We start from the raw sequence: 41,479 nt of genomic DNA on the forward strand, positions 1-41,479 counted from the left end.
AGGGTGGTCGCCACACCCCGTTCTTCAAGGGATACCGTCCCCAGTTCTACTTCCGCACGACGGACGTGACGGGAACGGTGAAGCTGCCTGAGAACGTGGAAATGGTGATGCCGGGCGACAACATCGCAATCGAGGTGGAGCTCATCACCCCGGTGGCGATGGACAAGGAGCTGCGCTTCGCTGTTCGCGAGGGTGGCCGCACGGTGGGCGCCGGCGTCGTGGCGGAAGTGATCGAGTAGCAGGCCTCCTCCCGGCTCCCATGGACATCCCCTCGGGGAATTTCCAGGGAGCCGGAGGAAATCCAGTTGCATACACCGGGGCGGGATGGTAATCACCGCGCCCCTTCGTTCTGAAGAAACGGCTCTGTGACAACCAGGGGACGTCGGTCGTAGCGCCTCCCGGGGCGTTGGCACAAAGTTCGTTCTAAGAGGTTCTTGCGAATGGCGACACAGAAGATCCGCATCCGGCTGAAGGCATACGACTCGAAGCTCCTGGACCAGAGCGCGGGTGAGATCGTCGAGACGGCCAAGCGCACGGGCGCGAAGGTGGCCGGTCCGATCCCCCTTCCTACGCGCATCAACAAGTTCACGGTGCTGCGTTCGCCGCACGTGGACAAGAAGAGCCGCGAGCAGTTCGAGATCCGCACGCACAAGCGCCTGCTCGATATTCTCGAGCCCACGCAGCAGACGCTGGATGCGCTCATGAAGCTGGATCTGTCGGCCGGCGTTGACGTCGAGATCAAGTCCTAGGAAGCGGGTGGGCGTCCGAGTGGTTTCACTCCGACCCCCGCGAGGAAAGTGCCATGGCGAAGTTTGACGTTGTCGACCTCGATTTGAAGAAGGTGTCGGAGATTGAGCTCTCCGACGACATCTTCGGCGCTGAGCCGAACGCGCACCTCTTTTACGAGGTCGCGAAGATGCAGCAGATCAACCGGCGTCGCGGCACGGTGGGTGTGAAGAACACCTCGCTGGTCAGCGGCGGCGGCAAGAAGCCCTGGAAGCAGAAGGGCACCGGCCGCGCCCGCCAGGGTTCCATCCGCGCTTCCCACTGGGTGGGCGGCGGCAAGGCGATGGCTCCCAAGGCTCGCGACTACTTCTACCGCCCGCCCCGCAAGGTGCGTCGCGGCGCGCTGAAGTCGGCGCTGTCCCTGCGCGCCAAGGAGAAGACGCTCATCATCCTGAGCGGGTTCTCCCTGGATGCCCCCAAGAGCAAGCAGGCCTTCGAGGCGCTCACCAAGCGCCTGAAGCTGCAGAACGCTCTCGTGGTGGACGAGAAGAGCAACACCAACCTGCACCGCAGCGTGCGGAACCTGGCGAAGTTCGACGTGCTTCCTCCCGAGGGTCTCAACCTCGAGGCCGTTCTGAAGCACTCGCACCTCGTGCTCACCTCCGCGGCCGCGAAGACCCTCGAGGGGGCGCTCTCATGAATCTCAGCGACGTCATCAAGGGCCCGCTCATCACCGAGAAGCTGGACAAGGCCCGCGAGAAGTTCCGCCAGTACTCGTTCATCGTGGACCGCAAGGCCACCAAGCACGACGTGGCTCGCGCGGTGGAGACGCTGTTCAAGGTCACCGTCGAGGGCGTCAACACGAACGTCGTTCGCGGCAAGATCAAGCGCGTGGGTCGGAGCATCGGCAAGCGGCCCAACTTCAAGAAGGCGGTCGTCACCCTCAAGGAAGGCGACTCGATCGAACTCTTCGAGGGAGGGGCGGCCTGACGCTACGGCGTTGAGGTCAGCCTGAGGAACACACCATGGGCATCAAGAAGTACAAGCCGACAAGCGCCGCCCGCCGTCACATGACGGTGTCCGATTTCGCGGACATCACCAAGGACGCGCCCGAGAAGAAGCTGACCGAGCCGCTGAAGCGCTCGGGTGGCCGCAACGTGCACGGACACATCACCCGGCGTCACCAGGGTGGTGGTCACAAGCGCCGCTACCGCGTCATCGACTTCAAGCGTCGTGACAAGGACGGCGTGCCGGCCAAGGTCACCGCGGTGGAGTACGACCCGAACCGCACCGCCAACATCGCCCTGCTGACGTACGCGGACGGTGAGAAGCGCTACATCCTGGCCCCGGTGGGCCTGAATGTGGGCGACACGGTGTTCGCCGGCGAGACCGCCGACATCCGTCCGGGCAACTCCCTGCCGCTGCAGAACATCCCGGTGGGTACCATCATCCACAACGTGGAGCTGAAGCCGGGCCGTGGCGCCCAGGTCATCCGCTCCGCGGGAACCTCCGGACAGCTGATGGCGAAGGAGGGCCGCTACGCGCAGGTGCGTATGCCTTCTGGAACCGTTCGCATGGTCCTCATCGAGTGCCGCGCCACCGTGGGCCAGGTGGGTAACATCGAGCACGAGATCATCCGCATCGGTAAGGCGGGTAAGAGCCGCTGGCTGGGCATCCGCCCGACGGTTCGTGGTCTCGCGATGAACCCCGTGGACCACCCGCACGGTGGTGGTGAGGGTAAGTCCGGTCAGGGCAACCCGCACCCGGTGTCGCCGTGGGGCAAGAAGACCAAGGGTCTGACCACGCGCACCAACAAGCGTACTGACAAGTTCATCGTGAGCGGCCGCCGCCAGGGCGCGCGCAGCCAGTAAGAGGATTCGCAAGCCATGGCTCGTTCGATCAAGAAGGGTCCGTTCGTCGACGACTTCCTCGTCAAGAAGATCGAGGACATGATCAAGACGAACAAGAAGACTGTCGTGAAGACGTGGTCCCGCCGCTCCACCATCCTTCCGGAGTTCGTGGGTCACACCTTCGCGGTGCACAACGGGAAGAAGTTCATCCCGGTGTTCGTCACGGAGAACATGGTGGGCCACAAGCTCGGCGAGTTCGCCCCGACGCGTACGTTCGGTGGACACTCGGCGGAGAAGAAGGTCGCCAAGGCCCCGGGCAAGTAGCCTGGCGCATTGCCTGAGAGCCTGAGGAGATGACCATGGAGTCGACTGCACATCTGCGTTTCCTGCGCATGAGCCCCCGCAAGCTGTCCGTCGTTGCGGCGCTCATCCGGGGCAAGCCCGTCGAGGCTGCCCTCAACATCCTGAAGTTCACCAAGCGCGCTGCGGCCCTGCCGGTGGAGAAGCTCATCAAGAGCGCCGTGGCCAACGCGACGGACCTGTCCAAGGGTCAGGTCGACGTGGACACGCTCTACGTCAAGACCATCTCGGTGGACCAGGGTCCTACCCAGCGCCGGTTCATGCCGCGCGCCATGGGTCGGGCCACCCCGATCAAGAAGAAGACCGCCCACGTCCATGTGGTGCTGGCCGAGGCCAAGAAGTAGGACCCGTCGGGCCCAGCCCGGACGTTCAAGGAGATTCACGTTGGGACAGAAAGTTCATCCGATCGGGTTCCGGCTTGGCGTCATCAAGACCTGGGACTCCAAGTGGTTCGAGCACAAGAACTACGCGCAGTGGCTCCATGAAGACATCCGCATCCGCGAGTTCGTGAAGAAGTCGCTGAACCACGCGGGCGTGTCCAAGGTGGAGATCGAGCGCGCAGCCAACAAGGTGAAGGTCAACGTCCACACCGCGCGTCCGGGTATCGTCATCGGCAAGCGCGGCGCGGGCATCGAGACGGTGAAGAAGGACCTCCAGCAGTTCACGAAGAACGAGGTCTTCCTCAACATCGTCGAGGTCCGCAAGGCGGAGACCGACGCGCAGCTGGTGGCGGAGAACATCGCCACGCAGCTTGAGCGTCGCATCGCGTTCCGTCGCGCCATGAAGAAGGCGCTTCAGACTGCGATGAAGTTCGGAGCCAAGGGCATCCGCGTGGCCTGCTCGGGCCGCCTGGGTGGCGCCGAGATGGCCCGCTACGAGTGGTACCGCGAGGGCCGCGTGCCCCTGCACACCCTCCGCGCGGACATCGACTATGGCTTCGCCGAGGCCAAGACGACCTACGGCAAGATCGGCTGCAAGGTCTGGGTCTGCAAGGGCGAGGTTCTCCCGGGCAAGGGCGGCCAGGCCCCCATGCCTTCCAACCGCTAAGAGCCCTCCCGCTTTGGGCGCTCTCGAGAGAGGGCGCCCGGGGCAGGGCAGTGAAGGACAGCGACGATGCTTCAGCCTGCACGTACGAAGTACCGCAAGATGCACAAGGGCCGCACGCCCGGCGCCGCGCACCGTGGCAGCGACTTGACCTACGGTGAGTTCGGCCTGATGAGCCTGCAGCCGGGGTGGATTACGTCCCGGCAGATCGAGGCGGCTCGTATCGCGATGACCCGCCACGTGAAGCGCGGCGGCAAGATCTGGATCCGAATCTTCCCGGACAAGCCCATCACCAAGAAGCCCGCCGAGACCCGAATGGGTACCGGTAAGGGTGGCGTGGAGTACTACGTCGCGGTGGTGAAGCCCGGCCGCATCCTCTACGAGATGGAGGGGATGACGACCGAGGTGGCCACGGGGGCGCTGAAGCTGGCGCAGGCGAAGCTGCCGGTGCTCACGCGTATCGTGACGCGCACGGACCTGAGCCTCTAGGCACCGCGGCGGGAGCCGCCTTCGGGTGGGCTCCCGCACGCATGTGGAGATAGCAATGGCGACTGCGAAGGAACTGAGGGAGCTGTCGGCGGACGACCTGCAGCGGCGGGCGACGGAACTGCGTGAGACGCTGTTCCAGGACCAGCTCAAGCGGCGGACCGGCTCGCTGGACAGCCCGGCGGAGCGAACCCTGCACCGGCGTGACCTGGCCCGGGTGCTGGCGGTTCTCGGCGAGAAGAAGAAGGCGGCGAAGGCCTAAGGCCGACGTCGCGATTCCTCCAAGCGCGCTCGCCCGGAAGCGGGTGCGTGCGGCCATCCGGGACGCGAGAGCGCCCGGGTGCATGAGAGACAGTGAGAACAAAGATGGCTGAAACGACTGAAGCGCCCAAGGCAGAGACCTCCTCCCGCGGCCGTCCGAAGACGCGCGTGGGAATCGTCACCTCCAACAAGATGCAGAAGACGGTCGTGGTCACCGTCCAGCGCCGGGCTCCCCACCCGAAGTACGGGAAGATCATGAGCCTGCGCGAGAAGTACAAGGCGCACGTGGAGGACCACGACTATCCGAAGAAGATCACCATCAACGAGGGTGATCGGGTCCGGATCGCCGAGACCAAGCCTGCCTCGAAGGACAAGCGGTGGCGTGTGGTCGAGGTGCTGGAGAAGAGCAAGAACGTCTAGCACGCACCTCCACCTGCGCGGCCGTGAGGCGGTGTGGTGGAGTCACCGGCGATAGGAGATTCTCAGATGATTCAGATGACGAGCGTGCTCGACGTGGCGGACAACTCGGGCGCGAAGAAGGTGTTCTGCATCAAGGTGCTCGGCGGTTCGAAGCGCAAGTACGCGTCCATCGGCGACGTCATCGTCGTGTCGATCCGCGAGGCGCTGCCCAACTCGAAGGTGAAGAAGGGTGACGTGGCCAAGGCCGTCATCGTCCGCACCAAGCGCGAGGTGGGTCGTCCCGACGGCAGCTTCATCAAGTTCGATGGCAACTCCGCGGTCCTCATCAACAAGGACATGGAGCCCATTGGTACGCGCATCTTCGGGCCGGTGGCCCGTGAGCTCCGCGCCCGCAAGTTCATGAAGATCATCTCGCTGGCGCCCGAAGTCCTCTGAGAGGACCGCAGGCCGGACGGCGAGCAGCCAGAGAGACGAGGAAGCCATGCAGAAGATGAAAGTGGGAGACACGGTCCAGGTCATGGCCGGGGCCGAAGCCTCCGAGAAGAGTCCCGCGACGAAGCGCGGCAAGGTGCTGAAGATCGACCGCGAGGCGGGTCGCGTGACCGTTGAGGGTCTGCGCCTGGTCAAGCGTCACCAGAAGAAGACGCCCCAGAATCCCGAGGGTGGCATTGTCGAGAAGCCCGGCACCATCGCCCTGGCGAATGTCCAGGTCGTGTGCGCCAAGTGCGACAAGCCGACCCGCGTGGGGGTCAAGACCGAGGGCGAGAAGCTCCAGCGGTTCTGCAAGAACTGCGACGCGCTGATTGACTAGGAGTCCCTGTTGGGGCATGTATGCGCGCCCTTCTGCCCGCCCTGGTGGGCGGGTAGGGGGGCGTGCAGGCAACGAGGGCCTGGGTGGTTCCGGGGCCCTCGCGGTGTTTTCAGTTTCCAGATGAAGGACTGATCGGACGCGCTGGGTCCACAACGGCGCCCCGAAGCAGAGGATACGACGATGGCTGACGAGAAGAAGCCGGACCAGAAGGAAAAGAAGGCGAAGCGGGGCAAGAAGGAAGAGGCCAAGAAGGTTGGCTTCGCGGCGAACATCGAGGAAGGCCTCGAGAGCAAGCCGGCCCGCATGAAGGAGCGCTTCCGCAAGGAAGGAGTGCCCGCCCTGATGAAGGAGCTGGGCCTCAAGAACCCGATGGAGGTTCCGCGTCTCCAGAAGATCGTCGTCAACATGGGTCTCGGCGAGGCGCTCGCCAACAACAAGATCCTGGAGTCGGCGGTGGACCAGCTCGCGGCGATCACGGGTCAGAAGCCCATCGTCACGCGCGCTCGCAAGTCCATCGCGAACTTCAAGCTGCGTCAGGGCCAGGCCATCGGTGCCGCCGTGACGCTGCGTGGTACTCGCATGTACGAGTTCATGGACCGCCTCATCACCGTGGCGCTGCCGCGCGTGCGTGACTTCAAGGGCGTGTCCCCGAAGGCTTTCGACGGGAAGGGCAATTACACGCTCGGCGTGCGCGAGCAGATCATCTTCCCTGAGATCAACTACGACCAGATCGAGAAGGTGAAGGGGCTCAACATCAGCTTCGTCACCACCGCCGCGAACGACGAGCAGGGGTTGGCGCTGATGCGTCACTTCGGCCTGCCGTTCCGTCAGTAAGCCCTCGAGCCAAGGACCTCAAGACAATGGCCAAGCTCTCCAAGATCGCCCAGGCGAAGCGCAAGCCGAAGTTCGCCGTGCGCCAGTACAACCGCTGCCCGCTGTGCGGTCGGCCGCGCGCCTTCCTTCGCAAGTTCAAGATGTGCCGTATCTGCCTGCGCAACCGTGCGCTGCGCGGCGAGATCACCGGCGTCACCAAGTCGTCCTGGTAGCCGGAAGGGCAGGGTGCTGAGGGGCTCGGAAGGGCTCATCGGCACCCTGGGCGCGCTCCGGGAGGAGCTCGCTCAATCGAAGTTTCAACCTCAGCAGTGGCGGTCGGCGCGAACCCCCGGGATGGGCCCGGCAGGCGCGGCGGCCGCGAACGCGAGATGCTCGATGAGGGCTCTTGCTTGGAAGGTAGCTCATGCCGGTCAATGATCCTGTTGGCGACATGCTGACCCGCCTGCGCAATGCTTCGCGCGCGCGTCACGACAAGGTCGTCATTCCCCACTCGAAGCTCAAGCTCGAGATCATCAAGGTCCTCAAGGATGAGGGCTACATCGGGGAGTTCGCCGTCGCCACCCCCGAGGGCTCGCCGCAGAGCGAGATCACCGTGCAGCTCAAGTACGGTCCGGACCGCAGCCCCGCCATCACCGGCATCCGCCGCGTGTCCAAGCCGGGCCTGCGCCGCTACTGCGGCGTGAGCGACATCCCGCAGGTGCTGGGTGGAATGGGTATCTCCATCCTGTCCACGTCCCGCGGCATCCTGGTGGACTCCGAGGCCCGCAAGCAGAAGGCGGGCGGCGAGCTGCTCTGCACCGTCTACTAGCCAGCTGCCTGGCGGCCGCGCCTCGCGAGAGTGCGCGCCCCGGGCATACAGGACCGAGGCAACCATGAGTCGGATTGGAAAACTGGCGATCAAGCTCGGCGACAAGACGAAGGCCATCGTCGCCGGCCAGCAGGTGAATTTCGAGGGCCCCAAGGGCAAGCTGTCCGTGAAGCTGCCCGCCCGGGTCAAGGTGGAGATCAAGGACGGCCAGGTCAGCGTGCTGCGCGAGGATGATTCTCGCGAGGCGCGCAGCCTGCACGGCCTGACCCGCACCATCCTCGCGAACGCGGCGAAGGGAGTGTCCACCGGGTTCGAGCGGAAGCTGGACATCCGCGGCGTTGGTTTCCGCGCCGAGGTGAAGGGCAAGGCCATCCACTTCGCGCTAGGCTACTCGCACCCGGTGGTGTTCAACCTGCCGGAGGGTGTGACGGCTGAAGTCGACAAGGCGGCCCGCACCGAGGACAGCCTCCCCACCGTGGGGCTGACGCTCCGCTCGGCGGACAAGGAAGCGCTTGGCGCAACGGCGGTGAACATCCGCTCGTTGCGTCCGCCCGAGCCTTACAAGGGCAAGGGCATCAAGTATTCCGAGGAGCGCATCCGTCGTAAGGAGGGCAAGACCGGAACGACCTAGTCGTTTCGTCTGTCCTGAGGGTTCCCAATCCCGTCGGGCCCGTGGGGTCCGACGGCATCATCCGGCGGCGGAAGTCCGCATCGCCGCCGGAAGGACAAGGAAGCAGCCATGCCGACGAAGATCGATTCGCGTCTCAAGAGGAAGAACCGCATCCGCAAGAAGCTCTCGGGCACCACCGAGCGGCCGCGGCTTTCCGTATACAAGAGCCTCAAGCACATCTACGCGCAGGTGGTGGACGACACCACTGGCAAGACCCTCGCGTTTGCCTCGTCGCTGTCCAAGGACCTGAAGGGCCAGGACGAAGGCGACAAGAAGGCGGACGCGAAGCGGGTGGGTGCCCTGATCGCGCAGAAGTGCAAGGCTGCCAACGTCGAGGCGGTGGTGTTCGACCGCAACGGCTTCCCCTATCACGGGCGCATCGCCGCCGTGGCTGACGCCGCGCGCGAGGCCGGGCTGAAGTTCTAGCTTTCGAAAGGATTTCCAAGTGGCAACTCCGATCAATCCGAACGATCTGGACCTCACCGACCGCGTGGTGAACATCAACCGCGTGGCCAAGGTCGTGAAGGGCGGCCGCCGGTTCTCGTTCGCCGCCCTGGTGGTGGTGGGCGACGGCGCTGGACACGTGGGCGTCGGCCTGGGCAAGGCCAACGAGGTCCCCGAGGCCATCCGCAAGGGTGGCGAGAACGCGAAGAAGAATCTCTTCCGCGTCCCGCTCATGGGTCACACGATTCCGCACGAGGTGCTTGGGCACTTCGGCGCCGGCTGGGTGCTGTTGAAGCCGGCCAGCGAAGGTACGGGCGTCATCGCCGGTGGCGCGGTGCGCGCGGTTCTTGAGGCGGCGGGCATCCGCAACATCCTGACGAAGAGCCAGGGTTCGCGGAATCCGCACAACGTGCTGAAGGCCACGGTTGCTGGCCTGAAGCTGCTGCGGAGCGCGGCGCAGGTGTCGCGGCTGCGTGGCAAGGACGTCGAGTCGGCGAAGCTCGCCGGGGAGCAGAGGGGCTAGTCATGGCGCTCAAGGTGAAGCTGACGAAGAGCTACGCGGGCGCTTCCGAGGACATGCTGGCCACCATCCGTGGCCTGGGTCTGAAGAAGTTTGGTCAAGAGCGTCTGCTCAAGGACACCCCTGCCATCCGTGGGATGGCGTTCAAGGTGAAGCACCTGGTCTCCCTGGAGACGGTGAGCACCGAGGCGCCGGCGCCGAAGCGCCGCAAGCCGCGCAAGATCGCCCTGCGGGATCGCGCGCGCGCCTACCAGGCCAAGCAGACCAAGGCCTGAGCACGAGAGGACTGAGACAATGAGCACTCTGCACGATTTGAAGCGTCCCTCGCGCTCGTGGCACCGCAAGAAGCGGGTGGGTCGCGGCCAGGGTTCTGGCCTGGGCAAGACGGCCGGCCGCGGTGGCAAGGGTCAGAAGGCCCGTTCCGGCAACATGCGGTTCGAGGGCTTCGAGGGCGGTCAGAGCCCTCTGCAGCGCCGCCTTCCGAAGTTTGGTTTCAACTCCCCCAACCGCACGGTGTACGCGGTGGTGAACCTGTCGGATGTGGACACCCACTTCGACGCGGGCTCCACGGTGGATGAGGCCTCTCTGAAGAAGGTCGGTCTGGTCAAGGGTCGTTACCACGGCGTGAAGCTGCTGGGACACGGCGCGCTGACCAAGAAGGTCACCATCCGTGTCCACAAGGCCTCCGAGGCCGCGAAGTCCGCGGTCGAGAAGGCGGGCGGCGCGGTGGATGTCCTTCCGCTGATGGCCCACAAGCCCGAAGCGGCCGCGAAGGCCCATGCTGGCAAGGGCGTCAAGGCCCCTCGGCAGCCCAAGGCTTGAGCATGTTCGGCGCGCATCACTTGACGGTGGTGCGCGCCATTTCGCTTGTGTAGGCTTCTGCGCCCCTTTCCCGTCCGTGGAACAGGGGCGTTTTGTCGTCCTGGCAGAACCCTCACGAAGAGGATGGCTACCCCGTGGCTCTCAATGCCTTCGCCAACGTCTTCCGCATCGCGGAGCTGCGCAGCCGGCTTGCGTATACGCTAGCCCTGCTGGCCGTCTACCGCATCGGCATCTTCATCAATACGCCCGGCGTGGATCGGGCGGCGATGAACGCCTTCATGGACGCCCAGAAGCAGTCGGGCGGACTGGTGTCGCTGTTCAACCTCTTCTCCGGCGGCGCGCTGGAGCAGATGTCCATCTTCGGATTGGGCATCATGCCTTACGTCAGCGCCTCCATCATCATGCAGCTGCTGGCGGTGGTCATCCCCAGCCTGGAGCGGCTGCAGAAGGAGGGCGCCGCGGGGCGGCAGAAGATCAATCAGTACACCCGCTACGGCACCATCGTCCTCTCCGTCATCCAGGGTATCGGAATCTCCCGGTGGCTGGCGTCCCTCGGGCGCTCCGACGGGGGCCAGAGTGGCTTCAACCAGGTGGTGGTTCCGGACGACAGCGTCTGGTTCACCTTCATGACGGTCATCAGCCTGACGGCTGGTACGGCGTTCATCATGTGGCTGGGTGAGCGCATCACCGAGCGTGGCATCGGCAACGGCATCTCGCTCATCATCTTCGCGGGCATCGTCGCTGGCGTGCTCCCGGGCGCCAAGTCGCTGCTGGACCTGACGCGGCAGGAAGTCATCGCGGTGGCCGAGGTCCTGGCGCTGCTGGTCTTCATGCTCCTCATCATCGCGGTGGTGGTCTATGTGGAGCGCGGCATGCGCCGCATCCCCATCCAGTACGCCAAGCGCATGGCGGGGCGCCGGATGTTCGCGGGCCAGGCCACGTACTTCCCGATGAAGGTCAACACCGCTGGCGTCATCCCTCCCATCTTCGCGGGCGCGGTGCTGTCGTTCCCGGCCACGCTGGGCACGTGGTTCCCGTTCCTGCAGGACCTGCAGCGCGCCATCGAAGGCAACCTGTGGATCTACAACGGCCTCTTCGTGCTGATGGTCATCTTCTTCGCCTACTTCTACACGGCGCTGACCTTCCGGCCGGATGACGTGGCGGACAACATCAAGAAGCAGGGCGGCTACATCCCGGGCATTCGTCCGGGTCGTCAGACGGCGGAGTTCATCGAGCGAGTGCTGAACCGGCTCACGTTCGGTGGTGCGTTGTACCTGGCGGTCATCTGTGTGATTCCATCCGTCATCAGCGGCATGCTCAACGTTCGCTTCACCTTCGGCGGCACCGCGCTGCTGATCGTGGTGGGCGTGGCGCTGGACACGGTGCAGCAGATCGAGGGTCACCTCATCAGCCGCAACTACGAAGGCTTCGCCGGGCCGCGTGGCCCCCGCATCCGCGGCCGGGTGCGCGTGGCGGCCTGAGTCACGACGTTCCACGTCCCGGGCGCCTCTCCCCGTCGTGGGGAGGGGCGCCTCGTCGTTCCGGGATGGAGTCGTTCAAGGTATTCGGTGGTGCACATGGGGGGCGCTTGGAAGCTTCGTGGCCGACGACTTCCGTGCCTTCCTTGGGAGCTGAGAGGAGCACATGAACCTGATCCTGTTGGGACCGCCGAACGCGGGGAAGGGTACCCAGGCGAAGAAGCTCTTCGCCGACTTCCACATCCCGCAGATCTCCACCGGTGACATTCTCCGCAAGGCAGTGGCGGAGGGGACGGAGCTGGGGAAGGTCGCGGGTCCGTTGATGGCGGCGGGCCAGTACGTGCCGGACGAAGTCGTCATCGGTATCGTCGAGGAGCGCTTGAAGCAGTCAGACGTGGCCCAGGGCTTCGTGCTGGATGGCTTCCCGCGCACGCCGGGCCAGGCTGACGCGCTGGAAAGGATGCTGGGGCGGCTGGGCAAGCAGCTCGACGCCGTCGTCTCGCTTGAGGTGCCGCACAAGACGCTGGTGGAGCGTGGCTCCGGCCGGCGCGTCTGCCCCGTGGACGGAAGCGTCTACCACGTGGATCAGAGCCCGCCGAAGCGCGCGGGGTACTGTGACAAGTGCGGCACGGGGCTGGTGCAGCGTCCGGATGACATGCCAGACGTCATCGAGAAGCGCCTCCAGAAGTACGACGCGGAGACGGCCCCGCTGAAGGCCTTCTACGCGAAGAAGGGCGTGCTCAAGAGCGTGGACGGTGTGGGCTCGCCAGACGGCATCTACGAGGAGATCAAGAGCGCCGCGGGTCGGGGCAAGGTCTGATGGCCGGACGGGCCGGCGAGCGGACGTTGGGCGCTTGCGGTGCCCATTGTCGCTTGCCACCCGTTCTCCGTGCGCGGATGGCGCGTACGGAGCGCTGATGAGCCAGGTGGCGATCAAATCCCGGGACGAGATAGCCCTCATGCGCCAGGCGGGTCGGATTGTCTCCGATGTCCTGGACGCGCTGGAAAAGGCGGTCGCTCCGGGAATCACCACCTGGGACTTGGATGCCCTGGCGGAGAGGCTGACGGCGGAGCGGGGCGCCAGGCCGGCGTTCAAGGGCTACCTCGGCTTTCCGTGTGTGCTATGTGCCTCCATCAACGATGAGGTGGTCCACGGCATCCCCAGCAAGCGGCGGAAGCTGGCCGAGGGCGACCTGATGAAGCTCGACTTCGGGGTGTCGTACCGGGGGTGGTTCGGGGACGCGGCCAGGACGGTGGCGGTGGGAAAGGTGTCGGCCGAGGCCAGGTCACTGTTGGACACGACGCGTGAGTCCCTCCACAAGGCCATCCAGGCCATGAAGCCGGGCAACCGGTTGGGGGATATCGGGCACGCCGTCCAGCGGCACGTGGAGGCTCGGGGGTACTCTGTCGTCCGGGATTTTACCGGCCATGGGATTGGCCGGAAGCTCCATGAGTTCCCCCACGTGCCCAACCATGGGCAGGCGGGGGCGGGGATGAAGCTCCGGTCGGGGATGGTCCTCGCGGTGGAGCCGATGGTGAACCAGGGAACCCACGAGGTGGAACTCCTGGACGATGACTGGACGGCGGTGACGGCGGACCGGAAGTTGTCCGCCCACTTCGAGCACACCATCCTCATCACGGATGGCGGAGCCGAGGTGCTCACCCGAGGGGCGTGAAGGGGCCGGGACTGCGGGTGAAATATGAGGGTGTTATGGTGGGTTGGTAGGAATCCGAGTTTTCCCGCGCGGGACGCTTGCCACTTGCGGACCAAAGTGATAATCCGCCGCGCTTCCAGAAGGTTCGTGGTCCGGGAAGAGGGTTTGACGCTTGCCGAAGGATGATTCCATCGAAGTTGAGGGGACGGTGATGGAGCCCCTCCCCAACGCGATGTTCCGCGTGGTGCTGGATAATGGCCACAAGGTGCTCGCGCACATCTCGGGCAAGATGAGGATGCACTTCATCCGCATCCTCCCGGGAGACAAGGTGAAGGTCGAACTGTCTCCGTACGACCTGACGCGCGGACGGATCACGTACCGGGCGAAGTAGAAAAGGGCGCCGCTCTGGGACTAGGGTGGCGACCCTCATGGCTTTTCATCTGTTCGAAGGAAGGAAGTTCGCTCCATGAAGGTTCGGGCGTCCGTCAAGAAGATCTGCGACAAGTGCAAGGTTGTTCGCCGCAAGGGCATCGTGCGCGTGATTTGCGCTTCCAACCCCCGGCACAAGCAGCGCCAGGGCTAACCGCCGACAGGCTGTTGGCTCCAGACCAACTCCACTCCAGAAGGAAGACCGAAGATGGCTCGTATCGCCGGCATCGACCTGCCGCCCAACAAGCGCGCCGTGATCTCGCTTCAGTACATCTACGGGATCGGCAACAAGTCCGCGCAAGACATCATCGAGGCGGCGGGCATCGATCCCACCACCCGGACCAAGGACCTCACCGAGGACCAGGCTCGCAAGATCCGTGAGATCATCGAGGCCAGCTACAAGGTCGAGGGTGACCTCCGGCGTGAAGTGACGATGAACATCAAGCGCCTGATGGATCTGGGCTGCTACCGGGGTCTCCGTCACCGCAAGGGCCTGCCTGTCCGTGGCCAGCGCACCCACACCAACGCGCGTACCCGCAAGGGTCCCAAGCGCGGCATCGTTCGGGCGAAGCCGGCCGCTCCGGCTCGGTAAACCGCAGCGCCGGCCCGTGAGGTGCCGGCGTCGATCACCTCCTCTCAGGAGCAGCAACTCACATGGCTGACGAGACCAATACTTCGGCTGCGGCGCCCACGGGCACCGAGGGCGAGGCCCCTGCCGCGAAGAAGGCCAAGCGCAAGGGCAAGAAGAGCATTCTCAATGGCGTGGTCCACATCCAGTCCACGTTCAACAACACCATCATCACGATCACGGACGTGTCCGGGAACGTGATCTCCTGGTCCTCGGCCGGGGCGCGTGGCTTCAAGGGAAGCCGCAAGTCCACCCCGTTCGCCGCTCAGGTGGCCGCCGGTGATGCCGCGGCGAAGGCGATGGAGCACGGGCTGAAGAACGTGTCCGTGTTCGTGAAGGGTCCGGGCGCGGGCCGTGAGTCGGCGCTGCGCGCGCTGGCCGCCGCCGGTCTGAAGATCAACCTCATCCGCGACGTGACGCCCATCCCGCACAACGGGTGCCGTCAGGCCAAGCGCCGCCGCGTCTAACCCCTTCGTCCGGGCCGCCCTTCGCGCCACCGGCGTGGGGGCGGCTCCAGATCACCTTTAAGGAGAAGTCTGTGGCCCGTTACACCGCGAGCGCTTGCCGTATCTGCCGGCGCGAAAACCTCAAGATGTACCTGAAGGGCGACCGCTGCTACACGGACAAGTGTGCCATCGAGCGCCGCCCGTATCCCCCCGGCCAGCACGGCCAGGGCCGCGTGAAGTTCTCTGGTTACGGCGTGCAGCTGCGCGAGAAGCAGAAGGTCAAGCGCATGTACGGCCTGCTGGAGAACCAGTTCCGCGGCTACTACCACCGCGCGTCCGCCGCCAAGGGCAAGACGGGTGAGAACCTCCTGCAGCAGCTGGAGCTCCGCCTGGACAACGTGGTGTTCCGCATGGGCTTCGCGGATACCCGCAACGAGGCGCGCCAGCTGGTCCGCCACGGCCACTTCCAGGTGAACGGCCGCAAGGTCAACATCCCCTCGTTCTCCATCAAGCCCGGCACGTCCGTCGAGGTCGTGGAGAAGAGCCGCAAGGTGCTCCGTATCTCCGAGGCGCTGGAGACGGTGGACCGCCGTGGCGTTCCGCAGTGGATCGACCTGGACAAGAAGTCGTTCAAGGGCACGGTGCGCACGGTCCCCAACCGCGAGGACCTGACCATGCCCATCCAGGAGCAGCTCATCGTGGAACTCTACTCCAAGTAATCGCCGCGCCAGGCCAATTCGGGCCTGGACGACGTACTCAACGCCCTGGCCGACGAGGCCGGGGCGTCGTGCTTTATCGCAGTCCCCTACGTGGCCATCCTCCCGCCCTTCCGGTGGGTAAGTCGGTGGTGGCGCACGTCTCGAGGAGTCGTACACCATGGCTGATACGTACATTGCGAAGAACTGGCGTGACCTCATCAAGCCGCGCCGCATGGAGGTGGACCAGGACAGCCTGACGCCCACCTACGGGAAGTTCATCGCGGAGCCGCTGGAGCGTGGTTTCGGTACCACCCTGGGCAACTCGCTGCGCCGGGTGCTCCTGTCGTCGCTGCAGGGCGCGGCCATCACCTCGGTGAAGATCGAGGGCGTGGACCACGAGTTCACCACCATCCCCGAGGTGTCCGAGGACGTCACGGACGTCGTGCTGAACCTGAAGGAAGTCCTCCTTCGGATGCACACGAACGAGCCGAAGACGCTGCGCATCGAGGCGGAAGGGCCCAAGGAAGTGAAGGCGGGTGACCTCATCACCGACGCCGACGTGGAGATCCTCAACCCGGGTCACCACATCTGCACCATCTCCGAGGGTGGCAAGCTCCGCATGGAGCTGACGTGCCGCCGCGGCCGTGGCTACGTGCCGGCCAACTCGAACAAGGTGATCGGCGCGCCCATCGGCACCATCCCCATCGACTCGCTGTTTTCGCCCACCCGCAAGGTGAACTACCAGGTCACCAACGCGCGCGTCGGTCAGGTCACCGACTTCGACAAGCTGTCGCTCGAGGTCTGGACGGACGGCTCGGTGTCCCCTCAGGACGCGGTGGCGTACGCGGCGAAGATCATCAAGGAGCAGCTCACCGTCTTCGTGAACTTCGACGAGACGGAGGAGCCGGTCATCGCCGAGGCGCCGAAGGAAGAGGCGAAGCTGAACGAGAACCTGTTCCGCTCGGTGGATGAGCTGGAGCTGTCGGTGCGTTCCGCCAACTGCCTGCAGCAGGCGAACATCAAGACCATCGGCGACCTGGTGCAGCGCACCGAGGCCGAGATGCTCAAGACGAAGAACTTCGGCCGCAAGTCGCTGAAGGAGATCAAGGAGATCCTCGCGGAGATGGGCCTGTCGCTCGGCATGAAGCTCGAGAACTGGCCCCCGAAGCAGGCTCCGGCCCCGGCGGCGCCGAAGGCGTAGAGTCTTCGTGGTACTTTCCTCCGTGCCCGCGACACGGTTGCACGCGGCGCGGAGGGAAGGGGTCTGGTGCGGTTGACCCGGCCCAACCAGCAGTGGCGAGCCTCGTGTCGGGTTCGCCCTTCCCACCCGGTACCTGATACGGCCGGAGTGGTGGCCCCCACGCGGGGACCCGGAGCACGACGATGCGTCACAAGGTCGGACAACGAAAGCTGCACCGCACCACGAGCCACCGGCTCGCGATGCTCAACAACATGGTCACCTCGCTGCTCGAGCACCAGGCCATCCGCACCACGGTTCCCAAGGCCAAGGAGGCCCGGAAGCTGGCGGAGCGCATCATCACGCTGGGTAAGCGCGGTGGGCTCTCCAACGTGCGTCTGGCGGCTCGGACGGTGAAGGACCGCGACGTGCTGCAGAAGGTCTTCAGCGAGTACAAGGACCGCTACGCCACGCGTCCCGGCGGCTACACCCGCATCATCCGCCTCGGCTTCCGCCGGGGTGATGCCGCGGAGATGGCGCTGCTGGAGCTGGTGGACCGGCCCGAGAAGAAGGCCACGCCCGCCGCCGACGCTCCCGCCGAAGAGACCAAGGCCGAGTAAGGCCCGTCTCCATGCCCCTTCGTGAGGAGGGGCTGGTGGAAACGCAGAGGGCGCTCTTCCCGTGGGGAAGGGCGCCCTTCGTGTTTGCGGGGCTCCTGGAAGCTACTTCGGCCCGAGCAGGCGCTTCCACTCGTTGAGCAGGTCCTCGGTGAGGTTCGCGCTGTCGTCGCTGCTGCGCATCTCCAGCGTGTTGAAGCGCAGGTCCGCGGGGGCGGCGCCGCTGGTGCCCATGAGTTGCTTGGGGGTGATGGTGATGAACTCACCAGCGCCCACCGAAGGCACGGCCGCGCGGTACTGGCCGTTGACGATGAGGGTGACGTCCTTCCACGCCTCCTTGCTCTCGTTCCAGATGGTGATGGAGGGCCGGTCCAGCTTGTCGCTGAGCACCAGCCGCGCGTCCATGTCCCCTGTCTGAACGGAGCTGCCGGGGCAGGCGATGGCGAAGCTCGCCACAGTCAACGCCAGCCACCCGGCGACGATGGACGCCTTGTACTTGAAGAAGCGATCCCGCTGACGGAAGTCGCCCGCGAACTCCTTCAGGATGGAGAGCGCATTGAGGGCCTGATTGGACGCCTCGCCCGCGAGCCGCTGTCCGAGGGCGCCGTCCTGCTTGCCCTTCTGGAGCGGCGCGGTGCGCGCGGCGGACATCACCCGCAGGGTGCCCGGATCCGTCGGCGTGCGAGGCATGCCTGGACTGCTCGGCGTCCGGGGCTGCGTGCCGGGATTGGTTGCCGTGCGCGGAGACTTGCGGCCATCACTCATCAAGCGCGAAGTGTAGAGGGCACGACCCGTTGGTGGCTACTGGCCCTTGAGGGATTGCAGCGCACGCGAGGCGATGGCGTTCTCCGGCTGCGCCTCCAGCACCTTGGAGAGCCAGCGCTCGGCCTCCTCGGCCGCCGTCTTCCTCACCTGCGGACGCGTGGACTTCATCGACTGTTCGGTGAAGAGCAGCCCCAGTCGCAGCGAGAACTCCACATTCTCCGGGTCCTTTTCGACCACGTAGCGCAGCTCGCGTTCCGCGGCGGGGTAGTCGCCGTCGAGCTGGTACACGAGCGCGAGCTTTCCCCGTGCGGGGATGGAGTCGGGCGACAGGGACACCGCCACGATGAAGGCCTCGCGGGCCGCCGCCAGGTCCCTGCGATCGAGATGCAGGTCACCCAACCGGAACCAGGCCGCGTCCAGCAACGGATGCAGCGCGACGGCCTTCTCGAACGACGCACGGGCCGCGTCCGGACGCTGACGGGAGGCGTAAAGCTCCCCCAGGTAGAGGTGGTTCTTCCCGTCGCGAGGAGCGCTTTCGATGGCCTGCTTGAACTCGTCCACCGCGCGGCCCGCGTCGTCCAGGCGCTGATAGGCGAGGCCCAGCAGCGAGTGCAGCACCGCCAGGTCCGGGTAGTCGTGCAGCACCTCCTCGAAGGCGAGGATGGCGTGCTGGGGGGCATCCAGGTCGTTCAGGTAGCGCAGGCCCTCTTCGAGCTTGGCCTCGGCTGCCTTGGGGATGCCACCGAAGGGGTCGCTGATCTGCTCCATCAGCGCGCGCGCCGTGGCCACGTCGGACGGGGCGGGCCGGCCTCGGACCACCACGCCCAGGGCCTCCACCGCACCCGCCGGGTCTCCCGTGCGGTGCAGCGCCTTGGCCAGGGGCAGGCGCCAGGCGGTGCGCTCGGGGGCCAACGCCGCCGCGCGACGCAGGGGCTCCACGGCGGCGGCGTACTGTTCGGACTCCAGGCGGGCGACACCCAGGCGGTGGTGGTACTCGGCGGTGTCCGGAGAGAGGGTGATGGCTCGCTCGAAGGCGGTGACGGCCGGCGCGCCGGCGTCCTTCGCCCGGGAGAACAGGGCCAGCCCGAGCATGTACTGGTCCACCGCCCGCTCGCTCGCGGCGATGCGCGCCTGGAGCTCCTCGATCCACGCGTCGGTGCGGCCCGCCTTCACCTGGGCCTCCGTGAGGGTGCGGGCCACGTCCAGGTCCTCGGGGGCCTTCGCGTGCAGGTCCTTCAGGAGCCCGAGCGCCTTCTGCGGCTGGTTCTCCTCCAGGTACGCCCGCGCCCGGGAGCGCTCGTCGGTGGGCAGGGGGGCGCCCGTCGTGGCCGAGGTGGTGTGGCCGCAGCCGGCGGCGAGCAGACCCAGGCCCAGTACGGCGGCGCGGGCCCAGGGGCGAAAGCGGAAGGCGGGAGTCGTCGTCACGGGAGAACGTCTCAGGGAGTGGAGGTGGCGCGGGCGGCGCTGATGCCTTCGAGGCCCGCGGCGGCGACGGAGTCCTCGGGGTCGCCACCCTTGCCGCCCAGCGCGAGGCTGTCGGCGATGATGACCTCTCGCACGGCGCGGGCGAGGCCCTCCCGGTCATTCTCCGCGAAGCCCGTGGTGTCGATGGGCTTGCCAATCTTCACGCGGATGGGGCCGGGAGTGATGTTCCAGCTGTCCTTGGGCATCAGGCTGCCGGAGCCCTCGATGGTGACGGGGCAGATGGGGACGCGGGCCTTGAGCGCGAGCGCGAAGGGGCCCTTCTTGAAGGGCAGGATGTGGCCGTCCGGGGAGCGAGTGCCCTCGGGGTACAGGAAGATGCTCGTCCCGCCGCGAATCTTGGCCGCCGCCGCGTCCAGCGAGGCGATGGCCTTGGAGCGGTTGCTCCGGTTGACGAAGACGTGACCGGCGAGCGCGAGATACCAGCCGATGAACGGCACCCACTTGAGCTGGTCCTTCGCCACGTAACGGAACGGCACGGGCACGGCCATGAAGTGCGCCGGGATGTCGATGGTGGACTGGTGGTTGGCCACGTAGATGGTGGCCCGCCGCGGGTCCACGTTCTCCTGGCCCAGGACCTCCAGCTTCGCGCCACCGGCCCAGAGCAACACCGGAGACCAGATCCTGCGAGCCACCCAGACGGAGTTGGCCGGCCTCAGCGTCAACACCATCGCCAGGATGGCCAGGACGAAGCTGATGGGGGTCCACACGCCCGCCGTCACGACACAGAAGAGCTTACGCATCCCTCAGCCCCCTCCTCGGGGCCGGTTCGTCGGGCCGACGGAAGTCGCGGCCCGAGGGCAGCCCCGCGGCCAGATGTCCTGTCCCGGACGGCCGGACAGGCGGCCGCACCCCGGGAGGTGGCGGCGCCCAGGGGCGCGGCGAGAGGGACGGCTCGGGGGCATGCACTTCTTCTACCACGAGCCTTCCTTACCTTGTTGCTGGTGCGCGCAGCTTGGCGGGGTTACAAGCAGGGGTGGCGTGGCCAGGAAAAAGTTTATCGCCATCGCGGGCAACATCGGCGCCGGGAAGACGGAGCTCACGTCGTTCCTCTGCCGGAAGTACGGGTTGACCCCGTCCTTCGAGCCCAATGACCAAAACCCCTACCTCGCGGACTTCTACAAGGACATGAAGACGTGGGCCTTCCGCTCACAGCTCTTCTTCCTGACGCATAAGTTCCGCCTCCACCGGGAGTTGGAGCGCACGCCCGGTACCGTGCTGCAGGACCGCACCCTCTACGAGGACGCGGAGATCTTCGCCAAGAACCTCCACCGCCAGCGGCTCATCGACAAGCGGGACTGGAAGACGTACTGCGAGCTCTACGAGACCATCTCCGAGTCGCTGCGTCCGCCCGACCTGATGATCTACTTGCGCTGCCCCGTGCAGACGCTGAAGGAGCGTATCGCCCTGCGCGGCCGCTCCATGGAGAAGGACATCCCCACCCGCTACCTCCAGCGCCTCAATGCCCTGTATGAGGAATGGTTCGGTGCCTACCGGTTGTCTCCAGTCCTGGTGCTGGCCACCGACAAGCTCGACTACCTGACCGACCTGGTGGACCGCGTGGACCTCTTTCAGCAAATCGAGAAGCACCTGTGATGGAGGTCTACCTCCTGGCGACCGAGCAAGAAGGGCCCGCACCGCTGGATGCCCTGCGAGCCTCGTTCGCGACGGACGAGGTGGAGTTCACGCCAGACGAGGACGGCCAGGGCTTCGTGCTCCGGGCGGACAGCTCGGAGGTGCATGTCCGGCTGACGGTGGGCCCCGAGGGCCTGCCCAAGTTCAACAAGGCCGCGTACAGCGGCAGTCCAGAGGCCTTCACGCGCCTGAGCAAGGCGAAGGCCTACTACCACCTGTCGCTGGAGCCGGGTGGGGCGCAGCCCACGCTGCCCGTGTTCGAGGCGTTGTGGGCCGTGCGCACCCTGCTGGAGCATGTGCCCGGCGTGCTCGTGGACCTGGCGGCCTTCAAGCTGCACGAGCCCGAGGACGTGGTGGAGATCACCGAGCTGGACTTCGACATCCGGGACCACGTCCACCTGCACGCGGTGGAGGTGACGGAGGGCGATACGCCGCTGTGGGTGCACTCGCACGGCATGGAGAAGTTCGGCGCCCGGGATTTGGAGATCTTCCACCTCGCGGAGCAGGACCTGTTGCCCGCGGAGAGCTTCCTGCACGAGCTGTGCACGGACCTGGCCTTCGGTCAGGGGCCCGCGCTGCGCTCCCAGGTGGGCACCAGCGAGGGGCAGGCGTTCATGGTGGTGCCCTCCGAGGAGGCGCGCGCCAACCTGCTGGGCGTGCCGCTGGAGACCTTCGAGGGACATGAGGGCCTCTTCCTCACGGTGGTGTCCCCCCTGGGGCGCCACAACACGTCCCAGCTCCTGGCGCCGTACCGGGAGCGCTTCACCCAGGAGCCCGAGGAGCAGACGGAGTCCATGCGCCGTGAGGCCCAGGCGCTCTTGCCCTCCTTCCTCGCGCGCTTCCAGCGCCGGGGGCTGATGGAGCCGCTCACCTTCCTCGTCCGGGCCCCCTTCGACACCCACCCGGATGGGAACACGGTGGTGGAGAACCTCTGGCTGGAACTCATGGCCCGGGACGACGGCACCCTCGTCGGCAAGCTCGTGGATGGCGCGGTGCACACCACCGAGTGGCGCAAGGGCGCTCACGTCGAGGTCGAAGAGACCCAGGTCAACGCCCTGGCGCTCAGCCGCGAGGGCCGTGCCCTGGATGAAGGGGAGATCCGGACCCTGTTGAACGCCGAAAGGCCGATGTAGGGCGCCACGGCGGCGCTTGCCCGCGTCCTCCGGGACGCTAGGCTCCGCGCCCCATGCCCGCACTCCTGCTGCTCACTGGCCCGTCCGCGGGGCGCCGCTTCGAGGTGCTCTCGGACATGGCCATTGGCCGCAGCCCGTCCTGCGAAATCCCCCTGCGCGATGACCAGGTCTCCCGCAAGCACGCCCAGCTGACCGTCCACGAGGGAGAAGTCCGGCTGACGGACCTGGGCTCTCGCAACGGGACGCTGCTGAACGGCGCGCGCATCAGCGGCGAGGTGGTGCTGCATCCCGGAGACCGCGTCCGGGTGGGTTTGACGGTGGCCGTCTTCGAGCCGCCCCCGGTGACGCTCGTGGAAGGCGGGCCGACGTCACCTGGCCACGTCCCGATTGAGGAGGTGCTGCCTCACGTGGGCGCCGCCGCGGCGCTGTACTCGGCGGGCACGGCGCTGCTGGGGGCCACCAGCGAGGCCATGGTGTTGCGGCGGCTGGCGGATGAAGTCGCTCGAGCCCTCAGCGCCGACCGGGCCGCGGCGCTGCTGGGAAGCAACACAGGGCTGCTCACCGCGGCGGTGTCGGGCGCGGAGTCCATGTCCGTGCCTCGCTCGCTGGCGCAGGTGGCGCTGGAGCGCAAGGAGTTGGTCCAGTCGGAGACGGAGATGTGCGCGCCGCTCGTGGCCTCCGGAGGGATGCCCTTCGGCGTGCTCTATGCGACGCGCTCGGACTCCTCGTTCACCGGGGGCGAGGGGCAACTGCTCGCGGCGCTCGGGCGGCTGGGGGGCGAGGCCTATACGGCGGTGCGCTCACGGATGGAGGCGGAGTCGCCCGCGCCCGTGCTCATCGGGACGTCCAGGCCGCTGCGCGCGCTGATGGACGGTGCTCGGCGGGCGGCGAACAGCGCCGCGCCCGTGGTGCTCCATGGCGAGTCCGGGACGGGCAAGACGATGTTGGGGCGGGTCGTCCACGCTCGCTCGCCCCGGGCGCTGGAGCCGCTGGTGGTGGTGGACTGCCGTCAGCCCATGGAAGTCGTCGAGGAGGCCCTCTTCGGCCGCGCCAGCGCGCCTGGACAGCCTCCCGTGGCGTCCGCGTTGCTTCGCGCGGACCGGGGCTCGCTGCTGCTCCAGCACGTCCAGGCGCTGCCCCGGAGCGCCGCTGAGCGGCTGGCTCGACTGCTGGCTCGAAGGGTGGCGCCAGCGCGGCAGGGCGGCGAGGAGCCCGTGGACGTGCGGTTGCTCGTCACCGCGTCGGTTCCCGTGACACTGCTGGGGACCCACGGGGAGGTGGACGCGTCGCTCGCTCGGAGTTTGATGGGCTTCGAGCTGGAGGTGCCTCCCTTGCGCGAGCGCCGGGCGGACGTGCTGGTGTTGTTCGAGGGCTTCCTCGCGCGCGCCGCGCGCCGGGTGCGGCGGGAGCCTCCAGTGCTGGGCGCGGATGCCCGGCGCCTGCTGGCGGACTACCCGTGGCCCCACAACGTGCGGGAGCTGGAGTTGGTGGGGGAGCGGTTGGGGTTGCTCTACGCCGGGGGAAGGGTGGGGGCGCTACAGCTTCCTCCAGAGGTCCAGCAGGGAGGCCCGGCCAGTGACTCCCAGACGCTCCAGTCTCGCGTGGGACGTCTGGAGCGAGACGCCATCGCCGAGGCTCTGCGAGAAGCCGGTGGCAAGAAGGTCCGGGCCGCCGCGTTGCTGGGCATCAGCCGCCCCACGCTGGACAAGAAGATCGAGGAGTACGGCCTCGCGGTGGAGCGGGGACGACGGGGGGAAGACGGGCGCTAGCCGCTCACCCGTGTCACTTCCCGCGACTGAGCACCACGCCGCCGATGATGAGCGCCGCGCCCAATCCCTGGAGCAGCGTGGGTCTCTCTCCACGAACGCCCCACGCGGTGAGCGCGGCCACGATGGGCACTCCCGTGTTGTAGAGCGACGCGCGTGCGCTGCCCACCTGCTGCACCGTGCGCCCCCAGATGAAGTAGCTGAGCACCAGCGGAATCAGCGCCGAATACACCACGCCCGCCCACGCACTGAAGCCGATGCTCCCCACGTCCAGCGCGAGCACCGCAGGCGCTCCCGCCAGCACCACTCCCGGAGCCCCCGCCAGCATGGTGAGGGCGGTGATGCGCAGCGCCGACACCTCGTTGCCCAGCGAGCGGATGCCCACGGTGTAGATGGCCCAGCAGACGCAGGCCACCAGGATGAGCCCGTCTCCCAGCCGGGTGTCCGTGCCCAGCGACGGGCCACGTGCCGCCACCACCAGCAGCATTCCCATCACCGCCAGCGACATGCCCATCACCAGCGGACGGTTGAGCCGCTCGACTCCCAGCGCCGCGCCCAGGGCCGCCACCAGCACGGGCGTCACCGCCACCAGCATCCCGCTATTGGCCGCCGTCGTGTTCGCCAGTCCCAGGATGAAGCTCAGCTGGTACGCCGTGTTGCCCACCAGTCCGAGCATCCCGAGCTTGAAGAGCACCCGCCACGGCAGCGGCTTCCAACCCTCCACCGCGAGCAGCAACACCGCCATGGCCCCCGCGGCCACCGCGAAACGCACCGACATGAAGGCCAGGGGAGGAATCACCCCCAGGGCCTCCTTCACCACCGTGTAGTTGGTGCCCCAGACAACGACGACACCAAGGATGGCCAGGTCGGAGGCCGAGAAGGCGCGGGGCGGCGCAGCAGGGACACTGGCGGCGGATGTGGACACGTCGCGCGAGGAAATAAGACCCAGCGTCCTTTCGTGCAAGCCGACGTTTCCCCGCCGCTCGGCTTGTCCCCATGCCGCGCCGTGGCTTAAACGCGCGCCATGGACCTACGCTTTTCGGACGAGGTGCGTCGCGCCCTCGACTCGCGGCAGCCCGTCGTCGCCCTGGAGACGAGTGTGGTGGCCCAGGGACTTCCCTATCCGGACAACCTCGCCGCCGCCCGAGCCTGCGAGGAAGCCATTCGTCGCGCCGGTGCCGTGCCCGCCGCCACCGCCGTGGTGGACGGCGTGGTGTGCATCGGCCTGGAGGACGCGGCCCTGCGCCGACTCGCGGAGGGCAAGGAGCCCCTGCTGAAGCTCGGCTCGCGCGACCTGGCCATCGCCGTGGCCACCCGTGCCTCCGGTGGCACCACCGTCAGCGCCACGTGTGAGCTGGCCGCCGCGGCCGGCATCCGTGTCTTCTCCACGGGGGGCATCGGCGGCGTCCACCGGGGCGCCTCGGAGCACTGGGACATCTCCCAGGACATCGCCGCGCTGGCTCGCTTCCCCGTGGCAGTGGTGTGCGCGGGCGCGAAGTCCGTGCTCGACCTTCCCAAGACGATGGAGCTCCTGGAGACCGCGGGCGTGCCCGTCATCGGCGTGGGCACCCGCGAGCTGCCGTCCTTCCACAGTCGTGACTCCGGCATCACGCTGGAGCACAGCGTGAATGACGTGGCCACCGCCGCGCGCATCGCTCGCGCTCGCTTCGAGACGCTGGGGCAGGGTGGGGTGCTCTACACCGTGCCGCCGCCGGAGGAGACCGCGCTGCCTCGCCATGAGGTCGAGCTGCAGATCGCCTCCGCGCTCGCGGAAGCCGAGCGCCAGGGCATCCGGGGCAAGGACGTGACGCCCTTCCTGCTGCGCGAGCTGGGCCAGCGCACGGGCGGCAAGACGCTCAAGGCCAACCTCGCGCTCCTCGTGAACAACGCCCGCTTCGCCGGTCAGCTCGCCGTGGCCTACGCACGCGGCGACTGAACCTGCTCCCTGGGGCGCGGGCGCTGTCTTCCCGCCGCGCCCTCGGGGGCCTTCGATGGATGCGCGGCGCGGCTACTGCTGGAACCAGCGCATCATCGTCTCGAGCTGCTGGCGGTCCACCTCGTCGAAGGTGGACTTGCTCGCGGAGTCGATGTCCAGCACCGCGAGCAGCTCGCGATTCTTCCCGTACACCGGCACCACGATTTCCGACGCGGAGCGCGCGTCGCAGGCGATGTGCCCCGGGAAGGCGTGCACGTCCGCCACCACCTGAGTCTCGCCCTTCGCCGCGGCGGCGCCGCAGACGCCCTGGCCGAACTTGATTTCCAGGCAGCCCAGTGTGCCCTGATAGGGGCCCACCCGGAGCAACTTCCCGGGAGTCACCACCCGGTAGAAGCCCGTCCACAGGTGGCCAAAGGCGTGGTGAATCAGGCAGCTCATCGTCGCCATGCCCGCGATGGGGTCGTCGATGCCGGCGAGCGCTGCTTGAACGTGCTGCTGCAGTTCCTCGTAGGCCTGCGCCTTGGGAGCCGCGCGCAGGTCCAGGGTGATTTCCGCCATGATGGGGTCCTCGAGCCAGGTCTCCGCACCCGCCCGTCAGGGCCCGGCGCGGTCATCGTCGTCCCACGCTTCATATCCTGAATCCCACGCCGCACAGGAGGCACCGTGGAAACGCTCCTTCTCGATTCGAATACCTGGCTGCTGGTCCTCACCGGCGCGGGCGTCTCCGCCGAGAGCGGAGTCCCGACCTTCCGAGGAATGAACGGGCTCTGGGAGGACCAGCCCGTGGAGCAGGTGGCCTCGCCCGAGGGCTTCGCGAAGGATCCGCTGCGGGTGTGGCGCTTCTACTCCCAGCGGCGAGCAGGGGCCGCGGGCGTCTCGCCCAACCCCGGCCATGACGCGCTGGTTTCCTGGGAGCGTCACCTGGGCGACCGCTTCCTCCTGGCCACGCAGAACGTGGATGGGCTGCACTCACGTGCGGGCAGCCAGCGCGTGGTGGAGATGCACGGCAACCTCTTCAAGACGCGCTGTAGCAACGACGAGTGCAAGCGCGCCCCCTTCGAGGACACCACCGTGTACGCAGCGGGCACGGTGCCCGGGTGCAAGGACTGCGGCAGCCTGCTGCGGCCCCACATCGTCTGGTTCGGCGAGTACCTGGACCCCGCGGACCTGGAGCGCATCCAAGACTTCTCGCTGCGCGCCGCCAGCTCCGGCGGGCGCTTCGTCTTCCTGGCCGCGGGCACCTCCGGCGCCGTCTACCCGGCTGCGGGCATGGTCGATCAGGTGCGCGGTGCGGGCGGGGAGACGTGGCTCGTCAACCTGGACCCCGCGGAGAACTCCCGTCGCTTCGAGCACTCCGTCCAGGGCAAGAGCGGTGAGGTGCTCCCGAAGCTGGGGCGACTCGTCTGAGTCCGCCGCATGGCGAGCACCGCGCTCCCGGGCAGCACGCCCGTGCCTGGGACGCGAGCCCCGCCGCATGACGGCTCCCGGTGCGCACGGGAGCCGGCGGGCGCTACTCGAAGACGTTGATATCCTGCCCGGTGTTGGCGGGCCGAGGCGCTTTCGGCTTGGGCGGCGTCGCGGCGCGGATGGGCTCCAGCGTCACGTCCACCGTCTGGCTGTCTCCGGCGACGCGGCTGAAGTTGAGCGAGCGCTCCTCGGACTTGTGGTTCGCGAGGCGGAAGCTCAGCTGGTGGGACTTTTCTCGCGGCAGCATGAGCTCGATGGGCGTGGTGCCGATCTGCTCCTCGCCCTCGTAGATGGCGGCCCCGGACGGCGTCGAGTTGAACTTCACCCGAAGCGCCTGCGGTGTGGCATCGACCGGAGTCGTGGCACCCGAGGGACTCGTCGGCCTGTCCCGAGGGACTTCGACGACCTGGGTTGCCGGCTGCTTGGAGCCGCCCTGGCCTCCTCCCAGCACCACCGCCGCGCCGATGCCGAGCAGCACCAGCGGCACCGCGACGAACGCGACCTTCTTGCCCGTGGACATGCCCTCCGGCTCGGGAGGGGGAGGCGGCGGGGTGGCCGCGGCCCGGCCCAGGGGTGGACGGACGCGGCTGGGTGACGAGCCACTTCCGCCCGGCGCTCCCGCCTGGCTGCGCGCGATGACGACGTTGGAAGGCGTGGAGCCACGACCCGGTGACGCGCCGACGCGCGAGGAGCGCACGCCACTGCCGCTGCCGGCACCCGGACGTCCCGCGCGACTGCCGCTGGCCCGGCTGCCGCTGCCGCGCTCGTTGACGCCGGAGCTGGAGCCGCCGCTGGGCATCGCGTCGAACTGCTCGGCGCTGACGTCCTCCACCGACTCCATCATCGCGTCGATGAGCTCCTGCGCGCTCTGGTAGCGGTCCTCCTTCTCGGGGGACAGAGCCTTGCGGAAGAAGGCGTCCAGCGCGGCGGGGACCGGGGCGCCCTGGCGCTTGGAGTTGACCGCGGGCACCTGCTGCGTGAGCGACGCGGTGAGCGCCTTGCGCACGGTGTTCGCGCCGAACGGCGAGCTGCCCGTGAGGCAGAAGTAGAGCACGCCCGCCATGGAGTACAGGTCGGAGCGCTGGTCCACGGCCTCGCCACCGGCCTGCTCCGGAGGCATGTACTGCGGCGTGCCCAGCACCTGACCAGTGGAGGTGAGCTGCTCCTCCTCCTCGGCCTCGAGCGCCTTGACCAGACCGAAGTCCAGCACCTTGACGAAGTCCCGCCCGCCCAGGTCCTGCACCATGATGTTGTGCGGCTTCAGGTCGCGGTGGACGCAACCTTCCTGGTGCGCGTGGGCGAGGCCCTGGGTGGCCTGCTCGATGAGGCTGGTGGCGCGGCGCAGGGACATGGGCCCCTCGCGCTTCACCACTTCCTTGAGGCTTTCGCCCTGGAGCAGCTCCATCACGTAGTAGCAGGTGCCGTCGGGGGCGCGGCCGAAGTCGAAGATGGTGATGACGTTCGGGTGGCGCAGGCGGCTGGCGATCTCCGCCTCTCGTCGGAAGCGCTCGAAGAACTGGGGCGCGGCGGCGAGCGACGGGTTGAGCGTCTTCACCGCGACGGGGCGCTGCACCGAGGTCTGCGTGGCGCGGAACACCATGCCCATGCCGCCCTGGCCGAGCACGCTCTCAATCTTGTAGCGGCCATCGAGCACCTGGCCGATGAGCTGGAGGCTCTGGCCTGAGCAGAGGTGGTCGACGCCGTCGGTGCTTCCGCAATGGGGACAGGGGGCAGCCATGTGGGGCCGGAGTATAGGCAGGCCCCGGGCAGGTCCGGAAAGGGGACGTTGGCCCCCACGGTCTCCAGACAGGCATCTGAGCCATTTCCCGAGGAGCCCAGGGCTGTTACATCCCCGGCCGCCATGAGCCTCGTCATCGCCCAGGACCTCAGCCTCTCCTATGGAAAGAAGGTCCTCTTCGACAGCGACAGCTTCACCCTCGGCCCCAAGGACCGTGTAGGCCTCGTCGGGGCCAACGGGACGGGGAAGAGCACCCTGATGAAAATCCTGGCGGGGGTCGCCCAGCCGGATTCAGGGGCCCTGACCTACCGTCGCCGGGCCCGCTGGGGGTATCTGCCCCAGGAAATCGCCGGGCTGCCGGAGGGCACGGTGGTGGAGGCGGTGATGAGCACCGTCCCGGGGCGCGACACCCTGGAGACCCGCCTCAAGGAGACCGAGGAGTCGCTCTCGGCGGCCACGGACGAGGAGGACCAGCTGGAGCTGGCCCAGTCCCTGGCGGACCTGCACGCGGAGCTGGACGACTTCGAGAACCGCTTCGGCCGGCACCACGCCGAGCGCATCCTCAAGGGCCTGGGCTTCAAGGACAACGACCTGGCCAAGCCCACCTCGGCCCTGTCGGGTGGCTGGCGGATGCGCGCGGCGCTGGCGGGACTGCTGCTCCAGGACCCTGACCTGTTGCTCCTCGACGAGCCGACCAACCACCTGGATGTCCCCACGCTCGCGTGGTTCGACGGCTTCCTGCGCCGCTCCAGCAAGGCGCTGGTGCTCATCTCCCACGACCGGGACTTCCTCAACCGGCAGATCAACCGCGTGGTGTCGCTGGAGCTCGAAGGCGTGCGCGAGTACGCCGGCAACTACGACGACTACAAGCGCCTGCGCGCCGAGGAGAAGGTGCTGCTCCAGGCCCGGGCGGAAAAGGTGGAGAACCGGCGCGCGGAGCTGCAGGGCTTCATCGACCGCTTCGGCGCGAAGGCCACCAAGGCCAAGCAGGCGCAGAGCCGCGCGAAGATGTTGGAGAAGCTGGAGAAGGTCCAGGTCCTGGAGGAGCGCTCCACGATGAAGTTCCGCTTCCCGGAAGTGGACCGGAGCGGACGCGACGTGGTGACGCTGGAAGGCATCACCAAGCGCTATGGCGCGCAGACCGTGTACGACGGCCTTTCGGGCCGGGTGGAGCGCGGCCAGCGCATCGCCGTGGTGGGTGCCAACGGCGCGGGCAAGACGACTCTTCTGCGGATGGTGGCGGGGGAGCTGGTGCCGGACTCGGGCACGGTGACCATCGGGCACAACGTGGTGGTGGGCTATTACGCGCAGCACCACGCGGACAAGCTGGACCGACAGAACACCATCATCGAGGAAGTGCGCCCGCTCGCGGCGGACAAGCCGGAGAGCTACGTGCGCGGCGTGCTCGGCGCCTTCCTCTTCAGCGGCGATGACGTGGAGAAGCCCATTGGCGTGCTCAGCGGTGGTGAGCGGGCTCGCGTGGCGCTGGCCAAGCTGCTGCTGGTGCCCTCCAACTTCCTGCTGATGGACGAGCCCACCAACCACCTGGACCTGGACTCGGCGGAGATGCTGATTGAAGCGCTGAAGCTGTACGGCGGCACGCTGCTGTTCGTCAGCCACAGCCGCAGCTTCATCAACGGGTTGTGCACCCAGGTCTGGGAGGTGGCGGACGGGAAGCTGACGCCACACCCGGGCAACCTGGACGACTACCTGTACCACCAGGAGCAGCAGCGACTGAAGGCGGAGGCCGCGGCGGGTGGCGCGAGCGCGGCCCGGGGCGACACTGCGTCCTCCGTGGCGATGACGGAGAAGGAGCGCAAGCGGCAGGAGGCCGAGGCGCGTCAGCGGCGCAGCGTGGTGGAGGGTCCGCTCAAGAAGGAGATCTCCAAGCTGGAGGAGCAGATCGCCAAGGTGGAGGCCGCGCAGAAGGAGCGCGAGGCGCAGCTCGCCGACCCCGTCCTCTACAACGACTTCGCTCGCGCCAAGCCGCTCATGGACGCGCACCGCGAGGGCAAGGACACGCTGGAAGACCTCTATGCGCGGTGGGAAGCCACGCAGGAGAAGCTGGCGCAGGCGACCGCGACCTTGAACTGAGGCGCGGTCCTCCGCCAGGCGCGCAGGGGGCCGCTCTCCTGTGAGCGCGGGCCTCCGGCTCGTCTCGGCTCACTACCCGAAGACGCGCCTGAACAGCCACAGCAGCGCGGGGCCGGTGGTGTCCCCCGTGTAACCCGCGGCCATGTTCCCGGTGTAGCCGGACAAAAGCGGGGTGCTCATCTCGGAGGAGGGCTCCGCCTTCGTCAGCTCCTCCGTGAAGGGCGCGGAGCCCTCGGGCGCGCAGCTTCCGCAGTACAGGGCTTCTTCCCAGACGAAGCCGTAGCGTGGCTTCACCTCGCGCTTGCACTCCGCGCACGCAGTCGCTCGCCCCAGCTTGAGCGTGGGCCGCATGTCCAGCGGCGAGTCGCGATACTGCGCCGCCGCTTGCTGGAGCTGTTGCAGCTCGCCGGGGTCCAACGCCACGCCCGCGCAGTCCGAGCACACCTCCACCGTGACGCCCAGCACCTGCACGACGGGCAGCGGCGCATGCCCGCACCGGGGACAGCTGGGCGCGGGTGTTCCACAGCTGGGACATTCGGGGACGTACTGGACCTTCGCCTGACAGCCTTTGCACACGCCCGGGTGTCCCTTCGCGCGCCGCACCAGCGCGTCCGACACCGAGCCTCCCATCACCTTCGTCAGCGCCTCACCCTCGAACCAGACGGAGCCGCAGTGGCCACACTCCTCGCGGGGCAAGCCTCCCAGGAAGGTGGGCCGCATCGTCTCGTGGCAGAAGGGGCAGGCGCTCATGGCCAGACAGCCTAGCGCCAATCCCACTCAGCTTGCTCGGCGCCGCCGCTTGGGCCGGGGCTCCGGGGTCGACGGGGCAGGGGGCTCTCGCAGCTCCTCCGGCATGGGGAACGACTGGGAGATGCGCGTCGCGGGCGGCGGGGTGCCCGTGCCCTCCGCGACGAGCCCCTCCGCGGGCTTCTCCGCAGGCAGCGCGGGCAGACGGATGATGAACGTGGTGCCCTCGCTCGCCTTGCTCTGCACCGAAATGCTGCCGCCGTGGTTCTTCACGATGCGCTGGCAGATGGCGAGCCCCAGCCCCGTGCCCTTCTGCTTCGTCGTGAAGAAGGGCACGAAGATGTGCGGCTGCTGGTCCGATGGAATGCCCGGGCCGTTGTCGGACACGCGCACCTCCAGCACCTCGCCCCCCGCGTTTCGGAACTCGCCGAAGCGCTCCGGCTTCTCCGTGCGCACGGTGATTCGACCCTCGCGCGTGTCCAGCGCCTGCACCGCGTTCTGCACCAGGTTGATGAGCACCTGCTTGAGCTGCTCGGCGTCTCCATCCGCTCGGGGCAGGAGCAGGTCCAACTCCACCGCGAGCTGGACGTTCGCCGGCACGTCGTTCTGGATGAGCCGCATCGTCCGCGTCACGACTTCGTTCAAGTCGGTGGGCCCGAAGCTCTGCTTCATCGGCCGCGCGTAGTCGAGGAACGCCGTCACCACGCCGTTGAGCCGGTTGACCTCCTCGACGATGACCTCCAGGAACTCGCCGTCTTCACCCGGCAGCCGCATGGGGTCCAGACACTGCGCCGCGCCCTTGATGGCCCCCAGCGGATTGCGAATCTCGTGCGCGAGGCCGGCCGCCATCTCTCCCAGCGCCGCCAGTCGATCTCTCTCTCGAATCTTCTCGTACAGCTTCGAGTTCTCCAGCACCGTCGCCAGCTTCTCCGCCACCTCCAGGATGAGGGCAATCTCATCGGACGCGTACGCCTCCGGCACCCGCTCGTCCCAGAGATTCAGGAAGCCGATGACCCGGTCATTGCCCACCATCGGCACGCTGATGCCAGCCTTCATCTGCACCAGCGCCGCGCGCGTGTCGTTCAGCCGCTTGAGCTCGTCGCGGTAGCGCCGTCCCTCCACCGACTGGAGTCGCATCGTCGCGCCACGCCGCTCCACGTTCTCCAGCAGCACCGCCTTCTGCCCGCTGGCCACCGCGAACAACAGGCCTCGCGCCGCCGCCGTGTCCAGGAACGACACCGGCAACGGCCCCCGCGAATCCAGCAGCCGATACCCCGGCCGGTCCTCCGCGAGCAGATACACCGACGCGTGCGTCACGCGGCCCGTCTCGTGGAGCGTGTCGAGCACCAGTCGCGCCAGCTCGGAGATGTCGATGACGTTCGCCATCCGCGCCCGCAACATCCCCAGCGCGTCCAGCAACGCGAAGCGCTCGCGGAAGAAGATGCGCACCACCATCTCCTCCACCTTCGTGCGCAGCGGGTCCAACAGGATGAGGATGACGAACGCCGCCACCACCGTGTTGAAGACGAACAGCCCCGTGTCCTCGTCCACCCACGCCGTCAGCACGGTGAAGACAGCCGCGAGGATGACCGCCAGCACCGTCTGCGAGGCGATCTTCCCCAACAGCTCATGCAGGTCCATCAGCCGCAACCGCAACAGCGTCTGCGCGAGGAAGAACAGGTACAGCGTGGTGAAGACGGGCCCGAGCGTCGGCAGCGGAATGACGGTGCCCAGGAAGTCGAGCGCCGAGAACAGGATGCCCGCCGCCGCGCCGATGGCGAGGTACATCAGCCTCAGTTGCTCGATGCGGGACTCGTTGGTCCGGACCCGGTGGAGCAGCAACGACACCGAAGCGAGCAGGGAGCCGAGCACCCAGACGCCCATGGCCACGCGAGCCCACACCTTGTCGGCCAGGGGGGTGACGGCCACGGCCAGGCCCAGGAAGACCGACAGGAGGGCGAGCCGGCGGCCGACCTGGTGTGTTCCCTTGCTGACATCCAAGAACTCGAGGAAGAAGCCCACGGCCGCGCCTGGGACGAGCGAGGCGACGAGCACGGTGATGCCCAGGGTGATGCGTGCCGCCCAGGGGTAGGTCGCCGCGGGAAAGAGGCTGTGGAAGAAGAACGAGAGGTAGTACCCGGCCACCGTCAGGGCGAAGACGGAGTACAGGGTGAGGACCTTCGGCCGGGCCGGGCGCAACAACATGGACACGCCCAGGGCCAGGCCGATGATGGATGCCAGCAGAGCGCTCTGAGTCCGGATGTCCATGGGCGTGCGGACAGTCTAACCTGTGTCCACCTCCGGAAATTTTCCATGCACTCCCGGTTGTCATGGGGCGAGCCCGCGCCCACCTCCCAGGGTCCCCAGCCCCGCGTATGAAGCCCTTCCTGCCCAAGCTCGCCGTCGTCGCCTCCGCGCTCCTCTTGTCCGCGCAGGCTCCCGCACCCCAGGTCTCCACCCCCGCCGAGACGGAGGCCGCGCCGGCTCCCGCCCCCCAGGCGTCGAGCCCCATCGTGACGGAGGCCCCCTCGTCCCATACGGAGAACGCCCCTTCCGAGGCCCAGCTCTCTCCGCGTCCGGACGCGGAGAAGACGCAGCTGCCCGAGGGCTTCGTGGAGGTCCTCAACCCGGCCTTCCCCAACGCCGCGCCCCCCGCGCCCGTCGTCCACCGGGGCCGCCGCTATGCCCTGGAGGACCTGGCGCCGTACTTCGGCGAGGGCAAGAAGCAGGAGGCCCGGGCGGCCTTCGACAAGGGCCAGTACAGCCGAGCCCGCGAGCTGCTGAAGGACGAGGGCACCACGCCTCCGGTGCGCTACCTGCGCGCGCTGGCCGCGCTGCGCTCTGGAGACGAGGAGACCGCCGCGAAGGAGCTGGCCGCGCTGGCGCCGGACTACCCCGCGCTCCAAGACCGGTGCCTCACGCACGCGGGCGTGGCGCTGGAGGGACTGCGCCGCTTCGACGAGGCCGCCGTGCTGCTGGCCCAGGTGTCACCAGAGTCCCGGCTGTACGTGGACGCCCGGCTGGCGCTGTCGCGGGTGCTGCGCAAGAAGAAGGACGCGGCGGGGGCCATGGCCGCGCTGGAGCCGCTCACGTCGCGTGCCGCGCCCAGCTGGGGGCGCAACGTGGGCGCCGAGGCGCTGATGGCCATCGCCGACATCGCCGCGGAGAAGAAGGACCGCGCCGCCGAGCGCGCCGCGCTGTGGCGCCTGTGGGGCGCGCATCCGCTGTCCGCGCTGGCGATGCAGGCGGAGAAGCGCCTCAAGGGACAGGCGTCGCCGGTGGAGGCCAAGGTCGCTCGCGGTGAAGCGCTGGTGGAGCTGCACCGCAACAAGCAGGGCCTGACGCAACTGGAGCCCATGCTTGCGCAGTTGAAGCTGCCGGAGCCGCTCGCGTGCCGTGCGCACTTCGCCTACGGCAAGGGCATGCGCAAGGAGCGCCAGCACACGCGCGCCATCCAGATTTTGTCGCAGGTCGTGGAGAAGTGTGAGGACCGGGACCTGCTGGCGCGGGCGCTGTATGTGCTGGGCTCGTCGCGCTCGATTGTCGACTCGGCGCGCGGGACGGACACGTACGAGCGACTGGCGCGCGAGTTCCCGGACCACAGCTTCGCGGACGACGCGTTGTTCTACGCGGCGGACCTGTACGTGAAGACGGACCGCCCCAAGGAGGCGATGGCTCGGCTGGACGAGCTGGCGCGGCTGTATCCGCAGGGGGACTTCCTGGGCGAGGCGCTGTTCAAGGCGTATTGGATCGCACGCACCAGCAAGGTGGAGGACGCGGGCCTGTCCTTCCTGGACCGCATCGAGCAGCGCTTCGCGCAGGCGGACGAGAGCTACGACGTGGAGCGCGCGCGGTACTGGCGGGCGCGCACGTTCCAGGACCAGGGCAACATCCAGGGCGCGGCGGAGCTGTTCGAGAAGATCGCGGTGGAGCACCCCGCGACCTACTACGGGCTGATGGCGCGCTCGCAGTTGTCCACGGTGGACCCGGCGCGGCTGGAGCGCATCTCCCCGGACATCTTCGCGGTGCCCGACGCGGCCAGTCCGTGGCCGTTGTTCGCGGGGCCGGTGGGCGAGGACCCGCACTTCCGCGCGGGCATCGAGTTGCTGCGGCTCGGGTTCCCGGAGGCCGTGTCATCGGAGCTGCTCGCGGTGAGCCGGACGAACCAGCCCGCGGAGGCCATCCGCCTGCTGGTGCTGGTGCTGCACGAGGCCGGTGACGAGCGCGCCGCGCACGCGGTGGCCCGGCTGGCGCTGCGCAAGGACTTGAGCGGCCGCATCACCCGCGAGACGCGCGTGGTGTGGGAAGTCGCGTATCCCAACGCGTTCCGCGAGCTCATCGAGAAGCACACGGCCGTGTCGGGCGTGGAGGCGGATCTGCTCCAGGCGCTGATGCGCGAGGAGAGCGCGTTGGATCCGAAGGCGCTGTCCTGGGCCGGAGCGCTGGGCCTCACCCAGCTCATGCCGTCCACCGCGAAGGGAGTGGCGAGGGAGCTGAAGCTCAAGCGATTCACGGTGGAGCAGCTACTCCAGCCGGACCTCAACATCCGCATGGGGGCGCACTACCTGGGCGGACTGCTCAAGAAGTTCGGCGGACACACGCCGTACGCGGTGGGCAGCTACAACGCCGGCCCGGGCGCGGTGAACCGCTGGCGTTCGGACAAGCCGGACCTGCCGCTGGATGCGTGGGTGGAGGAGATCCCCATCTCCGAGACGCGCGGCTACATCAAGCGCGTGCTGCGCTCGTACAACACCTACCAGCTCCTCTACGGCCGGGCGCCCAAGCTGCCTGTCATCAAGAGCGCCGCGCGCTGAGCGGTGGCCGGGAAGCCACCTTCGAGCGCGGGAGGACGGCCTGCGAGCAGCCGAGGGCAGGACTGTTCCCCCGGCCATGGATCGGCTTCCTCCGTTGAGGCACGTCCTCCCTAAATCGGCCGGATGTTCTGCGCGTTCAGCCCCTTGGGCCCCTTCGTCACCTCGAATTCGACCCGCTGGTTCTCCTGGAGAGACCTGAAGCCGTCCGCGTTGATGGCGGAGTGATGTGCGAACACGTCCTCGCCTCCGTCATCCGGGGTGATGAAGCCAAAACCCTTGGCATCGTTGAACCACTTCACGATTCCCGTCTTCATACTGCCGTCCTCGTGTGCCACGCCTGGGGATGTCCAGGTGATTGGTAATGAAATAGGGATGGGCGGGAAGGATTGCCCCAGCCCTGGAGCAGGGCGTGCTCAGGCTCGCATGCTCTGCTGGGGACGGTTCACGATGAACTTCGAGCAGCGGACGCGCGGTTGCCGCCGTGCAAGCAGGCACAGGGCGACGAGTGCCAGCAGCAACGGCGTCACGGAGCCTGGAGCGGCGCCGCAGCCGAGAGCCCCCAGCCGGGGCTCTGAGTCGATGGAATAAGTCGCGGACTTCTCCACCTGGATGCGCACCGTCCCTGTCGAAGCCAGTCCCGCGCCGTCGGTGACGGTGAAGACGAGTGACACCTCTCCCTCGAAGTCAGGCGCCGCCTCGTACGTCATCGAGGGCGCCTTGCCGGACAGCTCGCCTGAAGCGGGGCGCGCGCTCACCGAGTAGGTCAGTGCGTCCTGGTCCGCATCCCGGGCATCGAGTACCACCGCGCGTCGCTCGCCAGCCTTCATCGTGAGCCGCGCGTTGCTCGCGATGGGGGCATGATTCACGGGCGTGATGTGCAGCGTCACCGTCGCGAAGGTGGTGTACTCCCCATCGCTGACCGCGAACGTGAAGGAGTCCTCGCGCGATGCGCCCGCCCTGGGCCGGTACACGACATGGGGCAACGTGCCCGTGAGTTCTCCCTGCGACGGGCCTTCGCTCAACTCGAAGGTGATGATGTCTCCGTCCACGTCGCGGCCTTCCAGCTCCAATTCAACCGGTCCCTCCGCGGACACGGTGACCTCGCGGGACATGGCCACGGGGGCGTCGTTGACGGGTTTGACGGAGAGGAGCACCTGGGCGGAGGTCGACTCGGTCACCCCATCACTCACGCGAAACGTGAGGTAGTCCTCGCCGTGGAAGTCGGGGTGGGGCGTATAGACGAGGTTGGGGGTCGTGCCCGAGAGCCGGCCGTGGCGGGGCAGCTCCACCAGCGAGTACTTCAGCGTGTCGTTGTCAGCAGCCAGGCTCTCCAGAATGAGCTCGACGGAGGCGTCCTCCGTGAGCACTTCCGAGCGATCAAACGCCATGGGGTCGATCTGCTCGGATTGCGGGAACCACATCCCCGGCTGCCCATGCTCATCCTCGAGGCCGCTCGTCACATAGACATAGCCTTCCTCTCCCTGGATGTCCGCAGGGGGCGTATCGGTGACGATGTTCACGAGGTCGTCGTCGGCCACGTCCTGTGCCGGATATTCGATGGCGACCTCGGGATCTGACGGGTGCGGGATGCACACCTTGGCGTTGGAGTCTCCGGATGGCCCTCGTGCCGGAGCCACGGCGAGGGGCGCGGCGTCGTAGTCCACCATGCGCGCGTGGACGCGGAGCGCGGCGTAGGGCGGTCCGACGAAGCGCTGGTAGGCGAGCAGGAAGCGGTTGGCCCCGACGGACGCCGCGCTCGGGAGTTGATACTCGAGCGCCAGCGTGCCCAACTCGACGGGGGTATCGACCGTCCCGCTCGCTGAGTCGATCCTCGCGCCGAGCAACAGATTCGCCGTACTGTCGCCCGGCGCGGGCGAGAGCCAGTACACGAGTGTAGAGGTGCCGGTCGACGCCACCTGGGCCTGCCCCCAGAATGGCACCTCCTGCCCTGGTGACGAGAGCAGCCAGGGCTCCGGGTCCACCACCATTCCCTCTGTGTCCACGCGGAGCGCGCGGATGTTTCCTCCCTCCGTCCACGCGATGACGTGGTTCGTCCCGTCGAAGGTGATGGATGGCTTTTCGGGCGTCAGCTCGCTCTTCCGAACCAGGATGCGGCCCGGCGCGAGGACGGTGCCGGCCCTGCTCACACGGACCGCCTCCAGTCGTCGGAGCACGCCGCTGCTGGAGGGACGGACCTCCCAGACGACGAGGAAGTTCGTTCCGTCGAACGAGACCGCCGGGTAGGACTCCGGGTCCCCACCGCCCAGGTCGATGCCCAGTGGATCGAGCACGACATCCGTGGGGCTCACGCGCGCTCCCCGGGCGATATCTCCGAAGCCAGACGACACCGGCGGCTCATCCCAGACGGCGAAGCAATCACCCCCACCACAGGCGAGTCGGGGTGCGTCGAGGAAGGACCGATGGGCGTGGATGGGGAACTCGCGTCGCACGGGGACTCCGCTCGCGGAGATGCGGCAGCCATGGAGTCTGGGTGTCTCGATGCCCGTTCGGGTGTCGCGCCACACGACCAGGTAGTTCGTCCCATCAAAGGCGACGGCGGGGTCACCCTGATCGCCGGCCGTCTGGGAGATGACAGAACCTCCCGGCGTCAGCTCGACGCCCTCCACGCTCAGCAGGGTGCCGTAGAGGTCCGTCCCCTGGGGAAACGGGCGCTGCTCCATCCAGACCAGCAGGGTGCGAGTGCCATCCGAGGCCACCGCGGGCTCCTCCTGGCGGTTGGCGGACGTGCTGACCAACAGGCTCTCGGCGAGCACCGTGCCCGTGTTGCTCACCCGCGTCGCACGGATGTCCTCCTTGTCTTCGCCCTTCCCCCCATACCAGGTGATGAAGAACTCAGTCCCCGTTGACGCCATCCCACTGGGAGACGCAGTGAAGTTCCTGCGGTTCGCTACGAGCACCCGTCCGTTGGGATCCAGCACACCCCCGGAGGTCGTGATGCGCGCGCCATGGATGCCGCCGTAGCGCACGCCATCGACGTATCGCATGTCATGCCATGCGACCAGGAAGTGCGTGCCATTGAAGGCCACGCTGGCCATGGATTGATGCGCGAAGTTCGTGTGGATGATGAAGGTCCCCAGGACGATGCCCTCGGGGCTCACCCGTGCCCCAAGAATGTCCCGATTGAAGTCGAGCGGATTGCCGCGCGTGGAGACGACGAGGAAGTGGGTGCCACCCCAGGAGACCGTCGGCTCCCTGCCTTCACCCAGCTCCAGGCCCATGATGTCGAGCACGTCGCCCGAGGACGAGAGCCGTGTCCCTCGGAGCGTGGGGCCCAGGTCGGGGGCGTATTCGCTCCAGGTGACCAGGTACCGGCTGCCCGAGAACGCCACGGTGGGCTTCCCATACACGCTTCCCGGGTCTGCACTGGCGAGTCGTCTGGGTGAGGGCTCCACCAGTTGGCCCTCCGACGTGACATGCGCACCCAGGATGAGGTCACCTGCTTCACCCGGCCGCGTCGCATGCCAGACGACGAAGAAGTTCGTCCCCTCGAAGAGCACATGAGGGGTGGTGCTCGTGTCCGCGATGGGGCTGATGAGGACTCCCACCGGGTCCAGCATCTCTCCCGTCGGACTCACGCGGGCCGCGTAGATGCGCCCGCTTGAGCCGCCGTGCCGGTAGTCGGTCCACACCACCAGGTGGTGCGTTCCATTCCAGGCCACGGCTCCGTCGAACTGGTGGTCGCTCGCGGGGCCCATCGTCACGGCGCCGACCAGGGTTTCGAAGGAGAGCCCTGGTGCGAGGAATGCCGGGCGGGAGTCCGCCCACGCGGGCGTCACGGCCGCGATGCAGAGAAACACGGCGAGGCAGGCGAAGCCTCGCGGGCTCATTCGAAGAGACGACATGTGGACCTCGGGGAGCGCGGAGTCGGGACCGGCGAGCCGCCAGTGGATCGGCGGCGGGCAGGGACAGCAGACTCCCTGAGGCGTGATTCCCGCATCACGGAACCATCAGGGGTTCCTCACACGTGGTGCATTTCTTCCAATCCCCCCGCGTGCCGGATGGGCAGACTGTGGATATCCACCCTTGAACCAGGAGGTTCGTGATGAAGCCAGACACCACGGTTGCCATGAAGAAGGACGTGTCCCCGCAGCCTCGGTTGGGCATCCAGCTCGTGATGAAGAACGCGACCGCCGCGCTCACGTTCTATTCCCAGGTCTTCGGCGCCGAGGAGCGGATGCGGCTGGTGGAGCCCTCCGGTCGCCTGGGCCATGCCGAGATGCTCCTGGGCGGAGTGGTGCTGTCCATCGCGGATGAGTATCCGGAGTACGGAATCGTCGGGCCGCAGAGTCGGGGAGGGGCGACGAGCCTGCTCAACCTCTCGGTCGACGACGTGGACGCCATGGCCCAACGGGCCATCGCCGCCGGAGCCGTGCTGGAGCGTCCCATCAAGGACGAGTTCTACGGCGACCGCGTGGCCCACATCCAGGACCCGTTCGGCCACCGCTGGTCGCTCTCCATGCGCATCGAAGAGGTGTCTCCGGAGGAGATGCAGCGGCGCTTCCTGAAGATGGTGGGAGGCTGAGCGGCCCGCGCGGGCGTTCGAACCGGCCCGCGCGGCCAGTTCGTCCCGCTAAACCCCTTCAGGGAAGTCGGGTTAGGGGCTGAGGGTTATGCCATGGAGGGGGGCGTCCATGGCGTGGCAGCCAAAGCACTGGACAGTGCAGCAGCTTGAGGAGCGGCGGCTTGCGGCCGGGAAA

At 67.5% G+C, this 41,479-nt stretch carries 48 protein-coding genes and 1 pseudogene; 39 read left to right on the forward strand and 10 right to left on the reverse strand.

Annotated features, from left to right (window positions below):
• The 31 genes and pseudogenes from tuf to rplQ form a co-directional block, all read left to right on the forward strand.
• Positions 1-239: pseudogene (gene tuf / locus HUA74_RS43680) on the forward strand (elongation factor Tu); the annotation flags it as partial.
• Between the two features lie 201 nt (positions 240-440).
• Positions 441-749 (forward strand): 30S ribosomal protein S10, encoded by a 309-nt coding sequence (gene rpsJ, locus HUA74_RS43685; protein WP_002633608.1) that lies wholly within the window; start codon positions 441-443, stop codon positions 747-749.
• Positions 750-802: 53 nt separating this feature from the next.
• Positions 803-1,426, forward strand: a complete 624-nt coding sequence (rplD, locus tag HUA74_RS43690; protein ID WP_141643991.1) for a 50S ribosomal protein L4 — start codon at positions 803-805, stop codon at positions 1,424-1,426.
• Positions 1,423-1,716, forward strand: a complete 294-nt coding sequence (locus HUA74_RS43695; RefSeq protein ID WP_141643992.1) for a 50S ribosomal protein L23 — start codon at positions 1,423-1,425, stop codon at positions 1,714-1,716. The genes rplD and HUA74_RS43695 overlap by 4 nt, the downstream gene beginning before the upstream one ends.
• Before the next feature lie 35 nt (positions 1,717-1,751).
• Positions 1,752-2,597 (forward strand): 50S ribosomal protein L2, encoded by an 846-nt coding sequence (gene rplB / locus HUA74_RS43700; protein ID WP_141643993.1) that lies wholly within the window; start codon positions 1,752-1,754, stop codon positions 2,595-2,597.
• Between the two features lie 15 nt (positions 2,598-2,612).
• Entirely contained in the window at positions 2,613-2,900 is a 288-nt protein-coding gene (gene rpsS / locus HUA74_RS43705; RefSeq protein ID WP_046714300.1) for a 30S ribosomal protein S19, read from the forward strand.
• A 35-nt stretch (positions 2,901-2,935) separates the two neighbouring features.
• On the forward strand, positions 2,936-3,280 hold the full coding sequence (gene rplV, locus HUA74_RS43710; protein WP_141643994.1) for a 50S ribosomal protein L22: 345 nt from the start codon (positions 2,936-2,938) through the stop codon (positions 3,278-3,280).
• A gap of 40 nt (positions 3,281-3,320) precedes the next feature.
• Positions 3,321-3,983 carry a 30S ribosomal protein S3 gene (gene rpsC / locus HUA74_RS43715; RefSeq protein WP_002633602.1) on the forward strand — a complete coding sequence of 221 codons (663 nt, stop codon included), beginning with the start codon at positions 3,321-3,323 and terminating at the stop codon, positions 3,981-3,983.
• Between the two features lie 66 nt (positions 3,984-4,049).
• On the forward strand, positions 4,050-4,469 hold the full coding sequence (gene rplP, locus HUA74_RS43720) for a 50S ribosomal protein L16 (protein ID WP_141643995.1): 420 nt from the start codon (positions 4,050-4,052) through the stop codon (positions 4,467-4,469).
• A gap of 43 nt (positions 4,470-4,512) precedes the next feature.
• Positions 4,513-4,728: a 50S ribosomal protein L29 gene (gene rpmC, locus HUA74_RS43725; protein ID WP_174459337.1), complete on the forward strand. Its 216-nt coding sequence runs from the start codon at positions 4,513-4,515 to the stop codon at positions 4,726-4,728.
• 92 nt (positions 4,729-4,820) lie between these two features.
• Positions 4,821-5,147 (forward strand): 30S ribosomal protein S17, encoded by a 327-nt coding sequence (rpsQ, locus tag HUA74_RS43730; protein WP_174459322.1) that lies wholly within the window; start codon positions 4,821-4,823, stop codon positions 5,145-5,147.
• Between the two features lie 66 nt (positions 5,148-5,213).
• On the forward strand, positions 5,214-5,582 hold the full coding sequence (rplN, locus tag HUA74_RS43735; RefSeq protein ID WP_046714296.1) for a 50S ribosomal protein L14: 369 nt from the start codon (positions 5,214-5,216) through the stop codon (positions 5,580-5,582).
• A 46-nt stretch (positions 5,583-5,628) separates the two neighbouring features.
• The gene (rplX, locus tag HUA74_RS43740; protein ID WP_141643998.1) at positions 5,629-5,958 is read left to right on the forward strand and encodes a 50S ribosomal protein L24; all 330 of its coding nucleotides are present in this window, start codon (positions 5,629-5,631) and stop codon (positions 5,956-5,958) included.
• Positions 5,959-6,261: 303 nt separating this feature from the next.
• Positions 6,262-6,792 (forward strand): 50S ribosomal protein L5, encoded by a 531-nt coding sequence (gene rplE / locus HUA74_RS43745; protein WP_174459338.1) that lies wholly within the window; start codon positions 6,262-6,264, stop codon positions 6,790-6,792.
• 26 nt (positions 6,793-6,818) lie between these two features.
• Entirely contained in the window at positions 6,819-7,004 is a 186-nt protein-coding gene (locus tag HUA74_RS43750; protein WP_015350175.1) for a type Z 30S ribosomal protein S14, read from the forward strand.
• A 191-nt stretch (positions 7,005-7,195) separates the two neighbouring features.
• Entirely contained in the window at positions 7,196-7,600 is a 405-nt protein-coding gene (gene rpsH, locus HUA74_RS43755; RefSeq protein ID WP_141644000.1) for a 30S ribosomal protein S8, read from the forward strand.
• A 64-nt stretch (positions 7,601-7,664) separates the two neighbouring features.
• Positions 7,665-8,231 (forward strand): 50S ribosomal protein L6, encoded by a 567-nt coding sequence (rplF, locus tag HUA74_RS43760; protein ID WP_174459323.1) that lies wholly within the window; start codon positions 7,665-7,667, stop codon positions 8,229-8,231.
• Positions 8,232-8,339: 108 nt separating this feature from the next.
• The gene (gene rplR, locus HUA74_RS43765) at positions 8,340-8,696 is read left to right on the forward strand and encodes a 50S ribosomal protein L18 (protein WP_141644002.1); all 357 of its coding nucleotides are present in this window, start codon (positions 8,340-8,342) and stop codon (positions 8,694-8,696) included.
• Positions 8,697-8,715: 19 nt separating this feature from the next.
• Positions 8,716-9,237, forward strand: coding sequence for a 30S ribosomal protein S5 (gene rpsE / locus HUA74_RS43770; protein WP_046714290.1), 522 nt, complete (start codon positions 8,716-8,718; stop codon positions 9,235-9,237).
• Positions 9,238-9,239: 2 nt separating this feature from the next.
• Positions 9,240-9,509: a 50S ribosomal protein L30 gene (gene rpmD / locus HUA74_RS43775; RefSeq protein WP_141644003.1), complete on the forward strand. Its 270-nt coding sequence runs from the start codon at positions 9,240-9,242 to the stop codon at positions 9,507-9,509.
• A gap of 19 nt (positions 9,510-9,528) precedes the next feature.
• Entirely contained in the window at positions 9,529-10,056 is a 528-nt protein-coding gene (gene rplO, locus HUA74_RS43780; RefSeq protein WP_141644004.1) for a 50S ribosomal protein L15, read from the forward strand.
• Between the two features lie 134 nt (positions 10,057-10,190).
• Positions 10,191-11,537 carry a preprotein translocase subunit SecY gene (gene secY / locus HUA74_RS43785; RefSeq protein WP_141644005.1) on the forward strand — a complete coding sequence of 449 codons (1,347 nt, stop codon included), beginning with the start codon at positions 10,191-10,193 and terminating at the stop codon, positions 11,535-11,537.
• 163 nt (positions 11,538-11,700) lie between these two features.
• Positions 11,701-12,354 carry an adenylate kinase gene (locus tag HUA74_RS43790; protein ID WP_174459324.1) on the forward strand — a complete coding sequence of 218 codons (654 nt, stop codon included), beginning with the start codon at positions 11,701-11,703 and terminating at the stop codon, positions 12,352-12,354.
• A 97-nt stretch (positions 12,355-12,451) separates the two neighbouring features.
• The gene (map, locus tag HUA74_RS43795) at positions 12,452-13,210 is read left to right on the forward strand and encodes a type I methionyl aminopeptidase (protein WP_174459325.1); all 759 of its coding nucleotides are present in this window, start codon (positions 12,452-12,454) and stop codon (positions 13,208-13,210) included.
• Positions 13,211-13,361: 151 nt separating this feature from the next.
• The gene (infA, locus tag HUA74_RS43800; RefSeq protein ID WP_002614803.1) at positions 13,362-13,580 is read left to right on the forward strand and encodes a translation initiation factor IF-1; all 219 of its coding nucleotides are present in this window, start codon (positions 13,362-13,364) and stop codon (positions 13,578-13,580) included.
• A 75-nt stretch (positions 13,581-13,655) separates the two neighbouring features.
• Entirely contained in the window at positions 13,656-13,772 is a 117-nt protein-coding gene (rpmJ, locus tag HUA74_RS43805) for a 50S ribosomal protein L36 (protein ID WP_002633586.1), read from the forward strand.
• Positions 13,773-13,826: 54 nt separating this feature from the next.
• Positions 13,827-14,210, forward strand: coding sequence for a 30S ribosomal protein S13 (gene rpsM / locus HUA74_RS43810; RefSeq protein WP_141644008.1), 384 nt, complete (start codon positions 13,827-13,829; stop codon positions 14,208-14,210).
• Positions 14,211-14,272: 62 nt separating this feature from the next.
• Positions 14,273-14,713, forward strand: a complete 441-nt coding sequence (gene rpsK, locus HUA74_RS43815) for a 30S ribosomal protein S11 (protein ID WP_141644009.1) — start codon at positions 14,273-14,275, stop codon at positions 14,711-14,713.
• Between the two features lie 71 nt (positions 14,714-14,784).
• The gene (rpsD, locus tag HUA74_RS43820) at positions 14,785-15,411 is read left to right on the forward strand and encodes a 30S ribosomal protein S4 (protein WP_141644010.1); all 627 of its coding nucleotides are present in this window, start codon (positions 14,785-14,787) and stop codon (positions 15,409-15,411) included.
• A gap of 157 nt (positions 15,412-15,568) precedes the next feature.
• Positions 15,569-16,591, forward strand: a complete 1,023-nt coding sequence (locus HUA74_RS43825) for a DNA-directed RNA polymerase subunit alpha (RefSeq protein WP_141644011.1) — start codon at positions 15,569-15,571, stop codon at positions 16,589-16,591.
• Positions 16,592-16,773: 182 nt separating this feature from the next.
• Complete coding sequence (gene rplQ / locus HUA74_RS43830) at positions 16,774-17,187, forward strand: 50S ribosomal protein L17 (protein ID WP_141644012.1); 414 nt, start codon at positions 16,774-16,776, stop codon at positions 17,185-17,187.
• 102 nt (positions 17,188-17,289) lie between these two features.
• Here rplQ and HUA74_RS43835 read toward each other — a convergent pair whose 3' ends face one another.
• From HUA74_RS43835 to HUA74_RS43845, 3 genes are all read right to left on the reverse strand, one after another.
• Positions 17,290-17,874, reverse strand: a complete 585-nt coding sequence (locus HUA74_RS43835) for a hypothetical protein (protein ID WP_246137287.1) — start codon at positions 17,872-17,874, stop codon at positions 17,290-17,292.
• A gap of 111 nt (positions 17,875-17,985) precedes the next feature.
• Positions 17,986-19,374, reverse strand: coding sequence for a tetratricopeptide repeat protein (locus HUA74_RS43840; RefSeq protein WP_174459326.1), 1,389 nt, complete (start codon positions 19,372-19,374; stop codon positions 17,986-17,988).
• An 11-nt stretch (positions 19,375-19,385) separates the two neighbouring features.
• Positions 19,386-20,174, reverse strand: a complete 789-nt coding sequence (locus tag HUA74_RS43845; protein WP_141644015.1) for a 1-acyl-sn-glycerol-3-phosphate acyltransferase — start codon at positions 20,172-20,174, stop codon at positions 19,386-19,388.
• Between the two features lie 238 nt (positions 20,175-20,412).
• On the opposite strand from HUA74_RS43845, the gene HUA74_RS43850 reads away from it, so the two are divergent.
• From HUA74_RS43850 to HUA74_RS43860, 3 genes are read left to right on the forward strand one after another with little or no spacing between them, the layout of a single operon-like run.
• Complete coding sequence (locus HUA74_RS43850; RefSeq protein ID WP_174459327.1) at positions 20,413-21,027, forward strand: deoxynucleoside kinase; 615 nt, start codon at positions 20,413-20,415, stop codon at positions 21,025-21,027.
• The gene (locus tag HUA74_RS43855) at positions 21,027-22,199 is read left to right on the forward strand and encodes a DUF2314 domain-containing protein (protein WP_141644017.1); all 1,173 of its coding nucleotides are present in this window, start codon (positions 21,027-21,029) and stop codon (positions 22,197-22,199) included. The genes HUA74_RS43850 and HUA74_RS43855 overlap by 1 nt, the downstream gene beginning before the upstream one ends.
• A gap of 53 nt (positions 22,200-22,252) precedes the next feature.
• The gene (locus HUA74_RS43860) at positions 22,253-23,968 is read left to right on the forward strand and encodes an FHA domain-containing protein (RefSeq protein WP_174459328.1); all 1,716 of its coding nucleotides are present in this window, start codon (positions 22,253-22,255) and stop codon (positions 23,966-23,968) included.
• Between the two features lie 13 nt (positions 23,969-23,981).
• Here the strand turns inward: HUA74_RS43860 and HUA74_RS43865 are convergent, their stop codons facing one another.
• Complete coding sequence (locus HUA74_RS43865) at positions 23,982-24,929, reverse strand: DMT family transporter (protein ID WP_254625531.1); 948 nt, start codon at positions 24,927-24,929, stop codon at positions 23,982-23,984.
• Positions 24,930-24,989: 60 nt separating this feature from the next.
• On the opposite strand from HUA74_RS43865, the gene HUA74_RS43870 reads away from it, so the two are divergent.
• Positions 24,990-25,901, forward strand: a complete 912-nt coding sequence (locus tag HUA74_RS43870; RefSeq protein ID WP_141649362.1) for a pseudouridine-5'-phosphate glycosidase — start codon at positions 24,990-24,992, stop codon at positions 25,899-25,901.
• A 72-nt stretch (positions 25,902-25,973) separates the two neighbouring features.
• On the opposite strand, the gene HUA74_RS43875 is transcribed toward HUA74_RS43870, so the two are convergent.
• Entirely contained in the window at positions 25,974-26,459 is a 486-nt protein-coding gene (locus tag HUA74_RS43875) for a GAF domain-containing protein (protein WP_141649361.1), read from the reverse strand.
• Positions 26,460-26,564: 105 nt separating this feature from the next.
• Here HUA74_RS43875 and HUA74_RS43880 point away from each other — a divergent pair, with 105 nt between their 5' ends.
• The gene (locus HUA74_RS43880; protein ID WP_174459329.1) at positions 26,565-27,308 is read left to right on the forward strand and encodes an NAD-dependent deacylase; all 744 of its coding nucleotides are present in this window, start codon (positions 26,565-26,567) and stop codon (positions 27,306-27,308) included.
• A gap of 103 nt (positions 27,309-27,411) precedes the next feature.
• Here the strand turns inward: HUA74_RS43880 and HUA74_RS43885 are convergent, their stop codons facing one another.
• Positions 27,412-28,974 carry a protein kinase gene (locus tag HUA74_RS43885; protein WP_371817405.1) on the reverse strand — a complete coding sequence of 521 codons (1,563 nt, stop codon included), beginning with the start codon at positions 28,972-28,974 and terminating at the stop codon, positions 27,412-27,414.
• 255 nt (positions 28,975-29,229) lie between these two features.
• Here HUA74_RS43885 and HUA74_RS43890 point away from each other — a divergent pair, with 255 nt between their 5' ends.
• Positions 29,230-31,200, forward strand: a complete 1,971-nt coding sequence (locus HUA74_RS43890; protein WP_174459331.1) for an ABC-F family ATP-binding cassette domain-containing protein — start codon at positions 29,230-29,232, stop codon at positions 31,198-31,200.
• A gap of 72 nt (positions 31,201-31,272) precedes the next feature.
• Here the strand turns inward: HUA74_RS43890 and HUA74_RS43895 are convergent, their stop codons facing one another.
• A complete protein-coding gene (locus HUA74_RS43895) occupies positions 31,273-31,950 on the reverse strand; it encodes a zf-TFIIB domain-containing protein (protein WP_174459332.1) in 678 nt (225 codons plus the stop codon).
• Between the two features lie 27 nt (positions 31,951-31,977).
• Positions 31,978-34,215, reverse strand: a complete 2,238-nt coding sequence (locus HUA74_RS43900; protein ID WP_174459333.1) for an ATP-binding protein — start codon at positions 34,213-34,215, stop codon at positions 31,978-31,980.
• Between the two features lie 107 nt (positions 34,216-34,322).
• On the opposite strand from HUA74_RS43900, the gene HUA74_RS43905 reads away from it, so the two are divergent.
• Positions 34,323-36,761, forward strand: a complete 2,439-nt coding sequence (locus HUA74_RS43905) for a transglycosylase SLT domain-containing protein (RefSeq protein WP_174459334.1) — start codon at positions 34,323-34,325, stop codon at positions 36,759-36,761.
• 110 nt (positions 36,762-36,871) lie between these two features.
• On the opposite strand, the gene HUA74_RS43910 is transcribed toward HUA74_RS43905, so the two are convergent.
• Together HUA74_RS43910 and HUA74_RS43915 are read right to left on the reverse strand one after the other, a co-directional pair.
• On the reverse strand, positions 36,872-37,075 hold the full coding sequence (locus HUA74_RS43910; RefSeq protein ID WP_174459335.1) for a cold-shock protein: 204 nt from the start codon (positions 37,073-37,075) through the stop codon (positions 36,872-36,874).
• A 99-nt stretch (positions 37,076-37,174) separates the two neighbouring features.
• A complete protein-coding gene (locus HUA74_RS43915) occupies positions 37,175-40,624 on the reverse strand; it encodes a tandem-95 repeat protein (protein WP_174459336.1) in 3,450 nt (1,149 codons plus the stop codon).
• Between the two features lie 200 nt (positions 40,625-40,824).
• Between HUA74_RS43915 and HUA74_RS43920 the strand changes: the two genes are divergently transcribed.
• Positions 40,825-41,304, forward strand: coding sequence for a VOC family protein (locus HUA74_RS43920; protein ID WP_141648574.1), 480 nt, complete (start codon positions 40,825-40,827; stop codon positions 41,302-41,304).
• Positions 41,305-41,479 lie beyond the last annotated feature (175 nt).

The sequence above is a fragment of the Myxococcus sp. CA051A genome (assembly GCF_013336705.1).
Taxonomy (GTDB): domain Bacteria; phylum Myxococcota; class Myxococcia; order Myxococcales; family Myxococcaceae; genus Myxococcus; species Myxococcus llanfairpwllgwyngyllgogerychwyrndrobwllllantysiliogogogochensis.

Coding starts and splice junctions, on each gene's coding strand:
- HUA74_RS43900 (WP_174459333.1), bottom strand. CDS start 34,215: ATGGACATCCGGACTCAGAGCGCTCTGCTGGCATCCATCATCGGCCTG.
- rplV (WP_141643994.1), top strand. CDS start 2,936: ATGGAGTCGACTGCACATCTGCGTTTCCTGCGCATGAGCCCCCGCAAG.
- rplP (WP_141643995.1), top strand. CDS start 4,050: ATGCTTCAGCCTGCACGTACGAAGTACCGCAAGATGCACAAGGGCCGC.
- rpsS (WP_046714300.1), top strand. CDS start 2,613: ATGGCTCGTTCGATCAAGAAGGGTCCGTTCGTCGACGACTTCCTCGTC.
- HUA74_RS43920 (WP_141648574.1), top strand. CDS start 40,825: ATGAAGCCAGACACCACGGTTGCCATGAAGAAGGACGTGTCCCCGCAG.
- rplO (WP_141644004.1), top strand. CDS start 9,529: ATGAGCACTCTGCACGATTTGAAGCGTCCCTCGCGCTCGTGGCACCGC.
- HUA74_RS43825 (WP_141644011.1), top strand. CDS start 15,569: ATGGCTGATACGTACATTGCGAAGAACTGGCGTGACCTCATCAAGCCG.
- HUA74_RS43790 (WP_174459324.1), top strand. CDS start 11,701: ATGAACCTGATCCTGTTGGGACCGCCGAACGCGGGGAAGGGTACCCAG.
- HUA74_RS43895 (WP_174459332.1), bottom strand. CDS start 31,950: ATGAGCGCCTGCCCCTTCTGCCACGAGACGATGCGGCCCACCTTCCTG.
- HUA74_RS43695 (WP_141643992.1), top strand. CDS start 1,423: ATGAATCTCAGCGACGTCATCAAGGGCCCGCTCATCACCGAGAAGCTG.
- HUA74_RS43875 (WP_141649361.1), bottom strand. CDS start 26,459: ATGGCGGAAATCACCCTGGACCTGCGCGCGGCTCCCAAGGCGCAGGCC.
- rpmJ (WP_002633586.1), top strand. CDS start 13,656: ATGAAGGTTCGGGCGTCCGTCAAGAAGATCTGCGACAAGTGCAAGGTT.
- rplN (WP_046714296.1), top strand. CDS start 5,214: ATGATTCAGATGACGAGCGTGCTCGACGTGGCGGACAACTCGGGCGCG.
- map (WP_174459325.1), top strand. CDS start 12,452: ATGAGCCAGGTGGCGATCAAATCCCGGGACGAGATAGCCCTCATGCGC.
- HUA74_RS43855 (WP_141644017.1), top strand. CDS start 21,027: ATGGAGGTCTACCTCCTGGCGACCGAGCAAGAAGGGCCCGCACCGCTG.
- rplR (WP_141644002.1), top strand. CDS start 8,340: ATGCCGACGAAGATCGATTCGCGTCTCAAGAGGAAGAACCGCATCCGC.
- rplX (WP_141643998.1), top strand. CDS start 5,629: ATGCAGAAGATGAAAGTGGGAGACACGGTCCAGGTCATGGCCGGGGCC.
- HUA74_RS43890 (WP_174459331.1), top strand. CDS start 29,230: ATGAGCCTCGTCATCGCCCAGGACCTCAGCCTCTCCTATGGAAAGAAG.
- rplQ (WP_141644012.1), top strand. CDS start 16,774: ATGCGTCACAAGGTCGGACAACGAAAGCTGCACCGCACCACGAGCCAC.
- rplF (WP_174459323.1), top strand. CDS start 7,665: ATGAGTCGGATTGGAAAACTGGCGATCAAGCTCGGCGACAAGACGAAG.
- HUA74_RS43860 (WP_174459328.1), top strand. CDS start 22,253: ATGCCCGCACTCCTGCTGCTCACTGGCCCGTCCGCGGGGCGCCGCTTC.
- rpsK (WP_141644009.1), top strand. CDS start 14,273: ATGGCTGACGAGACCAATACTTCGGCTGCGGCGCCCACGGGCACCGAG.
- HUA74_RS43885 (WP_371817405.1), bottom strand. CDS start 28,974: ATGGGCATGGTGTTCCGCGCCACGCAGACCTCGGTGCAGCGCCCCGTC.
- HUA74_RS43915 (WP_174459336.1), bottom strand. CDS start 40,624: ATGTCGTCTCTTCGAATGAGCCCGCGAGGCTTCGCCTGCCTCGCCGTG.
- HUA74_RS43845 (WP_141644015.1), bottom strand. CDS start 20,174: ATGCGTAAGCTCTTCTGTGTCGTGACGGCGGGCGTGTGGACCCCCATC.
- rpsH (WP_141644000.1), top strand. CDS start 7,196: ATGCCGGTCAATGATCCTGTTGGCGACATGCTGACCCGCCTGCGCAAT.
- rpsM (WP_141644008.1), top strand. CDS start 13,827: ATGGCTCGTATCGCCGGCATCGACCTGCCGCCCAACAAGCGCGCCGTG.
- rplB (WP_141643993.1), top strand. CDS start 1,752: ATGGGCATCAAGAAGTACAAGCCGACAAGCGCCGCCCGCCGTCACATG.
- rpsJ (WP_002633608.1), top strand. CDS start 441: ATGGCGACACAGAAGATCCGCATCCGGCTGAAGGCATACGACTCGAAG.
- rpmD (WP_141644003.1), top strand. CDS start 9,240: ATGGCGCTCAAGGTGAAGCTGACGAAGAGCTACGCGGGCGCTTCCGAG.
- HUA74_RS43870 (WP_141649362.1), top strand. CDS start 24,990: ATGGACCTACGCTTTTCGGACGAGGTGCGTCGCGCCCTCGACTCGCGG.
- HUA74_RS43750 (WP_015350175.1), top strand. CDS start 6,819: ATGGCCAAGCTCTCCAAGATCGCCCAGGCGAAGCGCAAGCCGAAGTTC.
- rplD (WP_141643991.1), top strand. CDS start 803: ATGGCGAAGTTTGACGTTGTCGACCTCGATTTGAAGAAGGTGTCGGAG.
- rplE (WP_174459338.1), top strand. CDS start 6,262: ATGAAGGAGCGCTTCCGCAAGGAAGGAGTGCCCGCCCTGATGAAGGAG.
- HUA74_RS43905 (WP_174459334.1), top strand. CDS start 34,323: ATGAAGCCCTTCCTGCCCAAGCTCGCCGTCGTCGCCTCCGCGCTCCTC.
- HUA74_RS43910 (WP_174459335.1), bottom strand. CDS start 37,075: ATGAAGACGGGAATCGTGAAGTGGTTCAACGATGCCAAGGGTTTTGGC.
- HUA74_RS43835 (WP_246137287.1), bottom strand. CDS start 17,874: ATGCCTCGCACGCCGACGGATCCGGGCACCCTGCGGGTGATGTCCGCC.